This is a genomic window from Mesorhizobium sp. M0062, from assembly GCF_040323125.1.
Lineage (GTDB): Bacteria > Pseudomonadota > Alphaproteobacteria > Rhizobiales > Rhizobiaceae > Mesorhizobium.
This window is the reverse complement of the sequence record NZ_JAMYUO010000001.1, coordinates 343,368-399,394: the sequence shown is the minus strand read 5'-3', so window position 1 is coordinate 399,394 and position 56,027 is coordinate 343,368. Positions and strand designations below refer to the sequence as shown.

The following is a 56,027-nucleotide window of genomic DNA, read 5'->3' as shown; positions in this document are numbered from 1 at the left end:
AGACCGTGGTGAGCGCCGGTGTCGCGATTGCCGCCTCCTCGAGATCGTCATAGCCGGTGACCGATATGTCGGCGCCCGGCACCAGGCCGGCGCGGGCAATGCCGTTCATCAGCCCTATGGCGACGAGATCATTCCAGCAGCAGGCGGCGGTTGGCTTGTCTTTAAGCGCCAAAAACTGTCCAGCCGCCTCGAATCCGCCCTGCTTGGTGCGCGGCCCGGCAATGCGCCAGGACGGCCTGACTTCCAGCCCGGCGGCTTCCATGGCGTTGAGATAGCCCTGGTAGCGGTCGCGCCCGGTCGAGGTCTGGTCGGTGCCGCCGATCATGGCGATGCGCTTGTGGCCGAGCGAGATCAGGTGATTGGTGGCAAGTGCTGTGCCATAGGCATCGTCGCCGCGAAACACCGGCACGTCGGCGCCTTCCACGCTGCGTGCGATCAGCACCGCCGGCAGGCCGTTTTCTTCGGCCATGACGATGTCGGAAGCCGGCGTGCCGATGGCCGGCGACATGATGACGCCATCGGCGCCGAGCTGCAGCAGCGTGTCGATGAAGGTGCGCTGCTTTTCCAGCTGGTCGTAGTGGTTGGACAGGATAAAGGTCTGCCGGCTGCGATCGAGTTCGCTTTCGATGGAGCGCAGGATCTCGGCGAAGAACGGGTTCATGATGTCGTGCACGACGACGCCGACAATCCCCGAGCGCGAGGTGCGCAGTGAGGCGGCGCGGCGGTTGTAGATATACCCGATGGCCCGCGCATGCTCCTTGATGCGGTCACGCGTGGCGCCTGCGACCAGTGGACTGTCGCGCAAGGCGAGGGATACCGTGGCCGTTGAGACGCCAAGCGCATCCGCGATCGTCGAAAGCTTGATCTTTTGTGCCAGCCCTTCGCTCCCCGAGTTTTTTTAAAATTTTTTAAATGCGGCGTTATGCCATCGGATTCGGAGCAAATCAAAGTTTTTTCGCCAGCGCCTCCGCCTCGGCATCGACGGTCGTGCGATTGCGCAGCCGCAAACGGTGCTCGCGATGGATGATGTAAAGGCCGCTGGCGACGATGATGGCTGCACCCACCAGCGTCCAGCGGTCGGGGAACTGGTGGAAGATGATCCAGCCGGACAGGATCATCCAGACCATCTGCGAATAGGGGTACGGCGCCAGCGCCGTGGTGGTCGCCAGGCGGTAGGCCTGCACCAGCAGCCAGTGGCCGCCGGCGCCGAACACGCCCAGCATCACCAGTATGAACCAGTGCCAGCCATCCTGCGGCAGCCCATGCGAGAACGGCAGCATCGGCAGAAGCAGCACGGCCGGCGCCAGCGCCGAAAACAGGATCAGGCTTTCCGAGGTTTCGCTGGCTGACATCCGCCGCGTCATGATGACGTAAAAACTGTTCGACAGCATCGAGCCGAGCGCGAAAAGATGGCCGATGCCGAACACGCCGATGCCCGGCCTTGTAATGACGAGCACGCCGACAAAGCCCGACAGGATTGCCAGCCAGCGCCGCCAGCCGGCCCATTCACCAAGCAGCGGTCCGGCAAGGGCGGTGATCACCATCGGCCCGAAGAAGTAGATCGAGGTGGTCTCGGCCAGTTGAAGCGTTTTGAGCGCCATGACGTTGCACATCGTCGAGCCGAACAGCAGACCGCCGCGCAGGATGTGGGCCGGCAAATTGTTGGCGCGGAAGCGCGACGGCTCGCGCCAGCCGCGCAGGAAGACGCCGACAAGCAGGACATGGACGGTGAAGCGGGCCCAGGCGACGATCAGCGCCGAGACGCCGGCCAGCACCAGATATTTGCTCGATGTGTCGAGAAAGGTGAAAAAGACATAGGTCGAAAGCATGAACAGCATCGCCGCGGGCGGCGTTGCGCTTTCGTCTGATTTTGCGGGAACGTTCAATGTCAGGCCGGGCAGGGAGGATCAACGCTTAACCTTTGCGGCAATCGCCTGCGCCCGGCAAGCCAAAAGCGACTGGCACAACAGGAGCCGCGCGCAGGCTCAGCGCGGGCCGATCCTATGCCGGCTAAAGCGCCTCGCCGGATGCCACTTGCGCCTGGAGATGAAGCCACAACGCCTGGGCGACGGGTCCGTGCGGTCGGTCGCGCCGGCGCACCGCCGCCAGGGTCTCCGTCCGGCCGGGCAGATGTGCACCAGCGATCGAGATCAGCCTCCTATCCCGCAGTTCGTCCTCGATCAGCCATGCCGGCAGATGGCCCCAGGCCAATCCGTGAAGGATCAGTTCCTTCTTCATCAGATGATCCGGCACCGAGCACTGATGCGCACCGTCGACGGGAAATAGCTCTCCGGCGACGGCCGCCGCGCCGTGTCGCGGATCACGCACTGGGTGAAGGGCCGCATCTGCTCCGGCGCAATCTCGCGGCCAGGCGCGAACGGAAGGAACCCAGGCGCCACCACCGGCACGAGGGGCACCGCGCAGAGATGGATCCGCTCGAGATGCGGATCGGAAGGATCCGCGCGATGGAAGATGAGGTCAGCCTCTCCTTCCATCAACCGTTCGAGCGGACCGCCGACCGCCTCGTACTCCAGGTGCAGGCGTGTCCCGGTGCGTTCGGCAAAGAAGCCGCTGAGCATAGGCAGGATTTGCGGTCGCGGGCAGAGATCACCCACGACCACACGCAGGACCGTCTCCTCGCCACTCGCCAACTGGCCCGCATAGGTTCGCAGATGGTCGAGCTCGCGCAATGTCAGCTGCGCTCGCGCGTGAAACTCGCGGCCCGCCTCCGTCAGCCCCACCCGATATCCGCTGCGGTCGAGAAGTGTGAGCCTGAGCAACTGCTCGAGGCGTGCGACAGCGGCGAAGACGGATGGATGCGATCGGTTCAAGGCAAGGGCGGCCGCCTGGAAGCTGCCCTCGCTTGCCACGGCGTCAAAGCACCGTAGGTCGTGGAGTTTCAGACCATTCATTATCGCCAAAACCTACTGAGATTGTCCAATCATAGTAATTTTCCTGGATAATTACGAGGCCTAGGGTGGCTCATTCAAAGGGCGGCGGGAGCATCTAACTCCTTTCGCCAGGGTGAGATGAGGACCAGATGACTGACACGCTTTATTTTACGACGGGCGACGGCTGCCGGATCGCCTATCAGCTGGCGGGGGCCGGCCCTGTGCTTGTGCTCTCGAATTCCATTGCGACGAACCTGCATATGTGGGACCGGCAGCTAGCGGAACTTGCCGGATCTTTCCGGGTGCTGCGCTATGATCTGCGCGGCCACGGCAGTTCCGATGCTCCGGCCGGAGCCTATTCGCTTGATCGGCTGGGCCGCGACGTCCTTGAGCTGCTGGATGCGCTTCAAATCGCCCGCGTGCATTTCTGCGGGCTGTCGCTGGGCGGCTTCGTAGGGCAGTGGCTGGGTATCCATGCCTCGGAGCGCATCGAGCGTCTCATCCTTTCCAACACCTCGCCGCATCTCGGGCCGGCTTCTTACTTTGATGAGCAGATCAGGACTGTCCTTGCAGCGAGCAACATGTCGGCCACCGCGGACATGTTCATGCACAACTGGTTTCCCGCCTCGATGCTTGCCGGCCCAAACGAAACCGTCGACGCGTTCCGCGCGATGGTCCTGGCGACGCCGCCCCAAGGTCTCGCGGGATGCTTCGCCGCCGTACGCGATTGCGATCTGCGCCGGACTGTCTCCCTCATTACCGCGCCCACCCTGGTGATCGGTGGAGAAGACGACAAGGTAACGCTGGCAAGCCACAGCGAGGCGATCGCAGCCAGCATTCCCGGCGCCACGCTTACACTGCTTCCGGGCGTCCATATGCTGAACGTCGAGCGGCCGACTGAATTCATGAGCGCCGTTACACGCTTCCTGCTGAATTAGGCGTGCATGCGGGCGCCCTTGGTGATCTTGTCGACGAGTTTCTTGTCGGCACGCAGCGCGATGCCGACGATCTTGGCGTCCTCAGGCCCGAACTCGGCGAAGACCGCGCGGTTGGCCGCATCGAAGCCGGTGGCAAACATCTCCTCGACATAGGCTGACCCCGTCACGCCCCGCTCCAGCGCCTTCCGGTGGATGGAGTTGAGCGTCGGCCCATCGGCCGAAAGCACGATGACCGGCTGGATCGACAGAGGATTGTAAAGGTTGCCGGCGCGGTCGCGGTAGGGTTCGCCGATAATGGCGGGGAATTGCGCGACGATGCCGCTGGTCAGGAAGGCGGCGACGTTGAGCTTTTGCCAGACGGCGAGATCGTCCCGCAGCACGATTGCAAATTTCGTATCGAACACCAAAATGAGGACTCCGGAGCACGCCCATGAAGGGCAGGGATAGGTGATGACGCACGATCTAGAAGGTGAGGCGACGCAGGGTCTTGAACGTTCGTGCGCGGATGAAGACCGGATCGTCTCGGCGCCTGTTACCGCTGGCATCGAGCGCATCGAGGCGCATTTCCATGGCAACGCCTTCGACCTGCACCGTCATGATACGCTTGCCGTCGGCGTGACGCTTTCCGGTGTGCAGCGCTTCCACTACAGGGGCACTGTCAACCACAGCCTGCCCGGCCAGGTTATCGTGCTGCATCCCGACGAAGTGCACGATGGCGGCGCCGGGACCGAGGATGGTCTGCGCTACCGGATCCTCTATCTGGAGCCGTCACTGCTGCTCGACTGCCTCGACGGCGCGCCGCTGCCTTTCGTCAGGGATGCTGTGGTCAGCGATCCTGCCTTGCGTGGCACGCTGCTTTCGGCCCTGTCGCCGCTCGATGAGGAACTGGACGAGCTGTTCGTCGCCGATTTCGTTGCGGAGCTGGCGCAGCATCTGGGGCGTCATGCGGGACAGAAAGCAAAGCCGATGGGGAGGTCGGCCTCACGTGCGGCAGCGCTGGCGCGCGGCTATCTCGAGGAGAATGCGGAGCGGTCCGTTCGTTCCGATGAGCTGGAAGCCGTCACCGGGCTCGACCGCTATGCGCTGTCACGCCATTTTCGCGCGACCTATTCCACCAGCCCGCATCGGTTCCTGCTGATGCGCCGGCTGCAAAAGGCAAGACGGATGATCGAGGTGGGCGAGCCGCTGGCCGAGATTGCCGTTGGCGCCGGCTTCAGCGACCAGAGCCATTTCAACAGGCATTTCAAGAAAGCATTCGGCCTGACGCCCGGCCGCTGGTCGGCGCTGGTGCGCGGCCCTTCGGTGGCGGCCTAGCTCAAGACACGCGGCCGCCGTGCCGGTCAGTCGTCGATGTCGGCGTCGTCGTCGACGAGCACCAGCTCCTCGTTCGACAAATTGGCCTCGATGCGGGCGAGCAGCTTGAACAGCGTCTTCTGTTCTTTCTTGTCGAGGCCCTTCAACGCCTGCTTTTCGGTCTTCTTCACCGACTTCTCGATGGCGTGGATGATCTCGCGGCCGGTGTCGGTGAGAAAGATATGCGCCTGGCGTGCATCCGCGGAAGAGGCGCGCTTTTCCAAAAAGCCCTGGGCCTGCAGCCGGTTTATGGTCTTGGTGATGGTCGGCGGGCGCACGCCCAGGCGGCCGGCGAGATTGCCGGGCGTCTGGCCGTCCTCGCGGTCGAGCGTCAGCATGATCTGGTCCTGGCCGGCATAGAAGCCGTGCGCCAGAAGCCGCGCCGCCAGCGCGGTCCTTGCCAGCCTTGCCGCCGAATGCAGCCGGCTCATCGTTGCAGTCTTGTCCGCCTTGGCCATGGTGATCCCTCTTCGGCCGTACCGGTGCGTGCAGCATAGACGCAGCCGGCCGGTTGGCAATCGACGATCAAAAACATTCCGGCTTTCGAAACAGCTTTGCCGGCAAGCATTTGTGGTGCTCGAAATGGTGATGCCAGATGTTTATTTCAGTTAGATGACAAACGAGTTTCCGCCAAGGCGATTGCAACGGTTTGACGCGGCGCGGCTCAGCACAGGTCAATGAAGAGGCGTTTCCGGCGACACGTTGATGGTCGGCATCCCTCGCACTCGGCCTCTCGGGTCTACCCATCCGCTTCGTCAACCTGGGTCAAACACCCAAGCGGTTTGCCTCGTGCAAAAGGCCGGCACACATCCTATATGCCAACAATCCCTTCTTGCGGCCCGCAATTCCGTGGCCCAGCCATTTCGAGGCAAGATATGAGCGAAGCACAGACGCAAATCCCCGTGACCGTTCTCACCGGCTATCTCGGCGCCGGCAAGACGACGCTGCTCAACCGCATCCTGTCGGAAAACCATGGCAAGCGTTATGCCGTCATCGTCAATGAATTCGGCGAGATCGGCATCGACAATGATTTGATCGTGGAATCCGACGAGGAAATCTACGAAATGAACAATGGCTGCGTCTGCTGCACGGTGCGCGGCGACCTGATCCGCGTCGTCGAAGGCCTGATGCGCCGTCCCGGCCGCTTCGACGCCATCGTCGTCGAGACCACCGGCCTCGCCGATCCTGTGCCGGTGGCGCAGACCTTCTTCATGGACGACGACGTGCGCTCCAAGACCAAACTCGACGCTGTCGTGGCCCTGGTCGACGCCAAGCACCTGCCGCTCAGGTTGAAGGATTCCAAGGAAGCCGAGGACCAGATCGCCTTCGCCGATGTTGTCGTGCTGAACAAGACCGATCTGGTGACGCCCGAAGAGCTGGCCAAGGTCGAAGCCACCATCCGCGCCATCAACCCGGCGGCCAGGATTCACCGCACCACGCGCGCCGGCGTGGCGCTGTCCGAAGTGCTCGACCGCGGCGCCTTCGACCTGTCGCGCGCATTGGAAAACGATCCGCATTTTCTCGAGGCGCACGATCATGATCACGACCACCATGATCACGACCACGATCACCACGACCATGATCACGACCATCATCATCACGATCACGCGCATCCCTCCGAGATCCATGACGTGACCGTACAGTCGGTGTCGCTGCGCGGCGGCGAGATGGACCCGAAGAAATTCTTCCCGTGGATCGAGAAGATCACTCAGATGGAAGGTCCCAACATCCTGCGGCTGAAAGGCATCATCGCGCTCAAGGGCGACGACGAGCGCTATGTCATCCAGGGCGTGCACATGATCATCGAAGGCGACCACCAGCGCGCTTGGAAAGACGGCGAAAAGCATGAGAGCCGGCTGGTGTTCATCGGCCGCGAGCTTGACGCCGAACGGCTGAAGAAGAGCTTTGACGCCTGCCAGGCGGCTTGATTTCCGGACTCTATGGCGCTAGCGCTGCCCGCTCTTCCTTCTCCCCTTGTGGGAGAAGGTGGCCTCGCGAAGCGAGGTCGGATGAGGGGTGCTCCAGCTCGGCACCGACGGCGATCCGTTCAACACCCCTCATCCGTCTCGGCGCTGCGCGCCGATCCACCTTCTCCCACAAGGGGAGAAGGTTGACGCCAGGCCTGGCCGCCTCAGTGGCTTCCCGGGAGTGGTGACAGCTTCATTGGAATGGTCCTGATGCCCACAGTTGCTCCCCTCGACCTGGAAGGTCACTGCCTTGCCGCCGTCTTCCTCGACAACGTGCCGCATTTTGCGCTCGCCGATGGGACAGTTCATAGGCTCGACAACGGCCACAAGACAATTCAGGCCAATGACGGCCTGCTCTCCACGTTCCATGACGCCGCCAACGACCGCCTGATCACCGGCGGCGAGGACGGCAAGATTTTTGCCGTTGCCGGCGGCAATGTCAGCGAACTCGCCAGCGCCGGCAAGAAGTGGATCACCAGCGTCGCCGCCGGGCCGCAAGGCGCTATCGCCTATGCCACAGGCAAGACTGCGTTCGTGCGCTTTGCCGACGGCAGGACCAAAGAGTTTGCCCATCCACGTTCGGTCGAGGGGCTGGCCTTCTCCCCCAAGGGCATGCGCTTCGGCGTCGCCCGCTACAATGGCGCGACGCTGCATTTCCCGGCCGCCGAGGGCAGACCGGTGGAGCTGGAATGGGCCGGCGCCCATACCGGCGTGACCTTCTCGCCGGATGGCGCCTTCCTCGTCACCACCATGCAGGAAAACGCGCTGCATGGCTGGAAGCTCGCCGACGGCAAGCACATGCGCATGACCGGCTATCCCGGCAAGGTCAAAAGCCTGTCGTGGAGCGTGAAGGGCAAGTGGCTGGCGAGTTCCGGCGCGCCGGCGGCGATCGTCTGGCCGTTTTCGGGCAAGGACGGCCCGATGGGCAAGGCGCCGCTGGAGCTCGGCACGCGCGGCAACGCCATGGTGACATCGGTTGCCTGCCATCCGAGCCAGGATGTCGTCGCCGTCGGCTATGATGACGGCATGGTCATGGCGGTGCGCTTTACCGATGCCAAAGAGGTGCTGTTGCGCCGCCCGGGCATGGGCGCCATCACCGCGATGATGTGGGACAAGGAAGAGCGCCGGGTCGCCTTCGGCAGTGCCGCCGGCGACTGCGGCGTCATCGATATCTCGGCGTGACCTATTCGGCTCCGCACGACACCTTGCCGGTCAATTCTTTCGGCTTGCCGTCCTGTTCCGTGTCGGCGGCGTTGTCGTAGACGGCAAGCGTGTACCGGCCGTCATAGACGCCCTCGTCACTGGTCTTGGTCAGGATCGTCAGTTCGACAGAGTTGAATTTATCTCCGAGCTGATGCTCGTGGTAGACGTTCAGCCGCAACTCCTTGTCGTCCAGCCAGTACTGGGTGAGGTCGGAATCCTCGAAGACGGTCTTGCGCAGACTGTCGCCTTCCGGCCGGCCAAGTATCTCGAGATCGCCGCGAAAATTGAAGGTCGGGCCGCCCATACCTCTGGTGACCCCGGCGCCGACCTCGAATTGCACCGCTTTGTCATCGACGGAACACCAGACGCCGCCCGATGCGGAAGCCGCAGCGGCCGACAAGAGTAGCGCAATAGCGCAGATGATCGTCCGCATTTTTCTCCCCAAACCACAGACCCGATCGCATTGGCGCCCGACTGCGCCGGAAGGTCAAGTCTGCCGAACTTGCTGCTGACCCAATGCAGCGCACCAACACGGCCAATTGCGGTTGCCGTCGCCAATTGGGTAGTGTGCCGGCCGAGAGGGATTTCATGTACAGCACGAACAGTTCAAAGGCGTCCATTGGCGGTATCAGCCGTGACCGCATCGCTGCATTGCGGACAAGCGAGGCGAACACCTTCCGCAAGGCGCGGCCGAAATCGCAGGCCAAGGTCGGTAACGGCCTGCCAGGCTTCTTCGGCGGTGTGCCGATGCACTGGATGAACGACTGGCCGACGCCATTCCCGATCCTGGTCGAAAGCGCCAAGGGCGCCGCCATCACGGATATCGACGGCAACAGGCTGGACGATTTCTGCCTCGGCGACACCGGTTCGATGTTCGGCCATTCGCCGCCGCCGGTGGCGCGCGCCATCCGCCGCCAGGCCGGGCGCGGCCTGACCTATATGCTGCCTTCGGAGGATGCGCTGGCCATCGGGCCGCTGCTCACACAGCGTTTCGGTCTGCCGTTCTGGCAGATCGCCACCAGCGCCACCGACGCCAACCGCTTCGCGCTGCGCGTCGCCCGCGCCGTCACCGGCCGCGAAAAGATACTGGTCTTCAACGGCTGCTATCACGGCTCGGTCGACGAGACGATGGTCCGGATGGTCGACGGCAAGCCCGTGAATCGGCCGGGGCTGGCGGGTGAGTTTCGCGACCTGACCAAGACGGCGAAGGTCATTGAATTCAACGATGTCGCCGCGCTGCAAGCAGCGCTCAAGGACAAGGATGTCGCCTGCGTCATTGCTGAGCCGGTGCTGACCAATTCCTGCATGGTGCTGCCCGATCCGGGTTTTCACGACGCCTTGCGCAAACTGACGCGCGCGGCCGGAACGCTGCTGCTGATCGACGAGACCCACACCATCTCGACCGGCCCAGGGGGCTACACCAGAAAATTCGGGCTGCAGCCCGACCTTTTCGTGCTGGGCAAGCCGATCGCCGGTGGCGTGCCGGCAAGCGTGTGGGGCATGAGCGACGAGGTCGCCTCGCGCTATGCCGACTACAACCGAACCAAGGAGCCGGGCTATTCCGGCATGGGCACGACGCTGTCGGCGAACCCGCTGCAGTTCGCAGCCATGCGCGCAACGCTCGAAGAGGTGATGACGCAGGAGAATTATGCCCGGATGGATCGCCTCGCCCTGCGGCTCGATGCCGGGCTGACCGGCGTCATCGATCGCTACAATCTGCCCTGGCATGTCGCCCGCGTCGGCGCCCGCGTCGAGTTCATCTGCGCCCCTGGCCCGCTCAGGAACGGCGCCGAAGCCGAGACTGCCCATGCGCCGGAGCTTGAGGCGGCTATCCATGTCGCGCTGGTCAACCAGGGCGTGCTGATCGCGCCCTTTCACAACATGATGCTGATCTCACCGGCCACCACCGGCGCCCAGGTCAACCGGCTGATCACCGCCTTCGCCACGGTTGCGGCAAGGCTGACGGCATGAGACAAGCTGCCAAGCCAAACTCGAGTACACTAATCATGACTTCACCTTCGGGCTCGACGCCCGCCGAGGCGCAAGCCTTTCTCGACGCCCATCCCGAAATCGAAGCCTTCGATATCGTCTTGACCGACGCCAACGGGGTCGGCCGCGGCAAGATCGTGCGCCGGCATGAGCTGAAAAGCATCTTCGAGGGCGGCCGCCACATGCCGATCTCGATCCTCGGCCTCGACATCACCGGCGAGGATGTGCACGAAACCGGGCTGATCTGGACGACTGGAGACGGCGATCTCAGGGCATGGCCGATCCCCGGCACGCTGGTGCCGCTTTACGGCACGAACCCGCCGCGCGGCCAGTTGCTGATGGCGATGTACCATCTCGAGGGACAGCCTATGTCGTCGGACCCACGGCTGGCGCTGGCCAGGCAGGTCGACATCTTGGCGGCCAAGGGCCTCTATCCCGCCGGCGCCTTCGAACTCGAATTTTTCCTGCTTGCCAATGAGCGTGACGCCGACGGCAAGGTAAAACCGGCGGACGCCGTGCTCGACGGCCGCCGCTCGGCCAAGACGGAAGTCTATTCCGTCGACCATCTGCACGGCATGGAGCCGTTGTTTTCCGACATCTATGCCGCGGCTAAGGCGCAAGGCATTCCGGCCGAAACGGTGATTTCGGAATACGCGCCCGGCCAGTACGAGCTGACGCTGAATTACCGCAAGGATGTCATGCGGGCGGCCGACGACCTCGTCATGTTGAAGCGGCTGGTGCGGGCGCAGGCGCGCCGCCATGGTGTTACCGCCTGCTTCATGGCCAAGCCGATCGAAAAATATGCCGGCTCCGGCATGCATTTCCATGTTTCGCTGCAGGACAAGAACGGCCGCAACGTTTTTGCCGAAGCCGGCGGCGAAAGCTGGTCGCTGCCGCTGCTGCAGGGGCTCGGCGGGCTGATCCAGACCATGGCCGAATCGATGCTGGTGTTTGCGCCGCACGCCAATTCCTGGCGGCGCTTCGTCTCGCAGTCCTATGCGCCGGTGGCGCCGACCTGGGGCGTCAACAACCGTTCGGTGGCGCTGCGCGTGCCGGCCGGCGACGCCAAGAACCGGCGCATCGAGCACCGGCCGTCGGGCGTCGACGCCAATCCCTACCTGATCGCGGCAACGGTGCTGGCCGGCATCATCAAGGGTCTGGACGAAGGCCTCGACCCCGGCCCTGAAACCACTGGGAATGGCTATGAAGCCGCTGTCACGCGCACGACCATGCCGGTCGACTGGCGCGCCGCGATCGAGGCGGCGCGGGCCTCGAGCTTCCTGAAAGAGGCGCTTGGCGAGGATCTGCATCGCACCTTCGTGGCGATCAAGCAGTCGGAGTATCTGCGCGTCGCGCGTACGGTGAGCGAGCTGGACTACCACCTCTACCTGCACGAGGTCTGAGAGACCGTTTCGAAATTCTACTCCGGCGGCCATCGATGGTGGTTTCTGCGCTTCCGATGCTCACGGACCAAATGTCCGCTGCGCTTCGGTTCTCGAAACCACCACCATATGACTCGCCAGAGCGAATTTCGAAACGGTCTCTGATTGCCCTGACGGCGGGCGGCGATCACTTTTTCGCCGCCTGCATCAAATGAGGTGGCGCTGCAGCCTTCAAGAACATATCATGAACGGATGAGCGCGCCCACCGTCCGTGAAAAGCTGGCAATCCTGTCTGACGCCGCCAAATACGACGCCTCCTGTGCTTCGTCCGGCTCGGCGAAGAAGGATTCGCTCCAATCCGGCGGTATCGGCTCCACAGAAGGCATGGGCATCTGCCATTCCTACGCGCCGGATGGCCGCTGCATTTCGCTCCTGAAAATCCTGCTCACCAATTTCTGCATTTACGATTGCAGCTACTGCATGAACCGCTCGTCATCGAATGTGCGCCGCGCCCGCTTTAGCATCGACGAGGTGGTGAAGCTGACCATGGACTTTTATCGGCGCAACTACATCGAGGGCCTCTTCCTGTCCTCAGGAGTCATCCGCTCCCCGGACGAGACCATGGCCGAGATGGTGGAGGTGGCGCGGCGGCTGCGGCTGGACGAAAAATTCTCCGGCTATATTCATCTGAAGACCATTCCGGAAAGCTCGGCCGAACTGGTCGAGCAGGCCGGGCTCTACGCCGACCGGCTGTCTATCAATGTCGAACTGCCGACCGATGAGGGCGTGAAGAAACTGGCGCCGGAGAAGAAGCCGCAAACGATCCGGCTTTCCATGGCGAACCTGCGCCGGAAGATGGAGGAAAAGGCCGAGCCGACGTTGCGGACCAAGAAGCGCGAACGCTTTGCGCCCGGAGGTCAGTCGACGCAGATGATCGTCGGCGCCGACAAGACATCCGACGACGGTATCTTGCACTCCAGTGCGCGGCTCTATGGCAGCTACCATCTGCGGCGCGTCTATTACTCCGCCTTCAGCCCGATCCCGGATTCGTCATCGTCGCTGCCGCTCCAGAAACCGCCGCTGATGCGCGAGCACCGGCTCTATCAGGCCGACTGGCTGATGCGCTTCTACGGCTTTTCGCAGCCGGAAATCCTCGCCGGCAGCAGCGACGGCATGCTCGATCTCGCCATTGACCCCAAGCTCGCCTGGGCTTTGCGCAATCGGGCGAGGTTTCCCGTCGACATCAACCGCGCCGATCGGGAAGCGCTGCTGCGGGTTCCGGGTCTGGGCACCAAGGTGGTGGCGAAGATCCTTGAAACCCGCCGCCACCGACGTATGCGGCTGGAAGATGTCGGACGGATCTGCCATTCGATCGCCAAGCTGAGGCCCTTCATCATCGCCGAAGGCTGGTCGCCGGGCGGACTCACCGACAAGACAGGCCTGCGCGATACGATCGTAAAGTCCTGCGAACAACTGTCGCTGTTTTGACCATGCAGCCGGCCCAGCTCGACCTTGCCCGATACACTGTCCGGCTAGCGAGCCAGACCGATTTCGCCGGTTGGCGCGATGCGGCACGGCGTCTGACGCTGAATGAGGTCCGGCCTGAGGATATTAGTTGGGGTGTCGGGTCCGACGCCAATGATCCTCGAGATGCCTTGCCGGCGGTGCCAGAGGGCGCGCAGCTTACCGTCCCGCGCGAGTTCATCGCCCATGCCGAAACCGCCTTCTGCCACTCCGACCCCGGCCGGTTTGCCTTTCTCTACTGGATGCTTTGTCGCCTGCGCACCGAGCCGAAACTGCTGGCGATCGCATCCGATCCCGACACCAGGCGGCTCGAAGCCATGGAAAAGGCGGTGCGGCGCGACAGCCATAAGATGCATGCCTTCGTACGCTTCCGGAAGATCGGCTACGGCGAGGACGAGCGCTACGTCGCCTGGTTCGAGCCGGAGCATTTCATTGTCGAGCGCAACGCGGATTTCTTCGTCCGGCGGTTCACCGGCATGCGCTGGACCGTCCTGACGCCCTATGCCTCCGCCGACTGGAATGGCGAAAGGCTGGCGATCGGCCCGGGTGCGGCCAAGGGCGATGCACCCGATCAGGACGACACCGAGGCGTTGTGGCTGACCTATTTCCAGAACATCTTCAACCCGGCGCGGCTCAAGGTGAAGGCGATGCAGAAGGAGATGCCGAAGAAATATTGGCGGAACCTTCCCGAGGCCTCGCTCATTCCAGATCTGATCGCAGGAGCGGACGAGGCCGCTATAGCCATGATTGCCAGACAACCGACGACGCCGGCGCCGCACCACGCCAAGCTGCAGGCAAGACATTGGCCGAAGCCCGAGCCGGCCGAGGCGCCGGATGAAGACGATGCCAAGACGATTTCCGATTTGCGCGAGGCTGCAAAGGGTTGTCGTCGCTGCCCGCTCTGGCGCGACGCGACACAGACCGTGTTCGGCGAGGGGCCGGATGACGCCAAAGTGGTCTTCGTCGGCGAACAACCTGGCGATCAGGAAGATCTCGCCGGCAAACCTTTTGTCGGGCCAGCGGGCAAAGTGTTCGATGCAATTCTCGATGACGCAGGCGTCGACCGGCAAAAAGTCTACGTCACCAACGCCGTCAAGCACTTCAAGTTCGAGCCGCGCGGCAAGCGCCGCATCCACTCGAAGCCAAATACCGGCGAAGTCCAGGCCTGCCGCTGGTGGATCGGCCGGGAGCTTGAGCTGATCAAGCCGGACCTCGCCGTGGCGCTTGGGGCAACGGCGGCGTTGTCGCTGCTGGGCAAGGCCATTGCCGTGACGAAAATGCGCGGCCAGTTGATCGAACGCGAGGATGGCTTGCGCGTGTTCATCACCATCCACCCGTCCTTTATCCTGCGCATTCACGAGCCGACGGACAAGGAGGCTGAGCGCGAGCGGTTCCTAAAGGATATGAAAGAGGTGAAGCGGCTGATGGGGTCGTGAGATGAGCGAAAGCCTCAGCGACATCGTCATCCGCGGGCGGAACAAGGAGCTTCGCTCCTGCTTCGCCCAGGGATGACGAAGCTGAGTGGCTTCACGGTCGTGAATCCAACGTTGGAAACTTCGGCCGCCACGGCCGAATTAACTGATCAGGATTGCCCTCAGATCATTCACATTCGTACCCGTCGGCCCCGGCACGAACAGATCGCCGATCGCGTTGAACGCCGTCCAGGCATTGTTGCCGGCCAGCATCGCCTTGGCGTCGATGCCGGCGGCACGCATGCGCGAGACGGTCGAGCCATCGGCAAAGGCGCCGGCATTGTCTTCCGAGCCATCGATGCCGTCGGTATCGGCGGCCAGTGCATGAATACCTTCCGCGCCGCTGATGCCGATGGCAAAGGCGAGCAGGAATTCGGAGTTGCGGCCGCCCTTGCCCCTTTTTCCGTCAACAGGGGCCCGCAAAGTCACGGTCGTCTCGCCGCCGGACAGGATCAGCACCGGCTTTTGGAACGGCCGGTTGCGCGTCGCCACTTCGCGCGCAATGGCTGCATGCACGCCACCGACCTCGCGCGCCTCGCCCTCGATGGAATCGGAGAGGATGACGGCTTCGATGCTTTGCCGTTTTGCCTCAGCGGCTGCCGCTTCCAGCGATACGCCAGCCGAGGCGATCAGGTGCACTTCATTGCGTGAAAAGCGCTGGTCATCCGTATCTGGCGCATCGGCCTCTGGCGAGTTGATGTGCGCCATGACGGCGTCGGGCAGCTTCATGCCATAGGCCGCTATCGAGGCCAGCGCATCGGCGCGGTTGCCGGAGTCGGGCACGGTCGGGCCGGAGGCCACCAGGGCCGGGTTGTCGCCGGGAATGTCACAGACAACCAGTGATACCAGTTTGGCCGGCCAGGCGGCAGCTGCCAGCCGGCCGCCCTTGATGGTTGAGACATGCTTGCGGATGGTGTTCATGGCCGCGATCGGCGCGCCGGAGGCGAGCAGCGCCTCGTTGACGGCGATTTCGTCGGCGAGCGTCAGGCCAGCGGCAGGCGACGGCAGCAGCGCCGATCCTCCGCCCGATATCAGCGCCACTACCAGGTCGTCCGCAGTCAGCCTTTGCACCTTTTCGAGCAGGCGCCGCGACGCCTCAAGACCGGCAGCGTCCGGCACCGGATGTGCCGCCTCGATGATTTCGATGCGCTCGCATTTGGCGCCATAGCCGTAGCGGGTGACGACCAGCCCTTCGATTGGGCCATCCCACACCTTCTCGAACGCGGCGGCCATCTGCGCCGAGCCCTTGCCGGCGCCGATGACGATGGTGCGGCCCTTCGGCTTGGCCGGAAGGTGATCCCTGATCGTTCGTTCCGGATCGGCAGCGGCAACAGCGGCATTGAAGATCGAGATGAGAAAGGATTTTGGGTCGAGCACGGTCATAATTGGCCGCCATCCGCGGTTTGCGAGCTTCCGAAAAGCCGGCGCCGCCCCTCACCCTTACCCTCTCCCCGTATAGAGACGGGGAGAGGGGTTCGCCGGCGTTGGGGTGCTTCTCTTCTCCCCGTCACTATACGGGGAGAAGGTGCCGGCAGGCGGATGAGGGGCAGCGCTAGCGTCACGATTTATCTTCCGGCGGCAGCGCCAATTGTGTCCGATCAACGCCGAGATGATCGCACAGTGCATCGACGACGACGCCGTGGTCCTGGCGTTCCGGCAGGCCGGAGACGGCGATGACGCCGATCACGCCAGCCCCCTTTACAGTCACCGGAAACCCGCCGCCGGCCAGTACGTAATCAGCAATATCCAGCCCCTCGCCGACCTTGAAGGTGCGGTCCGGTCGCTGCTGTTCCAGCACCAGGCGATAGGTGCTCCTGAGGTAGCGCTTGACCACGTTGATCTTGCGTCGAGCCCAATCGGGGTTGGAGGCGTTCGAACCCGGCAGCGCGGCATAGAACAGCGGCCGATCCCACAGCCTGATATCGATGATGATGGGCAGCTTTTCGGCCAGCGCCCGCTCGCGGATCGCCGCGCCGACCTTGAAGGCGACGGCCTCGTCGAAGGCCGGGAAGACCAGCGTCTCTTCCTGTTTCTGGATCAGAGCGATGTCGTCTGCGGCGGCCATTTTTGTTCTCCGAAATCGTCACAAATCGTGTGTACGACAAGCTCCGCCCGGTCAAGGTCTCGTCGCGGTGGTGGTCTTGCCCCGCCAGGGTCGCCCCCCACTCCGTCGAGCTTCTCTCGACACCTCTCCCCCGATCGACGGGGTAGAGGAAGGGCGCCAAGCTGTCCGAACCGGCGCCCGTCCTCCGAAGCAAAGGCTCCCTTCCTCACCCTCGGAGGGGGATAGGTGGCGCCGCGAAGCGGCGACGGAGTGGGGGAACCACTTGGCAACCAGGCGCAATCATCATCTTGTCCCGCGCGGATGATGGGTCCTAACCGGCGATTATATCACTCTTGGCAGGCCGCCCCGCGACATAGACCTCGCGCACCGCGCGGTCGTCGCCCAGCGTCTGCAGCAGGAACAGCTCCTCCGCCAGCGTCTCCACAGTCTCCATCCTCAGCCGCATCGCCGGCGTGGCGCGGGCGTCGAGCACGGTGATGTCGGCATCGGTGCCTTCATCCAGCGTGCCGACCTTGTCCGCCATAGACAGCGCCTCGGCATTGCCACGTGTTAATTGCCAGAAGGACTGGAACGGGTTCAGCTTTTCGCCAGTCAGCGCGATCACCTTGTAGCCCTCGTCCATGGTGCGCAGCATCGAATAGTTGGTGCCGCCGCCGACATCGCTGGCCGCGGCGATGCGCAGCGGCTTGTCGCGGCGCCGAAAGCGCTGGTAGTCGAACAGGCCGGAGCCGAGGAACAGGTTCGAGGTCGGGCAGAACACCGCCACCGAGCCTGAGTCCGACAGCGCATCGGCCTCTCGTTCCGAGAGATGGATGCAGTGGCCGAACAGGCTCTTTGGCCCCAGCAGGCCATACTGCTCGTAGACATCGGTGTAGTCGCGCGCCTGCGGATAGAGTTTTTGCGTGAAGGCGATTTCGGCGTGGTTTTCCGACAGATGCGTCTGCATGTGCAGGTCGGGGTTTTCGCGGCAGAGCGTGCCGGCCATCTCCAGCTGCTCGGGCGAGGAGGTGATGGCGAAGCGCGGCGTGATCGCATAAAGCTGGCGGCCCTTGCCGTGCCATTCCGCAATCAGCGCCTTCGTATCGTCATAGCCGGATTGCGGCGTGTCGAGCACGCCTGCCGGCGCATTGCGGTCCATCATCACCTTGCCGGCAATGTTGAGCATGCCGCGCGCATGCGATTCGGCAAAGAACGCTTCGGCAGACGCCTTGTGCACCGAGCAGTAGGCGGCGACCGTCGTCGTGCCGTGGCGCACCATCTCGTCCAGGAACAGCCGGGCGATGCGGCGGCCATGCTGGGCGTTGGCGAATTTGGTCTCTTCGGGAAAGGTGTAGGTGTTCAGCCAGTCGAGCAGTTCGGCGCCGTAGGAGGCAATGACCTGCATCTGCGGGAAATGCGCATGCGCATCGATGAAGCCGGGCAGCAGCAGATGCGGCCGATGATCGATCTTTTTCGCACCGTCGCCCGCTTGCTTTTCGACTTCCGTGTAGCTGCCCACGGCAACGATCCGGCCGTCGCGGATCAGCAGGCCGCCATCTTCCTCGTAGCGCCAGGCGGCATGGTCGTCGATGGCTTCGGGCCAGCGCAAGAAGCTTAGCGTGCGGCCGCGCAGAAGTGTGGAGGTCATCCCTATTTCCCTGCGCCTTCGAACCAGGCGACCAGCAGCGCCCGTTCCTTGTCGCTGATCTGGGTGACGTTGGCCGGCGGCATGGCGTGGCTGCGCCCAGCTTGCAGGTAGATCTCGCGCGCATGCTCGGCGATGCCGGCATCTGTGTCGAGCATCACGCCCTTCGGCGCATGGTAGATGCCTTCATAGACCGGCTCGGCCGTATGGCACATCGAGCAGCGGCCAAGCACGGTGTCGCGCACCGCCGGGAAATGCGACGAGGCGATATAGACTTCGGCCGCGGCGGATGCCTTGAGCTCGCCGGTCAGTATTTTCGGCGCTGTCGACAGCCACATGATGATGACGAACAGCACCGCAGCCGCCATCCAGGTCCAGTGCGGGTTGCCGGCACGCTTATGCACGGTGTTGAAATAGTGCCGGATCAAGACGCCGATGATGAACACCAGCGAGGCGATGACCCAGTTGAACTCCGTCGCAAACGCCAGCGGATAGTGGTTCGACAGCATCAGGAACAGCACGGGCAGCGTCAGGTAATTGTTGTGCAGCGAGCGCTGCTTGGCGATCTTGCCGTATTTCGGGTCGGGCTTGCGGCCGGCTATCAGGTCGGCGACGACGATCTTCTGGTTTGGAATAATCACCATGAAGACATTGGCCGACATGATCGTGGCGGTGATGGCGCCCAGATGCAGGAAAGCGGCGCGGCCGGTGAACAGATGCGTCAGCCCCCAGGCGATGAACACCAGCACGCCATAGAGCACCAGCATCAGTCCGGTGTCACTTTTGCCGAGCGGCGACCGGCAGAGCAGATCGTAGACAACCCAGCCGACGCCGATCGTCGCCATCGACAGCAGGATGCCCACGGGAACCGACATGGACAGCACATTGGGGTCGATTAGGAACAAATCGGCGCCGGCATAGTAGACCACGCACAGCATGGCGAAGCCGGACAGCCAGGTGGCGTAGGATTCCCATTTGAACCAGGTCAGGTGTTCCGGCATTTCGGCCGGCGCCACCAGATATTTCTGGATGTGGTAGAAGCCGCCGCCATGCACCTGCCATTCCTCGCCGAATGCGCCGACCGGCATGCCGGGGCGCTGGCGCAGGCCAAGGTCGAGCGCGACGAAATAGAAGGACGAGCCGATCCAGGCGATGCCGGTGACGACGTGCAGCCAGCGCACGGCGAAACTCAGCCAGTCCCAGAAAATCGCGAAATCCATCATTTGAAATCGTCCCTGCCGATCGGCTGACTTTACGGTGTGGGGCGCAAACGAAAAGAGGCGAGGTGTACGATGACTTTCAAAAAAAAATGGAAAATACTAGGCTGACCACGTACGCCGCCACATAAAGAGCCACGAATGGCCTATCTCGACAACATCGCCGTCTTCGTCCGCGTCGTCGAGCTTGGTAATCTCTCGGCGGCAGGCCGCGACATGCGCATTTCGCCGGCGGTCGCCTCCAACCGCATCAAGGAGCTGGAAAAACACCTCGGCGTGCGGCTGTTCAACCGCACCACACGGCAATTGATGCCGACGGAGCATGGCACGGTGTTCTACTCCGGCGCCAAGCAGGTGCTGGAGGCGATCACCGAGGCGGAAGCCGCGGTCTCGGCTCTTTCCGGCCAACCGCGCGGCACCATCAAGGTGACCGCACCGCTCGGCCTCGGACGGCGGCTGGTGGCGTCGGGCATTCCGGATTTCCACGACAAATACCCCGATATCGAGGTGCGGCTGAGGCTCTCCGACCACAATATCGACATCATGAAGGAAGGCATCGACGTCGCCTTCAAGCTCGGCATCATCGAGGATTCCAGCCTGCGGATGCGCGGGATCATGGAATGTGAACGCGTGCTGGTGGCGGCACCGAAATATCTCGAAGCGCGCGGCGAGCCGGTGGAGCCACAGGAGCTGATCGGCAAGAAGCACGACTGCCTGATGCTGCGCTATTCCGGGGCGCGCGAATATGTCTGGACGCTGCAGACGCCGTCCGGCCCGCAGAAATTCGAGGTGCACGGCCCCTACGACACCGACGATGGCGATGTGCTGACCGGCTGGGCGCTGTCGGGCCGCGGCATCATCAACAAGCCGCGCTTCGAGGTCGAACCCTTCATCCGCGACCGGCGGCTGCAGGTCATCCTGGCCAGCACGCCGCCAACGCCGGTGCAGTTCGCCGCCGTCTATCCGCACAAGAAGCTGCAGGACCCGAAGGTGCGGCTGTTGCTCGACTTCATGGCCGAGCGTTGCCAGCGGCTGATCAAGGATTTGCTGGCCGGCAAGTGAGGGGCTGTTGGCCCAGTCGCCAGGGTTGTCTTACAAGCAGGTGACCTTAGGTTCGCATACGCTGCCCTATGATCGATGGTCCCATGCCGACTGACCAGCAAGCCACAATGCATCTTGCCGTTTCGCTCAACATTACTTCCGGGCAGCCGCTCGGGTTTAGCGACCTGGCCGGCTTTGCCAAGCAAGCGGAAGCGGCTGGGCTGGACATGATTGTCCTCGATGATTCCGCGCCGAACAGCGCCGGGTCGAGTTCTTTCGAAGCGACGACCTTGCTGGCGGCGCTGGCGACGGTGACAAGTCGGATCGGCCTTGTCGCTGCAGCCTCGACGGTGGCTCACCAGCCGTACAATCTGGCGCGCCGTTTTGCTTCGCTCGACATCATCAGCCATGGCCGCGCCGGCTGGCACGCGACCATGGCGCAGGCCCCACGGGAAGCCGCCAATTTCAGCCGGCCGGATGGATTTTCCGACGATGTGTTCCGCCGCCGCACGCAGGAATACATCGGCATCGTTCAGCGCCTGTGGCAGGGCTGGGATGCCGACGCGCTGCTGTTCGACAAGGCCGGCGGCCGCTTCCACGATCCCGAAAAAATGCACCTGCTCGACCACAAGGGCGAATTTTTCTCCGTGCGCGGGCCGCTGAACGTCGCGCGCTCGCCGCAGGATACGCCGGTGCTGGTGCTGTCCGGCCTGTCCGAGGCCGACCTGGATATCGCCGCCCGCACCGCCGATGTCGTCCTGCTGGACAGACCCACAGAGGACGCCAAGGCGCGCCATGACGATCTCAAGCGCCGCGTTGTGGCCTGCGGACGCGATCCGGGTGCGGTCAAGCTGCTGCTGAACGTTGGCGCAGATGTCGCTGCTAACGCGCTCGAAACATTGTTCAGCTCGCAAAGCTGCGACGGGTTCAACATCGCAATACCGCCTGCCGCGATTGACGGTTTCATCGGCCGCGTGCTGCCGGAATTGCAGCGCCGCAGCCTCGTCCGCCCGGATTATCCCGGCACCACCTTGCGCTCGCATCTCAGACTTGCCGGAGGAGCGCAATGACCCGCCAGATGAAGCTTGGCGCCTTCCTGTGGGCGACGGGCCACCACATCGCCGCCTGGCGTCACCCCAAGGCGCATGTCACGGCAGGCATCGACATCGATCATTACATCCGGCTGGCGCGCACGGCGGAAGCGGCGAAGTTCGACATGGTGTTCTGCGAGGACGCCGCCGGCCTGCGCGAAGCCAATGTCGGCATCGCCAGCCAGACCTCACGCTCGATCGGCTTCGAGCCGATCAGCCTGCTGTCCGCGCTCGCCGTCCAGACCAGCCGCATCGGCCTCGTTTCGACGGCCTCGACCAGCTACAACGAGCCCTATGGGCTGGCGCGCACCTTTCTGTCGCTCGATCATCTGAGTGGTGGCCGGGCTGGCTGGAACCTGGTGACGTCGGCCAGCCCCATCGAAGCCGCCAATTTCGGCGCGACGGGCCTGAAACCCCATGCCGACCGCTACGAGCGGGCGCGCGAATTCGCCGAGGTGGTATCGGGACTTTGGCAAGGCAGTGGCTTTCACTGTCACAACGGCCAGAGCTTTTCGGTGCGCGACCCGCTCGACCTGCCGCGCTCGCCGCAGGGCGCGCCGGTGATGGTGCAGGCCGGCGCCTCGGATGTCGGCCGCGACCTTGCCGCACGCACGGCCGACGTGGTGTTCACGGCGGCGCAGACCCTCGAGGAAGCCAAGGCCTTTTACGACGACCTCAAGGGCCGTATGGCGGCCTATGGGCGGGAACCCGACGACATCAAGATCATGCCCGGCGTCTCCCCGGTGGTGGCGGAAACCGAGGCCGAAGCGCGGGAGAAACAGGAGGAATTGCAGGCGCTGATCCCTGACGATGTCGGCGTGGCGCTGCTGTCCAGCTATCTCAGCATCTCCGATCTCGGGAGCTATCCGATCGACGGACCGATGCCCGAGCTGCCGGAGACCGAGGGCATGAAAAGCCGCCAGGCGCTGGTCATCGAACAATCGCGCCGCGACGGCCTGTCGATCCGCCAGCTTGCGCGCCATTTCGCCGGCGCACGTGGCCATTGGCGTATCGTCGGCACGCCGGCGCAGATCGCTGACGAATTGCAGGCGCGGTTCGAGGGCGGCGGCGCGGACGGCTTCAACGTCATGCCGTCATACTTCCCCGGCGAGCTCGATGCCTTTGCCACGCTGGTGGTGCCGGAACTGCAGCGGCGCGGACTGTTCCGTCGGGAATACGAAGGCAGCACCTTGCGAGATCATCTCGGCCTGAAGCGGCCTGCTTAGCCGCGCCGAAGCTTAGCCGGCCATCATCTTGTGCTGGACTTCATGGTCGGCATTCGGCGCGGTGTTGTGAACGACCAGTGCCGTCATGATCTCGGCTGCCGCGAGCGCCGCGATCACCGGCGGGCGCTTGTCCCTGACGGCGTCGCCGCCGATCGGGGAGACGAGGCGGGCCAACTCAGCCTCCGTGCCATCCGCCGATTTCAGGATCCAGTTCCTGAACGTCGCTCTCTTGGTTTTCGAGCCGATCATGCCGACATAGGCCGCGTCGTCGCGCTTCAGCGCCTCGGCGACGATGAGGAAATCCAGCGCATGGTCGTGGGTGAGGATGGCGAAGGCGGTGCCGGCGGGAGCGTTTCGCACCTCGGCCTCGGGCATCGGCGTCAGCCGCCTCTCGACCGTCTCCGGCATACCTTCCAGCGCTTCGGCCCGCGTCTCAATGACGACGCCATGCACGGGAAGAAGTGCTACCGTCGCGGCCAGCGCCTGGCCGACATGGCCGCCGCCGAAGATATAAACATGCGGCAGGTGGGCTTCCTCGGCTTCTGCGGCCGCGATCAGCTCGGCAGTAAGCGCGGCATCGACGATACGGATCAAGACTTCGACGCGCCCGCCGCAGCACTGGCCGATCTCGGGGCCTAGCGGCACGTCAAGCGTGGCGCAAACTTCGTCGAAGCCGATGCGGGCTTCTTTACCCTCCCCCTTGTGGGGAGGGTCGGTGAGCGGACGCCGTGTAGCGGCGTCAGCGAAACGGGGTGGCTTGGCACGATCGTCCGCACCCCCACCCCCCCGCGGGGGGGGGGGGGGGGGCCCCCCCCCCCCCCCCGGGCGGCGTGCCCCCCCCGACCCTCCCCACAAGGGGGAGGGTGAAGACCCCACCATCTGCCTCGCCTTGTCGATCGCGATGTACTCGAGCTGACCGCCGCCGATCGTGCCAAAAATCGCCGCCTGCGAGACGAGCATGAAGGCGCCCTTCTCGCGGGGGGTCGAGCCCTTGGTACTGGCCACTTCGACCAAGGCAAACCGGTCGGCGCTGGCGAGAAAAGCTCTGAGCCTTTGCACTTTCGACTTCATATTTCGCATTCCCGTACGGGAAATATAGGGTTTTTCAGTCTGAATTCCACGTTTTGCCAGAATCCAGGTCAGAGTCAGGCGCTATTCTTGGCTTCACCCTTCAGCCGTTCGATCGCCATCAGCACCCGTTCTGGTGTTGCAGGAGCGTCGAGACGCGGACAGACCTTATGATCGGCCACACTTGCCACCGCGTCCGACAGCGCATGCAGCACAGACATGCCGAGCGGGAAGGGCGGTTCGCCGACCGCCTTGGAACGGTGCACCGTCGGCTCGTTGGCCTCCGGCCAGTCGGCCAGCGTGACGTTGAATATCTTCGGCCGGTCGGACGCGAGCGGGATCTTATAGGTCGACGGCGCATGCGTGCGCAGCCGGCCCTTGCCGTCCCACCACAGCTCCTCCGTCGTCAGCCAGCCCATGCCCTGGATGAAGCCGCCCTCGATCTGGCCGAGATCGATGGCGCGGTTCAGCGAGCGGCCGGTTTCATGCAATATGTCGGTGCGCTCGACGACATATTCGCCGGTCAGCGTGTCGACCGAGACTTCCGAGCACGAGGCGCCATAGGCGAAATAATAGAACGGACGGCCCTCGCCCTTGTCACGGTTCCAGTGGATTTTCGGCGTCTTGTAAAAACCCGCCGCCGACAGTTGGATGCGGGCCATATAGGCCTGCTTGACGAGGTCGGTGAAGGCGATCTCCTGGTTGCCGATGCGCACCCGGTTGGGCAGGAAAAGCACCTGCTCGCGCGGCACCTGGTATTTTTCGGCGGCGAAGTCGGTCAGCCGTTCCTTGATCTGGCGGGCGCCGTTCTGCGCCGCCATGCCGTTGAGGTCGGTGCCGGACGACGCCGCGGTGGCCGAAGTGTTGGGCACCTTGCCGGTGGTCGTCGCGGTGATCTTGACCTGGTCGAGGTCGATCTGGAACTCTTCCGCCACCACCTGCGCCACCTTGACGTAGAGGCCTTGCCCCATCTCGGTGCCGCCGTGATTCAGATGCACCGAACCGTCGGTGTAGACATGCACCAGCGCGCCGGCCTGGTTGTAGTGGGTGGCCGTGAAAGAGATGCCGAATTTGACCGGCGTCAGCGCCAGGCCGCGCTTGATGAAGCGGCTGTTGGCGTTGAAGGCCTGGATGATGCGGCGGCGCCCCGCATAGTCGGCGCTCGCCTCCAGCTCGGCGACGATGCGGTGGATGATGTTGTCCTCGACCGTCTGGTGATACGGGGTGACGTTGCGGCCCCCGTCCTTATCACCACTGGTGCCATAAAAATTCTGCTTGCGGATTTCGAGCGGGTCCTTGCCGACGGCAAAGGCAACCTCGTCGATGACGCGTTCGGCACCGACCATCCCTTGCGGGCCGCCGAAGCCGCGAAACGCCGTGTTCGACACGGTGTTGGTGTAAAGCGGCGCCGATTGCGCATGCACCGCCGGCCAGAAATAGGTGTTGTCGCAATGGAACAGCGCGCGGTCGGTGACCGGGCCGGACAGGTCCGATGAAAAGCCGCAACGCGCCGCGAACATGAAGTCGACGCCAAGAATGTTGCCGGCGTCGTCGAAACCTACTTCGTAGTCGACGAGGAAGTCATGGCGCTTGCCGGTGGCAATCATGTCGTCGTCACGGTCGGGCCGGATCTTGACCGCGCGATGGTGCTTCTTGGCGGCGATCGCCGCCAATGCCGCAAACTGGTTGCCTTGCGTCTCCTTCCCGCCGAAGCCACCGCCCATACGGCGGATTTCCACCGTGATGGCATTGCTCGGCACGCCCAGCACATGGCTGACCATATGCTGCACTTCGCTCGGATGCTGGGTCGAGGAATAGATGGTGACGTCCTGGTCCTCGCCGGGAATGGCCACGGCGATATGGCCTTCGAGATAGAAATGCTCTTGGCCGCCGATGCGCATCTTGCCCTTCAGCCGGCGCGGCGCCGCCTTGATCGCGGCAGCGGCATCGCCACGCTTCAGCGTGAGCGGCGGCGTGACCAGCTTGTCCTTGCGGGGGTCGAGATCGCCAATGTCGGTGACGAAAGGCAATGGACTGTATTCGACCTTGGCCAGCCGGGTGGCGCGGCGCGCCTGTTCGCGCGTCTTGGCAATAACGCAGAAGATCGGCTGACCATAAAACTGCACCTTGTCGTCGGCCAGCACCGGCTCGTCGTGTCGACCGGTCGGCGAAATGTCATTTTCGCCCGGAACGTCCTTGGCCGTCAGCACATCGACGACGCCCGGCGCCGCGCGCACCGCCGACAGATCCATTTTGCTGATCGTCGCATGCGTCGCCGTGGACAGGCCGAGGCAGCCATGCAGCATGCCCGCCGGTTCCGGCATATCGTCGATATAGACCGCGCTGCCGCTGACATGCTTGTGCGCGGAATCGTGGCGCTGGTCGGCGGCGACGCCACCGGAAATCTTCTGCGCCTTGAGATCTGGAGAGGCGTGCTTGTTCATCAGGCCGCCTCGTTGCGTGACACCTGGAACGGCGCCTTGCTGCCGCTGGTTTCGGCAAAAAAGCGCAGCAGCAGGTTCCTGGCCGCCAGCGCCCGGTATTCGGCCGATGCCCGCATATCGGTCAGCGGGGTGAAATCGCCGGCATATTCAGCCATGGCCGCTTCCACCGTTGTCTCCGTCCACGGCTTGCCGAGCAGCGCTTTTTCGACACCGAAAGCCCGCTTCGGGGTGGCCGCCATGCCGCCATAGGCGATGCATATATCGGCCACGGTTCCGTCCTTGGCCAAGTCGAGGAAAAAGGCGCCAAGGGCTGCGGTGATGTCCTCGTCGCGGCGCTTGGTGATCTTGTAGACGGCAAACTTCGTGCCCTTGGCCGGCACGGGAACGTGCACGGCCTCGACGAATTCGCCTGGCTGCCGGTCCTGCTTGCCATAGGCGATGAAGAAATCCTCGAGCGCGATGGTGCGCCGCTTCTTGCCGCGGCGCAGCGTCAGTTGCGCACCCAGCGCGATCAGGGGCGGCGGCGTGTCGCCGATCGGCGAGCCATTGGCGATGTTGCCGCCGATGGTGCCCATGTTTCGTACCTGTTCGCCGCCGATGCGGTCGAACAATGGCCCGAGCGCGGGGATGCGCTTGGCCAGTGTCGCGAAGGCGTCGGTGTAGGTGACGCCGGCGCCGATGGTGATGACATCATTTTCTTCGGAGATCGCGCACAGCCCCTCGAGATTGCCGATGAAGACTACCGGTGAGATGTCGCGCATGTGCTTGGTGACCCACAGGCCGACGTCGGTCGAGCCGGCGACAACAGTGGCGCCGGGTTCCTTGTCCAGTACAGCGGCGAAATCGTCGACGTCAGCCGGCACAACCAGCCGCTGCTTGCCGGCGCCGATTTCGACGCGGGCACCGTCATGCATAGCCTCGAGCCTGGCGGTGATCGCCTTGCGCTCGGCCGCCAGCGGATCCTTCGCCGCCTTGCCGTAGCTGGAGATGGCACGCGCGGCGCGCATGATTGCCTCGTAGCCGGTGCAGCGGCAAAGATTGCCTTGCAAGGCCTTTTCGATCGCGGCATTCGACGGGTCCGGCGACTTCATCCACAGGCCGTAGAGCGACATGACGAAGCCCGGCGTGCAGAAGCCGCATTGCGAACCGTGGAAATCGACCATCGCCTGCTGCACCGGATGCAATTGGCCAGGCGCGCCGCGCAGATGCTCGACGGTGACGACATGGGAGCCGTCGAGCGATCCCAGGAAGCGGATGCAGGCATTGACGCTTTCATAAACCAGCTTGCCGGCGGACAATTTTCCGACCAGCACCGTGCAGGCGCCGCAATCGCCCTCGGCGCAGCCTTCCTTGGTGCCGCGCAGCGAGCGGTCGAGCCGCAACCAGTCGAGCAAGGTCGCGTCGGGCGCCACCGACGACAGCGCGACATCCCTGCCATTGAGGATGAAGCGGATCTCGTTGCGTATGGTGATCTTGGCCATGCGTCAGCTCCCCCTGTAGGTCGAGTAGCCATAAGGAGAGATAAGCAACGGCACGTGATAATGGACGGATTCCGCCATGCCGAAGCGGATCGGCACACTGTCGAGGAAGGCCGGTTCCGGCAGTTTGGTGCCCTGGCCGCGTAGATAGTCACCGGCGGCGAACACCAGTTCGTATTCGCCAAGGCGGAATTCCGCTCCTGCCAGCAGCGGCGCATCGCAGCGGCCGTCGGCATTTGTGACGACGGTCTTCAAATGTATCCGCGCGTCGCTCTCAAGATGATAAAGCGCGATCGACAGGCCCGCCGCCGGCTTGCCGGTCGCAGTGTCGAGCACATGCGTCGTCAGACGTCCGCCATCGGCTTTCGACGTTTCTGCCACTGGCGCCTCCCATTTCCGATACAGCCGAACAAAGCAGTGAATTGTGCGCCAATTAAAGGCGATGCATAAGGCCGGTCGAGCGGAGTGGCACAAAAACACTTTCAAAAATTTCGGGGGAATGCGCGAGCAACCCTTTCGACTATCCTGATCACAACTTCCGGCAGCGTCCGGCGGGGAGGGGCAATGCGTTACTCTAGAGACATGCGCGGCTACGGAGCCAATCCGCCGGATCCGAAATGGCCGGGCGGTGCGCATGTGGCCGTCCAATTCGTCGTCAACTACGAGGAAGGCGGCGAGAACTGCGTGCTGCACGGCGACAAGGCCTCGGAAGCCTTCCTGTCGGAAATCGTCGGCGCCGCGCCCTGGGTCGGCCAGCGCCACTGGAACATGGAATCGATCTACGAATATGGCGCGCGGGCAGGCTTCTGGCGGCTGCTGCGCCTGTTCAGCGAGGCGCAAGTGCCGGTGACCTGCTACGGGGTCGCCTCAGCATTAGCCCGGTCGCCCGACCAGGTTGCGGCGATGCAGGAGGCCGGCTGGGAAATGGCCTCGCACGGGCTGAAATGGATCGACTACCGCGACCACAGCGCCGAGGACGAGCGCCGCGACCTCGAAGCGGCGATCAAGCTGCACTACGAGGTGACGGGCCAACGGCCGACCGGCTGGTACACCGGCCGCACCTCGGTCAATACGGTGCGGTTGGTGGCCGAAGAGGGCGGCTTCGACTATGTGTCGGACACTTATGACGACGAACTGCCCTACTGGTTCGAGCACAGCGGCGGCGCGCAACTCGTCATCCCCTACACGCTCGATGCCAACGACATGCGTTTCGCCACGCCGCAGGGATTCAATTCCGGCGACCAGTTCTTCGCCTATTTGAAGGACAGTTTCGACACGCTCTATGCCGAGGGCAAAGCGGGCCGGCCGCGGATGATGAATATCGGCCTGCATTGCCGCCTCGTCGGACGTCCCGGGCGGGTGGCGGCGCTGAAGCGCTTCGTCGACTATGTCAGATCGCACGACAAGGTCTGGCTGGCACGGCGCATCGATATCGCCAGGCACTGGCAGGAGAACCACCCTTACCAGCCGGCGGCGCTCAAGCCGTCGAAGATGGCGTTCGAGACCTTCGTCGACACTTTCGGCGGCGTGTTCGAACATTCGCCCTGGATCGCCGAACGTGCCTATGAGCTGGAGCTTGGGCCGGCGCATGACAGCGCCGGCGGCCTGCACAATGCGCTCTGCCGCGTCTTCCGCGCCGCCAGCGAAACCGAGCGGATCGGCGTCCTCAACGCCCATCCCGATCTCGCTGGCAAACTGGCCGAAGCGAGACGCCTCACTGCGGAATCCACACGCGAGCAGGCCTCCGCCGGCCTCGACGCGCTGACCGACAAGGAGCGCGAGCTGTTTTCCAAGCTCAACGCCGCCTACGTCACCACCTTCGGCTTTCCCTTCATCATCGCGGTGCGGGGCAAGACCAAGGAGGAGATCCTCGCCGAGTTCGAGGCGCGCATCGGCAACAGCCGTGGCGTAGAACTCGATACCGCCTGCAAACAGGTCGAGCGCATCGCGCTGCTCCGCCTGAAAGACATGCTCCCGCTCTAATGAAATGACTGAGGGGTCAGGACCCAATGGATATGATCAAGACTGACCAGAAAACCTATTATGCACCGCATGGGGGCCATCCCGGCCAAAATGAGCTTTTGACCGGCCGCGCCGTCTTCACCGAGGCCTATGCCGTCATACCGAAGGGAGTGATGCAGGACATCGTCACCAGCCCCCTGCCGTTCTGGGACGAGACCAGGGCCTGGATCATCGCCAGGCCGCTGTCGGGTTTCGCCGAGACATTTTCGCAGTACATCATCGAGGTCCTGCCCGGCGGCGGCAGCGACCGGCCCGAGCCGGACGCCGGCGCCGAGGGCGTGCTGTTCGTGGTTGAGGGCGAGTTGACCGTTTCGCTGGCCGGCAAGAAGCACGTGCTGCAAGCCGGCGGTTTTGCCTTCCTGCCGCCGGACAGCGGCTGGACGGTGCGCAACGAAGGTCGCGACGCCGTACGCTTCCACTGGATCAGGAAGGCCTATGAGGCCGTCGACGGCATCGACGCGCCGGAAGTCCTGTTCAGCAGTGACCAGCAAATGGCGCCGACGCCGATGCCCGGCACCGAGGGTCGCTGGGCGACGACCCGTTTCGTCGATCCAGCCGACATGCGCCACGACATGCATGTCACCATCGTTACGCTCGAGCCTGGCGCCGTCATCCCGTTTGCCGAGACGCATGTCATGGAGCACGGGCTCTATGTCTTGGAAGGCAAGGCGGTCTACCGCCTCAACCAGGACTGGGTCGAGGTCGAGGCCGGCGACTTCATGTGGCTGCGCGCCTTCTGCCCGCAGGCCTGCTACGCGGGCGGCCCAGGCAAATTCCGCTATCTCCTTTACAAGGACGTCAACCGGCACGCCAAGCTCGGCGGGGCGGGCATTGGCGGTCGCGCGCGGTGACCCGCATCACAGCGCGGCCGCTGACCCGCGAAAGCTTTGCCGGCTTCGGCGATGTCATCGACATGGGCGGCGGCAATCACTACCCGATCAATGGCGGCAAGACCGAGCGCTACCACAATCTCGCCACCGCTGAAGCCGCGGGACCGAATGCCCGCGTGCTGATCTCGATGGCGCGCGGCACGCCTTACGACCTGCCGCTGAAGCTGACCATGGTCGAGCGCCATCCCTTAGGCAGCCAGGCGTTCATCCCGCTGTCACCGCGGCCTTTCCTGGTCGTCGTCTGCCATGACGGCAAGGACGGTCCGCGCGAGCCGCATGCCTTCATCACCGCACCGGGGCAAGGCGTCAACTATCCGCGCAATCTCTGGCACGGCGTGCTGACACCACTCGGTGAAGCGCAGGATTTCGTCATCGTCGACCGCGGCGGTGACGGCTCCAACCTCCAAGAGTTCCATTTCTCGCACCCCTACGAAATCCATCTCCCCAACGAGACCTGAGAAATGACCGACATATCGCTGATCGACCGCCTGCTCGATGTCATCGAGCACGACATCGTGCCGAAAACGGCAGAGGGCGTGGCCCATGGGAACAAGCTGTTCGGCGCCGCCATCCTGCGGAAGGGCGACCGCTCGCTGGTGCTGGCCGAAACCAACAACGAGATGGAAAATCCGCTCTGGCATGGCGAGGTGCACTGCCTGAAGCGTTTCTATGAAATGCCGAAAGCCGAGCGCGTCGACACCAAGGACGCCATCTTCATCGCCACGCATGAGCCCTGCTCGCTCTGCCTGTCGGCGATCACCTGGACCGGCTTCGACAATTTCTACTACCTCTTCAGCCACGAGGATTCACGCGACAGCTTTGCGATCCCGCACGATCTGAAAATCCTGAAAGAGGTCTTCACTCTTGATCCCGGCGGCTACAATGCCGAGAACGCTTATTGGAAGAGTTTTTCCATTCGCAGGCTGGTGCGGGCGCTGCCCGAGGCCGAGCGCGGCCGGCTTGAGGCAAGGATCGGCAATATTTCCACCCGCTACGACGAACTGTCCGGCGCTTATCAGGCGCGCAAGTCCGAAAACGACATTCCGCTGAACTGACGCGGATTGCCTAGCCTACCTTCGCGTTTTTCAGCACCTCGTTGATCCTGGCCTGCCAGCCCTTGCCGGTCGCCTTGAATTTACTGATGACATCCTGATCCAGACGGATGGACACGACTTGCTTAGGCTTCTCCACGGCTGGCCGGCCACGAGCACGCCTTATGCTCTCGAAAAGTTCTGGAAACACTTCCGCGAAAGGCCTGGCTTGCGCCAACTGTTCGTCTGTCGTCTCCGCATCGTCGGGATCATCAACAATTTGTCTTTGAATTTCCACTTCCTCCGCATCGGTAAGCGGTCGAACACGCGATTTATGATTGTTCATATACTGACCTTTCCTTTCGGCTGGCACGGCGCATCGAGATCACCGAAATCGCCTCCGAACCAAGCGGCTTGAAAATCACGGCCAGGATGATCTCTCCGAATTCGCCAATCGCCTTGAACCGGTCGGCCTTGGCTGGAAAGACGGTTGAAGTCGCAAAAAACTCAATATCGAGTTCGGCAAAATCGAGACCCCGGCTGTCCAGGTTCGTCACGCGCTTTGGCTCGTCCCAAACGATTTTCAGGCGAAACCATCCTCATCACGTTGGGTTCAGTTAATAAATGTAATACATTAATTATAATCCTGCAACATCAGGGCAAAACAATCGGGCTACATATCGTGGCGTCGTCGCGGCGACACCGGCCGTCGCCCGTTTGACTTCATGACATGCCCGCTTCATGCGTCACTGACATCCTGGAGCATCGCATGAAAACCATCACCGAATTTCCCCGCAAGGTCGTCGAATTCCCCGATATGGGCATCGTCATGCCGGATGGTTGCCGGCTGTCGGCGCGGGTTTGGATGCCGGAGGACGCCAGCAGCGATCCGGTGCCGGCGATCCTCGAGCACCTGCCCTACCGCAAGCGCGACGGCACCATCTTTCGCGATCAGCTGACGCATCCCTATTTCGCCGGCCACGGCTACGCCTCGATCCGCGTCGACATGCGCGGCAATGGCGATTCCGAAGGGCTGATGGACGACGAATATTCCGAACAGGAATTGCAGGACGCCTGTGATGTGATCGCCTGGGCGGCCAGCCAGCCCTGGTGCAATGGCAGCGTCGGCATGATGGGCATTTCCTGGGGCGGCTTCAACTGCCTGCAGGTGGCGGCCAAGCAGCCGCCGGCGCTGAAAGCGGTGATCAGCCTGTGCTCGACCGTCGACCGCTACGCCGACGACATCCACTACAAGGGCGGCTGCCTTTTGACCGAGAATTTCGGCTGGGCCTCGACCATGCTCTCCTACTCATCGCGTCCGCCGGATCCGCTGATCGCCGGCGACAACAGATGGCGCGACCTCTGGCTGACGCGGCTGGAGAACCAGTCTTTTCTGCTGCCGCTCTGGCTCAGCCACCAGCATCGTGACGCCTACTGGAAACGCGGTTCGATCTGCGAGGATTTCTCCGCCGTCAAAGCCGCCGTGCTGTCGATCGGCGGCTGGCATGACGGTTATCGCAACACGATCTCGCATCTGGTCACCAACATCCAGGCGCCGGTGAAGGGCATTGTCGGGCCATGGATCCACAAATACCCGCATTATGCCGAACCCAAACCCGCCATCGGCTTCCTGCAGGAGGCGTTGCGCTGGTGGGACAACTGGTTGAAGGGCGTCGACACCGGCGTCGAGGCCGACCCGGACTACCGCGCCTATGTCATGGACAGTGTGCGGCCGGCGCGCTGGCACCCGGAGCGGCCGGGCCGTTGGGTGGCCGAACAGGAATGGCCGTCTCCCAACATCAAGGTCGGGGCGATCGAACTCATTGCTGACGGAGTCAGGCCGGCGATCGTGGCGACCCCGCAAAGCTGCGGGCTCGCCGGCGGCGAATATTTTCCCTTCACCTTTGGCCCGGAACTGCCCGGCGACCAGCGCCCGGACGATGCGCTGTCCGTCTGCTTCGATCAGCCTGTGCTTGCCGAGGCACTCGACATCGTCGGCGCGCCGGAGCTTCTCATCCGGGTGTCGTCCGATCGCCCGCAGGCGAACATCGCGGTGCGGCTGTGCGACGTGCACCCCGACGGCGCCTCGGAACTTATCTCCTACGGCGTGCTCAACCTGACGCATCGTGCTTCGCACGAACAGCCGCAAGCGCTGGTGCCGGGCGAAACGGTTTCGGCGCGCGTTATTCTCGACCAGTGCGCCTACCGCGTGCCGGCCGGACACCGCCTGCGCATCGCTGTTTCCAACGCTTACTGGCCGATGATCTGGCCGTCGCCGGAGCCGGTGCGGCTAGACCTTTCAGCGGCGACGCTGAGGCTGCCGCTGCGCCCGCTCGCAAAAGCCGACGAGACCTCGTTCCAGTCTCCCGAAGGCGCAACACCCTGGGCAACCGCGACAGTTCGTGCAGCGAATTCCGAGCGTCACGTCGATCGGGATGAGAAGACCGGCATCGTCACGCTGTCGATCACGGATGATTTCGGAGAAGTGCGCGATCTCGCGCATGGACTGGCCAATGGCAGCATTGCCCGCGAGAGCTGGACGATCCACCCCGACGAGCCGCTGTCTGCCTCGGGCCGCACGCACTGGACGCAGACCTTGTCGCGAAACGGATGGTCGGTGCGCACCGAGACGTCGGCTGAAATGCGCTGCGATGCGCAAAACTTCATCGTCAGCGCCAGAATCGAAGCCTATGAGGGCGAAACGCTGGTTTTCGAACGCGATTTCGAAGAGACGATCCCGCGCGACCTGCTCTGAGCGTCCACGCGACTGGTCCAGTTGCGACGCACGATTTACGCCACGGCATGTCGCATTCCGTCTTGCTTACCGCTTTGCCTTCCGGTCAATATCCCTTTGGTAACAACAAGCAAAAAACGACCATAAGGTCGAACCAACAGAGTGAGGAACTCAAATGTCCAACGAACTCGAATATCTGAGCCGGCGCGTTGCGTCCGGCAAGCTGAGCCGTCGTGATTTCCTCGGCCGCGCCGCAGCACTCGGCGCCACAGCGCCCTTCGCCAATATGCTGCTTTCCAGTGCGGCTCGCGCGGAAGGCCCGGTCAAGGGCGGCACGCTGAAGGCCGGCCTCGTCGGCGGCGAATCCACGAACAGCCTGGACCCGGCTTTGTTCATGACGCAAGTGCCGTTCGCTTTTGGCAAGATGTGGGGCGAACTGATCGTCGAGCTGTCTCCGGAAGGCAAGCTCGAGAACCGCATCGCCGAAGAGATCGGCTCGTCGGACGACGCCAAGGTGTGGACGCTGAAAATCCGCGACGGCGTCGAATTCCACAACGGCAAGACGGTGACCGCTGAGGATGTGGCGGCAACGCTCGAGCGCCATTCTGATGAAAAGTCGAAGTCCGGCGCGCTGGGCTACATGAAGGGCATCGACAGCATCAAAGCCAGTGGCAAGGAAGTCGTCCTGACGCTGAAGGAGGCCAACGCCGACCTTCCCTATCTCCTCAGCGACTACCACCTCATCGTCCAGCCCAACGGCGGCAAGGACAAGGCGGATGCCGGCATCTCGGCAGGACCCTACAAGGTCACTACCAACGAGCCCGGCGTGCGCCATGGCGGCGAGCGCTTCGCCAATTACTGGCAGGCCGACAAGATGGGCCATGCCGACCAGATCGAGATCATCGTCATCAACGACGCGACCGCGCGCACGGCGGCCCTGCAGGGCGGCCAGGTTAACATGATCAACCGCGTCGAGCCGAAGATCGTCGACCTCATCAAGCGCGTACCGGGCGTCACCATCCGCAACCATGCCGGCCCCGGCCACTACGTCTTCATCATGCATTGCAACACCGCGCCCTTCGACAACAGCGACCTGCGCATGGCGCTGAAGCTCGCGATCGACCGCGAAGAGATGCTGAACAAGGTGCTGCGCGGCTACGGCTCGCTCGGCAACGACTTCCCGATCAATTCGTCCTATCCGCTGTTTTCCGAGATCGAGCAGCGCAAATATGATCCCGACAAGGCCAAGTTCCACTACAAGAAGTCGGGCCATGACGGCACCGTGCTGCTGCGCACCTCCGACGTCGCCTTCCCGGGCGCGGTCGACGCCTCGCAGCTCTTCCAGCAGAGCGCGGCCAAGGCCGGCATCAAGATCGAGCTCAAGCGCGAGCCCGGCGACGGCTACTGGAACGAGGTCTGGAACAAGCAGCCCTTCTGCGCCTCCTATTGGGGCGGCCGCTCGACCCAGGACCAGATGTACTCGACCGCCTATCTGTCGACCGCCGACTGGAACGACACCCGTTTCAAGCGTCCGGACTTCGACAAGCTGGTGCTGGCCGCACGCGCCGAACTCGACGAGACCAAGCGCAAGCAGATGTACCACGACATGGCCGTGCTGGTGCGCGACGAGGGCGGCCTGATCCTGCCGATGTTCAATCAGTTCATCGATGCGACAGGCGCCAAGGTCGGCGGCTGGGTAGACGATCCGCATCAGGAGCTGATGAACGGCTACGCGCTGGCGAAGTGCTGGCTCGAAGCCTGAGCCCGGCTTTGCGGATATGTCCTCACCCGTCGTGAAACTTGTGGCCCAGCGCGTTGCGCTGGGCATCGTCCTCTTGCTGGCCGTTTCGGTCCTGATCTTCGCCGGCACCCAGATCCTGCCCGGCGACGTCGCGCAAGCCATTCTCGGACAGTCGGCGACGCCGGAATCGCTCGCCAATCTGCGCGAGCAGCTCGGCCTGAATCAGCCGGCTTACATCAGGTATTTCCATTGGCTAGGCGGTGTGCTCACCGGCGATCTTGGCACGGCGATGTCGAGCGGCCAGGATATTGCCACGTCGATCAAGGGGCGGCTGTGGAACACGCTGTTCCTCGCCTTCTGGGCTGCGATCGTGGCCGTGCCGCTGGCCATCATCCTCGGCCTGATCGCCGTGCGTTACCGCAATGGCTGGGTCGACAAGCTGATCTCCGGCCTGGCGCTCGCCTCGACATCTTTCCCGGAATTCTTCATCGGCTATGTGCTCGTCTATTTCTTTGCCGTGAAGTATCAATGGTTCCCGGCCATTTCCACGGTCTATGACGGCATGCCGTTCGGTGAGCGCATGCAGGCGATCGCGTTGCCAGCCACCGCGCTGACGCTGGTTGTGCTAGCGCATATGATGCGTATGACCCGCGCGGCCATCCTCAACGTCATGCAGTCGGCCTATGTCGAGACGGCAGAACTGAAAGGCCTGTCGGCCTTCAACGTCATCCGCAAGCATGCTTTCCCCAATGCCATAGCGCCGATCATCAACGTCGTCATGCTCAACCTCGCCTACCTCATCGTCGGCGTCGTCGTGGTCGAGGTGATCTTCGTCTATCCCGGCATGGGACAATATCTGGTCGACCACGTCACCAAGCGCGACGTGCCGGTGGTGCAGGCGGTCGGCCTGGTCTTCGCCGCCGTTTATATCAGCCTGAACATCATTGCGGACATCGGGGCGATCGTCGCCAATCCGCGCCTCAGACATCCGAAATAGGCGGCGGGCATGCTCGACATCAAACGCATCCCCATCCCCGCGCTGATCGGCATCGTGCTGACGGCTATGTTCGTGTTGGCGGCAGTTTTCGCACCGTTGATCGCACCGTACGGCAATGCCGAAATCGTCGGCGATGTCTGGGAACCGATGACGGCGGCACATTTGCTGGGCACCGACAATCTCGGTCGCGATCTTCTGTCGCGCATGATCTACGGCGCTCGCATCACGCTGTTCATCGCGGTGCTGGCCACCGCGCTGTCATTCTCGCTCGGCGCCATCCTCGGCTTTTCGGCGGCGGTGTTCGGCGGCTGGTTCGACACGCTTCTGTCGCGCCTTGTCGATCTGCTGATGTCGATCCCGACCCTGATCATGGCGCTCGTCGTGCTTTCGGTGCTGCCGACCAATCTGGTGACGCTGATCCTGGTGATGGGCGTCCTCGACTCGACCCGCGTCTACCGGCTGTCGCGCGCGGTGGCCGTCGACATCAACGTCATGGACTATGTCGAGGCCGCCAAGCTGCGGGGCGAAGGCAGCGGCTGGATCATCTTCCGCGAGATCCTGCCCAACGCGCTTTCGCCGCTGGTCTCGGAACTTGGCCTGCGCTTCATCTACGCGGTGCTGTTCTTGTCGACGCTCTCCTTTCTCGGGCTTGGCGTGCAACCGCCGGATGCCGACTGGGGCGGCATGGTCAAGGAGAACAAGGACGGCATCGTCTTCGGTATCGGGGCGGCACTCATTCCCGCCGCGGCGATCGCAGCACTGGCGATTTCGGTCAATCTGGTCGCCGACTGGGTGCTCAACCGCACGACAAGCCTGAAGGGAGGACGCGGGTGATGGCTGACACAAAAGCAAAGCCCGGCCTGCTGCTCGATATCCGCAATCTGCGCATCGAAGCGACAGTGTTTCCGCCCGGCGAGGCGCCGAAGAACATCGTTTTGGTCCACGATGTCTCGCTGACGCTGGAAAAGGGCAAGGTGCTCGGCCTGATCGGCGAGTCCGGCGCCGGCAAGTCGACCATCGGCCTGTCGTCGATGGGCTATGGCCGTGGCGGCGTGCGCATCACCGGCGGAGAGGTGCTGCTCAACGGCCGCGATATTCTCAAGGGCGGCAAGGAAGGTTTCCGCAAATTGCGCGGCCGCGAGGTCTGCTATGTCGCGCAGTCGGCGGCCGCGGCCTTCAATCCGGCGCACAAGCTGATGGACCAGGTGGTGGAAGCAACGCTGCTGCACGGCACGGCGACACGCGCCGAGGCAGAGAAACGTGCCGTGGCGTTGTTCAAGAAGCTCAGCCTGCCGAACCCCGAAACCATCGGCGAACGCTTCCCGCACCAGGTCTCCGGCGGCCAGTTGCAGCGCGTGATGACGGCGATGGCGCTGTGTTCGGAACCCGACCTGATCGTCTTCGACGAGCCGACCACGGCGCTCGACGTGACGACGCAGATCGACGTGCTGGCGGCGATCAAGGACGCCATCCGCGACACCCATGTCGCGGCGCTCTACATCACCCACGATCTTGCCGTCGTCGCCCAGGTCTCGGACGAGATCATGGTGCTGCGCCATGGCAGGTTGGTCGAATGGGGCGGCACCCGCCAGATCATCAAGGAGCCGCGCCAGGAATACACCAATGCGCTGGTCTCGGTGCATGAGATCGAGCATGCCGAGCAGAAGCCCGGCGCCGCGCCGTTCCTGTCGGTCAAGAACGTCACCGCCGCTTACGGCGGCAGCCACGTCAAGGTGCTGAAGAACGTCTCGGTCGACATCTATCCGGGACAGACGCTGGCCGTCGTCGGTGAATCCGGCTCCGGCAAGTCGACGCTGGCGCGCGCCATCACCGGGCTGTTGCCGCCGGAAGAAGGCACCGTCACCTTCGACGGCAGGCCGCTCGCCAACAGGCTTGCCGACCGGCCGAAGGAGGATCTGCGGCAATTGCAGATGATCTACCAGATGGCCGACGTGGCGATGAACCCGCGCCAGACCGTCGGCACCATTATCGGCCGGCCGCTGGAGTTCTATTTCGGCATTCGCGGCCGCGAGCGCGACAAACGTGTCGCCGAACTGCTCGATGAGATAGAGATGGGCAAGGGCTTTCTCGACCGCTATCCGGCCGAACTCTCCGGCGGCCAGAAACAGCGCGTCTGTATCGCCCGCTCGCTCGCCGCCAAGCCCAAGCTGATCATCTGCGACGAGGTGACATCGGCGCTCGACCCGCTGGTGGCCAACGGCATTCTCAAGCTGCTGCTCAACCTGCAGCAGCACGAGAAGGTCGCCTACCTCTTCATCACCCACGATCTGGCGACGGTGAAGTCGATCGCCGATTCGATCGCGGTGATGTATCGCGGCGAGGTGGTGCGCTACGGCGCCAAGAGCAAGGTGCTGACGCCGCCCTTCGACGCCTATACCGACCTGCTGCTGTCGTCCGTTCCCGAGATGGAGATCGGCTGGCTGGAAAAGGCGATCAAGGGACGGCGCATGGCGAGCGCGGGGAACTAGTAGGGAATTCGCGGCCTTTGTCGCGAAAACTTCCTTCAACGGCAAAAGCTTTCCGGAGCCGCCCATGGCGCTCAAGACCAAACTGCTGCTCATCATTCTCGACGGCGTGCCCTACCGGAACTGGCGCCGGCTGATGGGCAATCTCGAGGGCTGGGTGCAGTCGGGCGAGGCGCAGGTGTGGAAGATGCGCTCGGTGCTGCCGTCGACCTCGGCCTGCTGCTATGCCTCGATCCACACCGGGGTTTCGCCGCAGGAGCACGGCATCCTATCCAACGAGAACCGTTTTCTCGTCAACAAGCCGGATATTTTCTCCGAGGTCAGCAAGGCCGGCGGCAAGACCGGCGCAGTGACGCATTCCTACTGGTCGGAATTCTTTCGTTCCTATCCGTTCGATCTGGTCGAGGACATGGAGTATGACGAGCCCAGCGGACCGATCGCGCATGGCCGCTTCCACACCATGACCGGCTACAATTTGCGCAACCAGATGACGCCGAGCGATGTCGATTTGTTTGCCACACTGACCCAGCTGACCCGGCGCCACGCCATCGACTACGGGATCCTGCACACCTGCACGCTGGATTCGATGGGCCATCGCTTCGGCCATGACTGCCACGAAATGGACCATGCCTGCTATGCGATGGACGGCATGCTGGCAGCCTTTCTGCCGGGATGGCGGCAGGCCGGTTACGAGGTGATCGTCACCGCCGACCACGGCCAGACAGACCGCGGCCATCATGGCGGCCATGACGACGAAATGCAGGATTTCGCGCTGTATTATTTTGGGGAAGGCAATGGGCCGGATCCGGACACGCTGCTCGATCAGCTGCAGCTGGCGCCGACGGTGCTGAAGCGGCTGGGTGTGCCGGTGCCGGAGACCATGAAGGCTAAGCCGTTTTTGGGGTGACGGAGGTCGTCGCTGAGCCGCCGTTCGCTACCCCCTCTCCCCGTCACTATACGGGGAGAGGGTAAGGGTGAGGGGCAGCGCTAACATCAAAATAAATACCCCAACGCCGGCGCCGCCCCTCATCCGCCTGCCGCCACCTTCTCCCCGTATAGTGACGGGGAGAAGGGAGACACTCTGGCAACACTCACCTTCTTCGGTTAGCTTCGCCAAAATTCCTTGGCGGAAGGATGAACCTTTTTGAACCTATCGGCGACAGAGCAGACAGGAGCCAGGCGGCTCGACCGGCCATGACGGCAGCGACCGAGACTGATCGCGCGCTTGTCGACCGGGTCGCGAAGGGCGACCGTGCCGCTGTTCGGCTGCTGTTCATGCGTCACCACGCGCGGGTCTACCGCTTCGTGGTGCGCCAGACGGGATCGGAAATGATGGCCGACGATATCGCAAACGAGGTCTTTCTCGAGCTGTGGCGCCAGGCGCCCGGTTTCGAAGGGCGCTCGGAAGTCTCGACATGGCTGCTCGGCATCGCCCGGTTCAAGGCGCTGTCGATGCTGCGCAAGAAAAAAGAAGACTGGATCGATGACGATGATGCGGCGCAGGTTCCCGATGGCGCCGACACGCCGGAAGTCGCCGCCATGAAGGAAGACAAGGGCGCCGCCTTGCGGCGCTTCGTCGATGCTTTGCCGGAGGAACACCGCTCGGTGATCGACCTTGCCTATTACCATGGACAGTCGGTGACGGAGATCGGCGAGGTGCTCGGCATCCCGGTCGCCACTGTCAAGACCCGAATGTTCTACGCCCGCAAGAAACTCGGCGAAGCCCTCAAGGCCGCCGGTTACGACAGGGGGTGGCCATGAGTAATCCTGAAGATATGAGCGCCGCTGAAAAGATGTCACGCCGTGACGAAATGGAAACGCTGCTGCCATTCTACCTGAACGGCTCGCTGGAAGGCTCGGACCTCGAAGCTGTCGAGGAATGGCTGGCGAGCGATCCGGCGGCGATGGCGGCGCTTGGCGAGGCTGAGGCGGAATTCTCCGGCGCCACCGCCGCCAACGAGGCGATCCGGCCACCGGCCGATGCGCTCAGCCGCTTTGCCAGGGCGCTCGACGCCGAAGCCGGATCGGTCCGCGCTCCCGCGGGCCGTTCCTGGCTGGCGCAGGCACTCGGCCGGTTCACGGCGATGCCGGCCACGGTCGGCTGGGTGGCAGCGGCGGTGCTACTGGCGTTGGTCGTGGTGCAGTCCTACGTGCAGACCGGCGGCAAGAGCCATGATTTCGAGGTTGCCGGCGCCGAGGATGATCTGGCGAAACTGCCGTTCGCGCTGGTCAAGTTCAAGCCGGATGCGAAGATGTCCGACATCGCCGTCTTCCTCGACCAGAACGCGCTGAAGATCGCCGGCGGGCCGACCGCCTCGGGCGTCTTCCGCATCGCTATCCCGGTCAAGACCGGAGCAGGCTACACCAGGCTCGTCGGCCTTATTGCCGCCCAGCCTTTCGCGGAGACTGTGATCGAGGGAAGGAAACCGGTTGATGGCAGCTAGGGCGGTCATTCGATTTGCGGCGATCCTGGTGGCGGCGATGACAATCGTCGCCGTGCCGGCGTCGGCGCAGACCAATGATCCCAATGCCGGCCGGGCCGACTGCACCGATGCGGCCGGAGCGGCGGCTGCCGACTGCCCGAAAGACGGCAATGAGGCCAAGGTCGGCGGCGAACCAGGCGCTGTTACCCTTCCGGCCCTGATCTTCGACTTGTTTCCCAACCCACCGGCTCCCGCAGCACCCGTGCCGACGCCACGACCGTCAACGCCGCCTGCCGACACGCAGGCTGGACCACCCGCCCGTGGGGCGATCGTTTCGCCGACCGATCTTGTCGCGACCGCGCCGCGCCGTGCCATCGCCGGCGAGTTCGTGCCCGACGAGGTGCTGGTGACCGTCGACGGCGATGCCGGCGCCGTCCAGCAGATCGCCGCCTCCTTCGGCCTTGAAGTGCGCTCGCAGCGCCAGTCGCGGCTGCTCGGCACCACGCTGGTGCGCTTCGGCATTCCCGACGGCCGCCCGGTCGGCGCCGTGCTGGCGCAGCTGGCCGCCGATGGCCGCACCCTGCGGCGCGAGCCAAACCATATCTATTCGCTGCAGCAGGCGGCCGGCATCGTCAACTATGCCTTCGAGCGCATTCAGCTCGACAACAAGCAAGCCAGTGGCGAAAACGTGCGCATCGCCGTCATCGACACCGGCATAGACGACACCAATCCGGCGCTGTCCGGCGTCATTGCCGACCAGTTCGACGCCATGCCCAACGTGCCGGTCGAAAAGCGTGACCACGGTACCTCGGTCGACGGGCTGATCGCCGGCGTCGGCGCGCTCGAAGGCATGGCGCCCGGCGCCAGGATCTATCACGCCCGCGCCTTCGAGGACGGCAGGTCGACCATGGATGTCATCCTGTCGGCGCTCGACTGGGCGGCGGACCAGAATGTCAGCATCATCAATATGAGTTTCGTCGGCCCCAAGAACGATCTGCTCGCCACCGCCTGCCGCAATGCGCGCGGGCTCGGCATCATCCTGGTCGCTGCTGCCGGCAACAACGGGCCGAAAGCGCCCTATGGCTACCCCGCCGCCTATGACGGCGTGATCGCGGTCACCGCCACCGACGCCAAGGACGGGCTGATGCAGCAGGCCAATCGCGGCGCTTATGTCTTCATCTCGGCGCCCGGCGTCGAGATGGTGGCGCCGAGCGGCGCCGGCTCTGACGTCGTCACCGGCACCTCATTTGCCGCCGCGATCGTGTCCGGCGCAATCGCCAACCTGATCCACGCCTCACCCGAGCGCTCGGCCGACGATATCGAAAAGGCGCTGGCCGCCACCGCCAGGGATCTCGGTCCGAAGGGACGGGACAATGATTTCGGTTATGGGCTGCTGGATACGAAGGCGGCGGCGAACAAGTAAACCGGGCGAATTTCGCGCCACCCAATTCAGAGCGCCGGACCCAGCCGAACAGGGCTGCCATCATGGAAGCGCGACAGCCGGAAGCGGCTGAGGTCGTGCCCGGTCTGGTTTCCCTGGATCATGTCGGCAACGACCCGGCCTATGCCAGGCCCGATACCGAAGCCGTGACCGCTCATTCCCGTCGCGACGAAAAGACCGCCGACGGCCTGCACATGATCCACGATGGGGACGACGTCCGGCATGGCGTCGATCATGCCGCCCCAGCCTGCCTTCAGGCGAACTGTTTCGAGCTGTGGAAAAAGACGTCCGAAATTGCGTTCTATGGAACGCAGCCCGGCTCGTTCAGGGGGCGGGTTCAGCACCCGCATTTTTTCGAAAGGACTGACGGAATCCGGCGCCCAATCGCGCGGCGTCGACCAGGCGTCAGGGTAGCCTGACGGGGCGAACGGAAAGTAGCGTGTCCCGAACGGATTGTCCCTGAGGGCGGGAAGGTAATTGGTGGCGTGCCGGAATGCGTCAGGCCCCAGGTAAAGCAAATGGCTGCCGCCCGCGGCGAGCGTATATCCGCCATCCTGCCTGCGCCGGAACGCGATGTGTTCGTCGGCGGCCGCACCTGCATAGACCTCAGGCATGGGCTCCGTTGCGGCTGCGGTTACTCTGACGCTGAGCTGGGGGATGGAGATGCCGTGTCTGCGCAAGAACAGAGATGACCAGGCGCCGCCGGCGACCAGCACGCTGGAGGCCTCGACATACCCCGCCTCGGTCCACACGCCCTTGATCTTGCCGCCTGAGATTTCGAGGGTTCGCGCCGCACAATTCTCGACGATTTTGACGCCTTTTCGCGCGGCGAGCCGGGCAAGTGCGGGCACCGCCAGCCAAGGCTCCGCCCGCATGTCGGAGGGCGTCGTCATCGCGCCCTTGAATTTGCGCGACATGCCTTTGATGAGTGCCGCGGTTTCGTCTGCATCCAGGAGACGGGTGTCGAGCGCATGCGTCGCAGCGATCTTCATGAATGCTTCGAAGCCGGCCATGTCCTTGTCGGTCTTCGCCAGGTAGGTCACACCTGTCTGGGTCAGGCCGATGTCCTCGCCGCATTCCTCAGCCAGTTGCCGCCACAGGCGAATAGCCTCTATGACGATGGGCAACTCGTCGGCGTCGCGTCCCTGCTTTCGGATCCAGCCCCAATTGCGGGACGACTGTTCGGCCGCAATGCGTCCTTTTTCCAGCAGCGTCACCGGGATGTTCCGCTGTGCCAGGAAAAGCGCCGTCGTCACACCGATGATGCCGCCACCGACAATGACCACCTCCGACGTTTTCGGCGGTGGGCCAGGATGCCGGATTGGATCCGTTTCGGAGAACGGGAATATGGGCAAGTGGCGCACCCTGAGGACTGGTTGATGGCTCTGGCTTACTGGTTGCCACCCACTCGAAGCCAAATCAAGGACAGGTCCAGGCAGACCGTTGTCCCAACGAAGTCAATCTATCTGCGGGCAACATCCACATGGGTGAACTTGCCCAGCGGAGCAATTGGATTAATCCCTAAACCGGCGCGCCGGCGACCGAGCCTCTCACCACCAGGTCGACAGGCCAGACCTCGCCCCGCGCCCCTTCTTCCAAGCCGGAAATGCGCGCTGCCAGGCGTTCGGCGATGCGGGCGCCGGCGAGGCGGATCGACGAGCGCGTCGTCGACAGCGGCACGGAAAAATTCTCCGGCTTCAGCCATGGAAAGACGTCGTCATGGGCAATCAACGACAGGTCGCCGGGAATGGTCAGGCCAAGGTCGCGCACGGCACGCACGACGCCGAGCGACATGATCAGGCTGGAGCAGGCGATCGCGGTTGGTGGTTCGCTCTGTTCGAGCAGGCGCCGGGCGGCTCGGTAGCCGTTCTCCTCGGTCATCGTCACCGAGCAGACATGGTGCTCGCCAAGCGTCAGGCCGCTGGCGGCCAGCGCGCGGCGCATACCGCGTTCGCGATGGATGGCGAAGGTCTCGCGGTCGTCGCCGTTGATCAGTGCGAGGCGCCGGTGGCCGAGCTGAACCAGCAGCCGGGCGGCCTCGTGGAAGGCGCCCTCATTGTCGATGTCGGTGAACGGGTAGTCGAAGTCGAAGCCGTCGCTGCGGCCATGGACGATGAAGGGAATGCCCAGCGTGTTGACCAGCGCCACCCGCCGGTCGACCGGGCGCGGCGAGGAGATGTAGACGGCGTCGACCTGGCGGTTGGCGACGATGCGGCGATAGGTGGTTTCCTGGTCGTCGGCGTCGGCCGGCGACAGAACGAGGTCGAGTTCGTGCGAACGGGCATAGTCGCCGAGGCCAGAGAGGAATTCGACGAAATGCGGATCGATATCGACCGAGGCGCCGGTCGGCAGGACATAGCCGATCATGCCGGTCTTGCCGGTCGCCAGCCGGCGCGCGCTCGGGTTGGGCCGGTAGCCGTGGCGCTTGGCGGCATCCACCACGCGCCGGCGGGTTTCCTCGTTGACCTCCGGATAGCCGTTCAGCGCACGGCTGACCGTTGTCTGCGACAGAGCCAGCATATGGGAGAGCTGCTTCAGGTTCACTGGGAGGCCTCCAAGCCTCAAAGCGCTTTTAATTTTGGATCCGCACGGGCGCCATGAAGGGCGCTGCCGAACCATGGGACCATACGCACTGGTCCGGCCAGTTTGAAGCATAATAAGCTGCTGCACCGCCAAAAAACTATGCTGCAGTGCACTTTATCAAGTGTTGCAGCCCGAATTTAAATCGATTAGTCCACCGCCCTCTTGACTTCCAGTCGATTCAATGGCGAGATCAAAAAGACCAAAGCGCTTTGGAAGACTCTTTCGAAAGGTTGCGGTTCCTTTCCGAGTGAGTCACAGTCCTGCAGCGTCGGCGGACGGAATGGAGGTTCCGTCCTTGTGTATGTGACCACTGGGAGGAATACCGATGAAGAAGATGCTTTTGCTTGGCGCAGCTTTTGCCACGCTCGCCTTGACCCTGCCGGCGCAAGCCGAGTTGAAATTCAAGCCGGGCGAAGACAAGCGCTTCAACTGGGCTAACTACGAAGAGCTGAAGAAGGTCGATCTCAAGGGCGAGACGCTGACCATCTTCGGGCCCTGGCGCGGCGAGGACGAAGGCCTCATCCGCACGGTTCTCGAATATTTCCAGGAAGCCACCGGCGCCGAGATCAAATACTCCTCGTCGGAGAATTACGAACAGCAGATCGTCATCGATACCCAGGCCGGCAGCCCGCCCAACATCGCCGTGTTGCCGCAGCCGGGACTGATCCAGGACCTGGCCTCCAAGGGGTTGCTGACGCCGCTCGGCGACGACACCGCCAAATGGGTCAAGGACAATTACGGCGCCGGCCAGTCATGGGTCGATCTCGGCACGTTCAAGGACAAGGACGGCAAGCCGGGCTTCTTCGCCTTCCCCTACAAGGCCGACGTGAAGTCGCTGGTCTGGTACTCCCCGGACAATTTCGAGGAAGCCGGCTACAAGGTTCCCAAGACCCAGGAAGAGCTGGCCGATCTTGAGAAGAAGATCATCGCCGACGGCGGCACGCCGTGGTGCATCGGCCTCGGCTCGGGCGGCGCCACCGGCTGGCCGGCGACCGACTGGGTCGAAGACATCATGCTGCGCACCCAGGCGCCTGACGTCTACGACAAGTGGGTGAAGAACGAGATCCCGTTCAACGATCCGGCGGTGGTCAACGCCATCGACATTTTCGGCAAGATCGCCACCGACGACAAGATGGTTGACGGCGGCGCCAAGGCGGTTGCCGCGACCGACTTCCGCGACAGCCCCAAGGGCCTCTTCTCGGTGCCGCCGAAATGCTACCTGCATCACCAGGCGTCGTTCATCCCTACCTTCTTCCCGGAAGGCACAAAGGTTGGGCAGGACGCCGACTTCTTCTACTTCCCGCCCTATGCATCCAAGCCCGAGCTCGGCACGCCGGTGCTCGGCGCCGGTACGCTCGCCATGATCACGAAAGATAGCAAGAGTGCCCGCGCGTTCATCGAATTCCTGAAGATGCCGCTGGCGCATGAAATCTGGATGGCCCAGGGCGGCTTCGTGACGCCGCTCAAGTCGGTCAACAAGGAAGCCTATGCCAGCGACGCGCTGAAGAAGCAGGGCGATATCCTGGCCAACGCCTCGACCTTCCGCTTCGACGGTTCGGACCTGATGCCGGGCAAGATCGGCGCCGGCGCCTTCTGGACCGGCATGATCGATCTGGTCGGCGGCAAGTCGGCGCAGGATGTCGCCACCGACATCCAGAAGAGCTGGGACGCTATCAAGTAGTCAGCTGGCAAGCAGTCAGCTGGCAAGTAACCACTGCCAAGTAATCAGCCGCTTTGGCGGCAAATTCAGGACTTCCTCCACAGACTGGATCCGGGCCGCTATGGCCCGGATCCGACCGGCGCCTTACGCCGGACCGATTTGCGTTCGTTCGTTTCAGAATAACTTAAATCGGCGCAGAGCCACATCGCCAGGGCTGTTCAAGGCCCGGCCGATCATGCGCAGGGAAGAGGGACCCATGGCTGCTCAGATCTTATCGGCCATTTTTGTCATCATCATCGGCGTCGGCGGCTGCGTCGCCTATTTCTGGGGCGCCAACAAGCTGGTCGACCTGATATTCCCGTCGCGCGGCGTGGCCGGGGCTGCGGCCATCGACAATCTGCGCCGGCAAGGACTGGTCCGTCCGTGGCTGTTCGTCGGCCCGGCGATGATCATCCTCACCGTCTACCTGATCTATCCGGTGGTGGCGACGCTCTGGCTGTCCTTCCTGGACCGCGGCGGCCAGCATTTTGTCGGCTTCGCCAACTATGAATGGGCGTTCGGCGACCGCGAGTTCCGCAACTCGATCCTGAATAACATCATCTGGCTCGCGGTGGTGCCCGCCGCCTGCACCTTTCTAGGGCTGATAATCGCCGTGCTCACTGACAAGATCTGGTGGGGCACGATCGCCAAGAGCCTGATTTTCCTGCCGCTGGCGATCTCCTTCGTCGGCGCCAGCGTGATCTGGAAATTCATCTACGAATATCGCGGCGAGGGCCAGACGCAGATCGGCCTGCTCAACGCCATCATCCAGTATTTCGGCGGCCAGCCGCAGGTCTGGATATCGCTGCCGTTCTGGAACAATTTCTTCCTGATGATCATCCTGATCTGGATCCAGACCGGCTTTGCCATGGTCATCCTGTCTTCGGCGTTGCGCGGCATCCCCGAAGAGACGCTTGAAGCCGCGGTCATCGACGGCGCCAATCCGTTCCAGATCTTCTGGAAGATCATGGTGCCGCAGATCTGGGGCACCATCGCCGTGGTCTGGACGACGATCACCATCCTGGTGCTGAAAGTGTTCGACATCGTGCTGACCATGACCAACGGCCAATGGAACAGCCAGGTGCTGGCCAATCTGATGTTCGACTGGATGTTCCGTGGCGGCGGCGATTTCGGCCGCGGCGCCACCATCGCCATCATCATCATGATCGCGGTCATCCCGATCATGGTCTGGAACATCCGCCAGGCGAACAAAGAGACGGGAGGACATTGAGATGGCCGTCGCGACCGGAAAGTCCTTTGCCAGCCGCTTCGGCGTCCACATCGCCGTGCTTGTCTTCGTCGCCGTCTGGACCGTGCCGACGCTCGGCATCCTGGTCTCGTCGCTGCGCGACAAGGACCAGATCATCGCCTCGGGCTGGTGGAACTCGTTCTCCAGCTCCAGCCAGACTGAAGCCGGCCGCCTGCCGCCGGCCTCGGCGCAGGTCGAGAAGGACGGCAAGTTCGTGCTTGCCGGCAATATCTTCGGCGACGGTGCTGCGCGCAACATCAGCGCCTTCGGCGTCAAATCGGCGGCACCGACGCAATATCCGGCCGGCACCACTGCCGATCTCGGCGACGGCGTCACCTTGCAGCTCAATGCCGACGGCACGTTCGTCATGAGTTCGCCCAAGGCTTTCGAAGGCGACCGTGGCCAGCGCGTCTATTACGCCTCGTCGGCGCCGCCGAAATTCACCACCGACAATTACAAGACCGTGCTGTTTTCGGAGGGCATCGGCCGCTCGTTCATAAACTCGCTGACCGTCACCATCCCCGCGACGGTCATCCCGATCCTGATCGCCGCCTTCGCCGCCTATGCATTGGCGTGGATGCGTTTTCCCGGCCGCGCCTTGCTGATCGCCACAATCATCGGCCTGCTGGTCGTGCCGCTGCAGATGTCCTTGATCCCGCTTTTGAAAATCTACAACGGCGTCGGCATCTTCTTCGGTGTGCCGTCGAAAACCTATCTCGGCATCTGGCTGGCGCATACCGGCTTCGGCCTGCCCTTCGCCATCTATCTCCTGCGCAGCTATATTGCCGGCCTGCCGCGCGAGATCATGGAATCGGCGCGCATCGACGGCGCCAGCGATTTCGAAATCTTCGTCAAGATCGTGCTGCCGCTGTCCTTCCCGGTGCTGGCGTCCTTTGCGATCTTCCAGTTCCTGTGGGTGTGGAACGATTTGTTGGTGGCAATGGTTTTCCTCGGTACCGAAGGGGATCAGATCGTGCTGACCGCGAAGCTCAACGCACTGCTCGGCTCGCGCGGCGGCGACTGGGAAATCCTGACGACATCGGCCTTCGTCACCATTATCGTGCCGCTGATCGTGTTCTTCTCGCTGCAGCGCTATTTCGTCCGCGGGCTGCTGGCCGGCTCGGTCAAAGGAGGTTGAGACTTATGCAAGCCGCTTTGAAGGCGACCTCGAAGCCCGATCTCGCCGTCGGTCGCGACTGGTGGCGGGGCGCGGTGATCTACCAGATATATCCGCGCTCCTATCAGGACTCCAATGGCGACGGCATCGGCGACCTCAAGGGCATCATCCGCAGGCTGCCCTACATCGCCTCGCTCGGCGTCGACGCCATCTGGATTTCGCCCTTCTTCAAGTCGCCGATGAAGGATTTCGGCTACGACGTCTCGGACTATTGCGACGTCGACCCGATGTTCGGGACGCTCGCCGATTTCGACGCGCTGGTTGCGGAAGCCCATCACCTCGGCCTCAAGGTGATGATCGACGAAGTGCTGTCGCACACCGCCGACATCCATCCATGGTTCAAGGAGAGCCGCGGCAGCCGTAGCAATCCCAAGGCCGACTGGTATGTCTGGGCCGACGCCAGGCCGGACGGCACGCCGCCCAACAACTGGCTGTCGATCTTCGGCGGCTCGGCCTGGCAGTGGGACACCAGCCGCCAGCAATATTATCTGCATAATTTCCTGTCCGAGCAGCCGGACCTCAACTTCCACAATCTGGAAGTCCAGGACGCGCTGCTCGACGTCACCCGCTTCTGGCTGGAGCGCGGCGTCGACGGCTTCCGCCTCGACACCATCAATTTCTACTTCCACAGCCAGGGGCTGGAGAACAATCCGCCGCTGCCGCCCGAAGAGCGCAACGACCAGACAGCACCTGCGGTCAATCCCTACAACTACCAGGACCATATCTACGACAAGAGCCGGCCGGAAAACCTTGCCTTCCTCGAACGGTTCCGGGCGCTGCTCGACGAATATCCGGCGGCCGCCGCGGTCGGCGAAGTCGGCGATTCGCAGCGTGGGCTGGAAGTGGTCGCCGCCTACACCGCCGGCGGCAAACGCGTCCACATGTGCTATTCCTTCGATTTCCTGGCGCCGGAAAAGATCAGCGCCGCCAAGGTGCGCCAGGTGCTGGAAGCCTTCGGCAAGGTCGCCAGCGACGGCTGGTCGTGCTGGGCCTTTTCCAACCACGACGTGATGCGTCCGGCCTCGCGCTGGGCTGCCGACGAGGCCGACCCGGCCGCCTATCTGAAGGTTATCTCGGCGCTGCTGATGTCGCTGCGCGGTTCGGTCTGCCTCTATCAGGGAGAGGAGCTTGGGCTGGGCGAAGCCGAGTTGCAGTTCGAGGATCTGCAGGACCCCTACGGCATTCGCTTCTGGCCCGAATTCAAGGGCCGCGACGGCTGCCGCACGCCGATGGTGTGGGATGCAACCGCCAGCAATGCCGGCTTTTCGACGGCCAAGCCCTGGCTGCCGGTGCCGGGCAAGCACTTGTCGCAAGCGGTCAATGTTCAGCAGGGCGACGCGGCCTCGCTGCTCGAGCACTACCGGCGCTTTCTCGGTTTCCGCCGCCAGCATCCGGCCCTGGCCAAAGGCGACATCGAGTTCATCGAAAGCGAGGGCGACACCGTCGCCTTCACCCGCCGTGAGGGCAATGAGCAGATCGTCTGCGTCTTCAATCTGGCCAGCAAGCCGGCCGAGGTCGATCTCGGTGGTCAGGCGCTGCTGCCATTGACCGGGCACGGTTTTTCGGGACAATCCGGCACAGGTTCCATCCGCCTCGGCGGCTACGGCGCCTGGTTCGGGCGCATCGACTGAGTTTTTGACGAAACTGGATTTTTTGAGGAAATCCAGGTTCTCTAGGGAAATCACTGGGAGGAAATTATGGCCGATGTCACGCTGAGACAGGTGAAGAAATCATACGGCAATCTGCACATTCTCCACGGCATCGACCTCGACATAAAGTCGGGCGAGTTCATCGTCTTCGTCGGCCCGTCGGGTTGCGGCAAGTCGACCTTGCTGCGGTCCATCGCCGGGCTTGAGGAGATCACCTCCGGCGAGCTGAAGATCGCCGGCGAGGTGGTGAACGACGTGCCGCCTTCCAAGCGCGGCATTGCCATGGTGTTCCAGTCCTATGCGCTCTATCCGCACATGACCGTCTACGACAACATGGCCTTCTCGATGAAGATCGGCAAGGAAAGCAAGGCCGAGATCGACAAGCGGGTGCGGCAGGCCGCCGAAATCCTGCAGCTGACCAAATATCTCGACCGCCTGCCCAAGGCGATGTCGGGCGGCCAGCGCCAGCGTGTCGCCATCGGTCGCGCCATCGTGCGCAATCCGAAAGTGTTCCTGTTCGACGAGCCGCTGTCGAATCTCGACGCGGCGCTGCGCGTCGCGACCCGCATCGAGATCGCCAAGCTCAAGGAATCGATGCCTGCCACGACCATGATCTACGTCACCCACGATCAGGTCGAAGCGATGACGCTCGCCGACCGCATCGTCGTGCTGAAGGATGGCCATATCGAGCAGGTCGGCACGCCGATGGACCTCTACAAGAAGCCCGGCAATCTGTTCGTTGCCCAGTTCATCGGCTCGCCGGCCATGAACATCCTGCCGGCGACAATCGACAGGACGGGCAACCCGACAATCGTCAGCCATGTCGGCGGCCGCAAGGCAACGGTGCCGATCGCAACGCCGGCGTCAGCAAAGGGTGCGGCAGTCAGCTTCGGCGTGCGGCCGGAGGATCTGTCGGCCGCCACCGGCGCGGAATATCTTTTCGAGGGCGTGGTGGACTATGTCGAGCAACTCGGCGAGGTGCAGCTTGTCTATGTCGATATCGGCCGCGCTGACCTGCCGTTGGTGACCAAGCTGCCCGGCAATGTCGAGGTCAAGCGCGGGGCAAAGCTGCGACTGACCGCGGATGCCGGGGACCTGCACATCTTCGACGCCGATGGGCACTCCTTCTCGCTCAAGCCGGTGGAAGTGAAGGCGGCTTGAGATAGCTGCGTCGTACAGGCATGAAAAAAGAGCGGCGGGCCAGGCCCGCCGCTCTTTTTTTAAGCTTCGGCTGTTAGTTGTTGCCGAACCGATCCCTGTCGCTGCTCTGAGGAACGAACTTCTGTTGGTCGTTCGACGAGTTCAGCAGCTTGTAGACCGCCGAGTTGGTGCCGGTCGACGAAGTGCGGGTGGTGTCGACGGCAGCGGCCGGCTGGTTGGCGCCATTGGAGCCATAATTGTCGCTGCCGGCAAAGGCAGCGCTCGAAACAGCCAGAACGGCTGCGGTGGCAAGAACGATCTTCTTCATTTTAGTCTCCTGAATTTTTCTGATGCCGCCAGCTGCAGCGGATAAGCCCGCCACGTGCTGGAAACCGGCTTTTAGCGGCCGAAAAGGTTACGGTCGGCACCGTGGGCAGGCGCCTGCTCGGCTGGAGCCGACTTCTCAACCGAAGCCGTATGGCCACTATCGGTCGACGTAATCGCAGGCTGGTTGGCGCCGTTCGAACCGTAGTTGTCGCTGCCGGCGAAAGCGCTGCCGGAGATGGCCAAAACGGCGGCGGCAGCAAGGATGATCTTTTTCATTTCAATACTCCTGAATTTTTTGGGATCCCGAGAGCGACGGGTTAGCCGCCCTTCTTTGGTCGGGATCAGCGATTGCCGTAGAGGTCGCGGTCGGCGCCCTGAACGACAGGCTGCTTGTCAGCGTGCGCCGGCTTCTGAATGGAAGCCGTATACGAGCTGTCGACCGAGACGGCTGGCTGGTTCGCACCATTGGAACCGTAATTGTCGCTACCGGCGAAGGCGCTGCCGGTGATCGCCAAAACGGCTGCGGCAGTGAGGATGATCTTTTTCATTTTTAGTACTCCAGTTTGTCTGTCCGTCTAGCGGCGTGTCTTGGGAGCAATTCGCGTCGTTCGGACAGCCCCGATGTGGGAAAGCCATAGGCTGGTTTCCAATCACGAAGTTGTTCCGTGTGGACCACGGTCCTGCACCTTGAAATTGTGCCAGGAAGTTCCTCTATGGTCATTTATCGCATTGTTTTCAGTTGCTTATGTCGAACCGAGTGGTTCGCTCCGGTGTCGGTTTCCGGGCCGTCGTTCACACGGTCCTGCACGCATTGTCAACAGAAACGAACCGTTCGGTTCGATTAGAGATTGCTAATAGTAACTTTTCGATACCGTTGAGCCCTTTTTGCCCCCGATCGAACTGGATCCGCAGCGATTCGAAACGGCGATGATGGCGTCGCAAGAAACGTCTCAGCTCTTTGACCGGCGGCGGGGAGCGTATGCCGCGCGTGTCGCGCCGCATGGATACGATGTCGCTTTCATGCCGACGTCGCGATCGCTGCCGTGATTAGATGATCGCATCTCAGGTGCCGCTTCGTGACGACGCAGCGGAGAATTGGGAAGCCGGTCAGAATCCGGCGCTGCCCCCGCAACGGTGGTGGAGTTGAAGTCGCAACGGGAGACCACTGGGCAAGAGCCTGGGAAGGTGTCGCGATGGTCCGCAAGGACAACTCCAGAGCCCGGAAACCAGCCCGAGATGCATAGACTCGACTGATCGCGGTGGGCGGTCAAGAGGTGGATAGTGCATGTCCGGCGCCGCGCCGGCCTGCGTCCGATCCTTCCTCCATCACCACCAAGTTCAGTCCTTAAACCACGAGGACAGAACTATGGATACGCGCAACGACATGCTGAGGCTCCTGAACGGCCGCAAGCAAGGCTTTTCGCTGGAACAGCCCTTCTACACCGACCCGGACTATTTCAAGCTCGACATGGAGCTTATCTGGTATCGCGACTGGCTGTTCATCGGCCATGATTGCGAACTGCCGAAGCCCGGCAGCTATATCACCGTGCAGATCGGCGATTATCCGGTGGTGCTGGTCCGCGACCAGAAGGGCAACATCAACGCCTTTCACAATTCCTGCCGCCATCGCGGCAGCCGTGTCTGCAACACTGAGAAGGGCATGGCGGCAAAGCTTGTCTGCCCCTATCACCAGTGGACCTACGAGCTTGACGGCCGGCTGCTGTTTGCCCGCCAGATGGCCGACGGTTTCGACAAGAGCCAGTTCGGCCTGAAGCCCGTCGCCTGCGAGAGCGTCGGCGGCTACATCTTCATCTGCCTGGCGAAAGAACCTGCCGACTTTGCGCCGATGCGCGCCATGATAGAGCCCTACCTCAAGCCGCACCGGCTGAATGAAGCCAAGGTCGCCTTCGAGAGCACCATCATCGAGAAGGGCAACTGGAAGCTGGTCTGGGAAAACAACCGCGAATGCTATCACTGCGCCGGCAATCATCCAGAGCTGTGCAAGACATTCCCCGAAGCGCCGACGGTGACCGGCGTGCAGGGCGCCGACAGCGATCCGGAGATGCTGGCGCACTGGGCGAAATGCGAGGCGGCGGGCCTGCCGAGCAAGTTCCGCATCGATCCGGCCGGGCAATACCGCGCCACCCGCGCGCCGCTGCTGCGCGATGCCGTCAGCTACACGATGTCGGGAAAGCGCGCGGTGACGAAGAACCTGTCCGACACTGTTGCCGCCGACCGCATCGGCACCTTGATGCACTACCACTATCCGACGACTTGGAACCACATACTGATCGACCATGCGGTCACCTTCCGGGTGCTGCCGATCAGCACCACGCAAACCGCGGTGACGACCAAGTGGCTGGTGCACAAGGATGCGGTCGAGGGGGTCGACTACAACCTTGAGGAGCTCACCCATGTCTGGACCGAGACCAACGACCAGGACCGCCGCATCGTCGAGGAAAACG

General features: G+C 63.1%; 52 protein-coding genes and 1 riboswitch (2 of these 53 cut by a window edge). Of the genes, 30 read left to right on the top strand and 22 right to left on the bottom strand.

Annotated features, from left to right (window positions below; genetic code table 11):
* The 4 genes from NKJ64_RS01830 to NKJ64_RS01815 form a co-directional block, all read right to left on the bottom strand.
* Window positions 1-877 carry the 5' portion of a LacI family DNA-binding transcriptional regulator gene (locus NKJ64_RS01830; RefSeq protein WP_023671355.1) on the bottom strand. Its footprint begins 146 nt before the window's first position, so 877 of the gene's 1,023 nt are visible here — the first part of the coding sequence; its start codon is at window positions 875-877; its stop codon lies beyond the left edge, outside the window.
* Window positions 878-944: 67 nt separating this feature from the next.
* The gene (locus NKJ64_RS01825; protein WP_032886143.1) at window positions 945-1,829 is read right to left on the bottom strand and encodes a DMT family transporter; all 885 of its coding nucleotides are present in this window, start codon (window positions 1,827-1,829) and stop codon (window positions 945-947) included.
* 181 nt (window positions 1,830-2,010) lie between these two features.
* A complete protein-coding gene (locus NKJ64_RS01820; protein ID WP_352461864.1) occupies window positions 2,011-2,238 on the bottom strand; it encodes a LysR substrate-binding domain-containing protein in 228 nt (75 codons plus the stop codon).
* Complete coding sequence (locus NKJ64_RS01815; protein WP_352461863.1) at window positions 2,238-2,912, bottom strand: LysR family transcriptional regulator; 675 nt, start codon at window positions 2,910-2,912, stop codon at window positions 2,238-2,240. Before NKJ64_RS01815 ends, NKJ64_RS01820 begins: the two co-directional genes overlap by 1 nt.
* Before the next feature lie 128 nt (window positions 2,913-3,040).
* On the opposite strand from NKJ64_RS01815, the gene NKJ64_RS01810 reads away from it, so the two are divergent.
* On the top strand, window positions 3,041-3,829 hold the full coding sequence (locus NKJ64_RS01810) for an alpha/beta fold hydrolase (RefSeq protein WP_023683512.1): 789 nt from the start codon (window positions 3,041-3,043) through the stop codon (window positions 3,827-3,829).
* On the opposite strand, the gene NKJ64_RS01805 is transcribed toward NKJ64_RS01810, so the two are convergent.
* Window positions 3,826-4,233, bottom strand: a complete 408-nt coding sequence (locus NKJ64_RS01805) for a DUF2000 family protein (protein WP_023683511.1) — start codon at window positions 4,231-4,233, stop codon at window positions 3,826-3,828. The genes NKJ64_RS01810 and NKJ64_RS01805 overlap by 4 nt on opposite strands.
* A 46-nt stretch (window positions 4,234-4,279) precedes the next feature.
* Between NKJ64_RS01805 and NKJ64_RS01800 the strand changes: the two genes are divergently transcribed.
* The gene (locus NKJ64_RS01800; protein WP_023826667.1) at window positions 4,280-5,143 is read left to right on the top strand and encodes an AraC family transcriptional regulator; all 864 of its coding nucleotides are present in this window, start codon (window positions 4,280-4,282) and stop codon (window positions 5,141-5,143) included.
* Window positions 5,144-5,169: 26 nt separating this feature from the next.
* Here the strand turns inward: NKJ64_RS01800 and NKJ64_RS01795 are convergent, their stop codons facing one another.
* A complete protein-coding gene (locus NKJ64_RS01795) occupies window positions 5,170-5,640 on the bottom strand; it encodes a MarR family winged helix-turn-helix transcriptional regulator (RefSeq protein ID WP_023694717.1) in 471 nt (156 codons plus the stop codon).
* Window positions 5,641-6,057: 417 nt separating this feature from the next.
* Here NKJ64_RS01795 and NKJ64_RS01790 point away from each other — a divergent pair, with 417 nt between their 5' ends.
* A complete protein-coding gene (locus tag NKJ64_RS01790) occupies window positions 6,058-7,110 on the top strand; it encodes a CobW family GTP-binding protein (protein ID WP_023711332.1) in 1,053 nt (350 codons plus the stop codon).
* Window positions 7,111-7,359: 249 nt separating this feature from the next.
* A complete protein-coding gene (locus tag NKJ64_RS01785) occupies window positions 7,360-8,331 on the top strand; it encodes a WD40 repeat domain-containing protein (RefSeq protein ID WP_352461862.1) in 972 nt (323 codons plus the stop codon).
* Window position 8,332: 1 nt separating this feature from the next.
* Here NKJ64_RS01785 and NKJ64_RS01780 read toward each other — a convergent pair whose 3' ends face one another.
* A complete protein-coding gene (locus NKJ64_RS01780) occupies window positions 8,333-8,785 on the bottom strand; it encodes a hypothetical protein (RefSeq protein WP_023683507.1) in 453 nt (150 codons plus the stop codon).
* Between the two features lie 155 nt (window positions 8,786-8,940).
* Here NKJ64_RS01780 and NKJ64_RS01775 point away from each other — a divergent pair, with 155 nt between their 5' ends.
* From NKJ64_RS01775 to NKJ64_RS01760, 4 genes are all read left to right on the top strand, one after another.
* Window positions 8,941-10,323 (top strand): aspartate aminotransferase family protein, encoded by a 1,383-nt coding sequence (locus NKJ64_RS01775; protein WP_023700414.1) that lies wholly within the window; start codon window positions 8,941-8,943, stop codon window positions 10,321-10,323.
* A 35-nt stretch (window positions 10,324-10,358) separates the two neighbouring features.
* Window positions 10,359-11,744, top strand: coding sequence for a glutamine synthetase family protein (locus tag NKJ64_RS01770; RefSeq protein ID WP_023683505.1), 1,386 nt, complete (start codon window positions 10,359-10,361; stop codon window positions 11,742-11,744).
* 231 nt (window positions 11,745-11,975) lie between these two features.
* Window positions 11,976-13,211, top strand: a complete 1,236-nt coding sequence (locus tag NKJ64_RS01765; protein ID WP_023707780.1) for a putative DNA modification/repair radical SAM protein — start codon at window positions 11,976-11,978, stop codon at window positions 13,209-13,211.
* 2 nt (window positions 13,212-13,213) lie between these two features.
* On the top strand, window positions 13,214-14,683 hold the full coding sequence (locus NKJ64_RS01760; RefSeq protein WP_023823877.1) for a UdgX family uracil-DNA binding protein: 1,470 nt from the start codon (window positions 13,214-13,216) through the stop codon (window positions 14,681-14,683).
* 138 nt (window positions 14,684-14,821) lie between these two features.
* On the opposite strand, the gene NKJ64_RS01755 is transcribed toward NKJ64_RS01760, so the two are convergent.
* The 4 genes from NKJ64_RS01755 to NKJ64_RS01740 all read right to left on the bottom strand — a co-directional run bounded on the left by NKJ64_RS01755 (window position 14,822) and on the right by NKJ64_RS01740 (window position 19,631).
* Window positions 14,822-16,102, bottom strand: a complete 1,281-nt coding sequence (locus tag NKJ64_RS01755) for a glycerate kinase type-2 family protein (RefSeq protein WP_023823876.1) — start codon at window positions 16,100-16,102, stop codon at window positions 14,822-14,824.
* 175 nt (window positions 16,103-16,277) lie between these two features.
* A complete protein-coding gene (locus NKJ64_RS01750; protein WP_352443550.1) occupies window positions 16,278-16,784 on the bottom strand; it encodes a heme-degrading domain-containing protein in 507 nt (168 codons plus the stop codon).
* Window positions 16,785-17,094: 310 nt separating this feature from the next.
* A complete protein-coding gene (gene guaD, locus NKJ64_RS01745) occupies window positions 17,095-18,411 on the bottom strand; it encodes a guanine deaminase (protein ID WP_352443549.1) in 1,317 nt (438 codons plus the stop codon).
* 2 nt (window positions 18,412-18,413) lie between these two features.
* Window positions 18,414-19,631, bottom strand: a complete 1,218-nt coding sequence (locus tag NKJ64_RS01740) for a urate hydroxylase PuuD (protein WP_352443548.1) — start codon at window positions 19,629-19,631, stop codon at window positions 18,414-18,416.
* Between the two features lie 135 nt (window positions 19,632-19,766).
* On the opposite strand from NKJ64_RS01740, the gene NKJ64_RS01735 reads away from it, so the two are divergent.
* The 3 genes from NKJ64_RS01735 to NKJ64_RS01725 all read left to right on the top strand — a co-directional run bounded on the left by NKJ64_RS01735 (window position 19,767) and on the right by NKJ64_RS01725 (window position 22,983).
* Window positions 19,767-20,687 carry a LysR family transcriptional regulator gene (locus NKJ64_RS01735; protein WP_023671373.1) on the top strand — a complete coding sequence of 307 codons (921 nt, stop codon included), beginning with the start codon at window positions 19,767-19,769 and terminating at the stop codon, window positions 20,685-20,687.
* A gap of 107 nt (window positions 20,688-20,794) precedes the next feature.
* Complete coding sequence (locus NKJ64_RS01730) at window positions 20,795-21,736, top strand: LLM class flavin-dependent oxidoreductase (protein WP_352443547.1); 942 nt, start codon at window positions 20,795-20,797, stop codon at window positions 21,734-21,736.
* Entirely contained in the window at window positions 21,733-22,983 is a 1,251-nt protein-coding gene (locus NKJ64_RS01725) for an LLM class flavin-dependent oxidoreductase (RefSeq protein WP_023826671.1), read from the top strand. Before NKJ64_RS01730 ends, NKJ64_RS01725 begins: the two co-directional genes overlap by 4 nt.
* A 12-nt stretch (window positions 22,984-22,995) precedes the next feature.
* Here the strand turns inward: NKJ64_RS01725 and xdhC are convergent, their stop codons facing one another.
* The 4 genes from xdhC to uraH all read right to left on the bottom strand — a co-directional run bounded on the left by xdhC (window position 22,996) and on the right by uraH (window position 28,354).
* Window positions 22,996-24,054, bottom strand: coding sequence for a xanthine dehydrogenase accessory protein XdhC (gene xdhC / locus NKJ64_RS01720; RefSeq protein ID WP_352461861.1), 1,059 nt, complete (start codon window positions 24,052-24,054; stop codon window positions 22,996-22,998).
* Window positions 24,055-24,128: 74 nt separating this feature from the next.
* Window positions 24,129-26,495 carry a xanthine dehydrogenase molybdopterin binding subunit gene (gene xdhB, locus NKJ64_RS01715; protein WP_352461860.1) on the bottom strand — a complete coding sequence of 789 codons (2,367 nt, stop codon included), beginning with the start codon at window positions 26,493-26,495 and terminating at the stop codon, window positions 24,129-24,131.
* Window positions 26,495-27,976, bottom strand: coding sequence for a xanthine dehydrogenase small subunit (xdhA, locus tag NKJ64_RS01710; protein WP_352461859.1), 1,482 nt, complete (start codon window positions 27,974-27,976; stop codon window positions 26,495-26,497). The genes xdhB and xdhA overlap by 1 nt, the downstream gene beginning before the upstream one ends.
* A 3-nt stretch (window positions 27,977-27,979) precedes the next feature.
* Window positions 27,980-28,354 (bottom strand): hydroxyisourate hydrolase, encoded by a 375-nt coding sequence (gene uraH, locus NKJ64_RS01705; protein ID WP_023694734.1) that lies wholly within the window; start codon window positions 28,352-28,354, stop codon window positions 27,980-27,982.
* A 183-nt stretch (window positions 28,355-28,537) separates the two neighbouring features.
* On the opposite strand from uraH, the gene puuE reads away from it, so the two are divergent.
* Genes puuE through NKJ64_RS01685 form a run of 4 tightly spaced genes read left to right on the top strand, consistent with a single transcriptional unit; the run spans window position 28,538 to window position 31,940 of the window.
* The gene (gene puuE / locus NKJ64_RS01700; RefSeq protein ID WP_023755799.1) at window positions 28,538-29,956 is read left to right on the top strand and encodes an allantoinase PuuE; all 1,419 of its coding nucleotides are present in this window, start codon (window positions 28,538-28,540) and stop codon (window positions 29,954-29,956) included.
* A 32-nt stretch (window positions 29,957-29,988) separates the two neighbouring features.
* A complete protein-coding gene (locus tag NKJ64_RS01695) occupies window positions 29,989-30,846 on the top strand; it encodes a bifunctional allantoicase/(S)-ureidoglycine aminohydrolase (RefSeq protein WP_460221660.1) in 858 nt (285 codons plus the stop codon).
* Window positions 30,843-31,343: an ureidoglycolate lyase gene (locus tag NKJ64_RS01690; protein ID WP_023755801.1), complete on the top strand. Its 501-nt coding sequence runs from the start codon at window positions 30,843-30,845 to the stop codon at window positions 31,341-31,343. Before NKJ64_RS01695 ends, NKJ64_RS01690 begins: the two co-directional genes overlap by 4 nt.
* Before the next feature lie 3 nt (window positions 31,344-31,346).
* Entirely contained in the window at window positions 31,347-31,940 is a 594-nt protein-coding gene (locus tag NKJ64_RS01685; protein WP_023671383.1) for a nucleoside deaminase, read from the top strand.
* 10 nt (window positions 31,941-31,950) lie between these two features.
* Here the strand turns inward: NKJ64_RS01685 and NKJ64_RS01680 are convergent, their stop codons facing one another.
* Together NKJ64_RS01680 and NKJ64_RS01675 are read right to left on the bottom strand one after the other, a co-directional pair.
* Complete coding sequence (locus NKJ64_RS01680; RefSeq protein ID WP_023755802.1) at window positions 31,951-32,262, bottom strand: BrnA antitoxin family protein; 312 nt, start codon at window positions 32,260-32,262, stop codon at window positions 31,951-31,953.
* On the bottom strand, window positions 32,249-32,503 hold the full coding sequence (locus NKJ64_RS01675) for a BrnT family toxin (protein ID WP_023755803.1): 255 nt from the start codon (window positions 32,501-32,503) through the stop codon (window positions 32,249-32,251). The genes NKJ64_RS01680 and NKJ64_RS01675 overlap by 14 nt, the downstream gene beginning before the upstream one ends.
* A gap of 182 nt (window positions 32,504-32,685) precedes the next feature.
* On the opposite strand from NKJ64_RS01675, the gene NKJ64_RS01670 reads away from it, so the two are divergent.
* From NKJ64_RS01670 to NKJ64_RS01630, 9 genes are all read left to right on the top strand, one after another.
* Window positions 32,686-34,671: a CocE/NonD family hydrolase gene (locus NKJ64_RS01670; protein WP_023755804.1), complete on the top strand. Its 1,986-nt coding sequence runs from the start codon at window positions 32,686-32,688 to the stop codon at window positions 34,669-34,671.
* A 154-nt stretch (window positions 34,672-34,825) separates the two neighbouring features.
* A complete protein-coding gene (locus NKJ64_RS01665; protein ID WP_023755805.1) occupies window positions 34,826-36,412 on the top strand; it encodes an ABC transporter substrate-binding protein in 1,587 nt (528 codons plus the stop codon).
* A 16-nt stretch (window positions 36,413-36,428) separates the two neighbouring features.
* Window positions 36,429-37,388, top strand: coding sequence for an ABC transporter permease (locus tag NKJ64_RS01660; protein ID WP_023671388.1), 960 nt, complete (start codon window positions 36,429-36,431; stop codon window positions 37,386-37,388).
* A gap of 9 nt (window positions 37,389-37,397) precedes the next feature.
* Window positions 37,398-38,222: an ABC transporter permease gene (locus tag NKJ64_RS01655; protein ID WP_023671389.1), complete on the top strand. Its 825-nt coding sequence runs from the start codon at window positions 37,398-37,400 to the stop codon at window positions 38,220-38,222.
* Window positions 38,222-39,877 (top strand): ABC transporter ATP-binding protein, encoded by a 1,656-nt coding sequence (locus tag NKJ64_RS01650; protein ID WP_023695964.1) that lies wholly within the window; start codon window positions 38,222-38,224, stop codon window positions 39,875-39,877. Before NKJ64_RS01655 ends, NKJ64_RS01650 begins: the two co-directional genes overlap by 1 nt.
* Before the next feature lie 64 nt (window positions 39,878-39,941).
* Window positions 39,942-40,781, top strand: a complete 840-nt coding sequence (locus NKJ64_RS01645; RefSeq protein ID WP_023822089.1) for an alkaline phosphatase family protein — start codon at window positions 39,942-39,944, stop codon at window positions 40,779-40,781.
* A 287-nt stretch (window positions 40,782-41,068) separates the two neighbouring features.
* A complete protein-coding gene (locus tag NKJ64_RS01640) occupies window positions 41,069-41,635 on the top strand; it encodes a sigma-70 family RNA polymerase sigma factor (protein WP_023742574.1) in 567 nt (188 codons plus the stop codon).
* Between the two features lie 14 nt (window positions 41,636-41,649).
* A complete protein-coding gene (locus NKJ64_RS01635) occupies window positions 41,650-42,318 on the top strand; it encodes a hypothetical protein (protein WP_023742573.1) in 669 nt (222 codons plus the stop codon).
* Entirely contained in the window at window positions 42,308-43,720 is a 1,413-nt protein-coding gene (locus NKJ64_RS01630; protein WP_023742572.1) for a S8 family serine peptidase, read from the top strand. Before NKJ64_RS01635 ends, NKJ64_RS01630 begins: the two co-directional genes overlap by 11 nt.
* Window positions 43,721-43,746: 26 nt before the next feature.
* On the opposite strand, the gene NKJ64_RS01625 is transcribed toward NKJ64_RS01630, so the two are convergent.
* Complete coding sequence (locus NKJ64_RS01625) at window positions 43,747-45,093, bottom strand: NAD(P)/FAD-dependent oxidoreductase (RefSeq protein ID WP_023696898.1); 1,347 nt, start codon at window positions 45,091-45,093, stop codon at window positions 43,747-43,749.
* A 166-nt stretch (window positions 45,094-45,259) separates the two neighbouring features.
* Window positions 45,260-46,282 (bottom strand): substrate-binding domain-containing protein, encoded by a 1,023-nt coding sequence (locus NKJ64_RS01620; RefSeq protein WP_023742571.1) that lies wholly within the window; start codon window positions 46,280-46,282, stop codon window positions 45,260-45,262.
* A gap of 364 nt (window positions 46,283-46,646) precedes the next feature.
* Between NKJ64_RS01620 and NKJ64_RS01615 the strand changes: the two genes are divergently transcribed.
* The 5 genes from NKJ64_RS01615 to NKJ64_RS01595 all read left to right on the top strand — a co-directional run bounded on the left by NKJ64_RS01615 (window position 46,647) and on the right by NKJ64_RS01595 (window position 53,256).
* Window positions 46,647-48,002, top strand: a complete 1,356-nt coding sequence (locus NKJ64_RS01615; RefSeq protein ID WP_352461858.1) for an ABC transporter substrate-binding protein — start codon at window positions 46,647-46,649, stop codon at window positions 48,000-48,002.
* A gap of 235 nt (window positions 48,003-48,237) precedes the next feature.
* Complete coding sequence (locus NKJ64_RS01610) at window positions 48,238-49,251, top strand: carbohydrate ABC transporter permease (RefSeq protein ID WP_023668891.1); 1,014 nt, start codon at window positions 48,238-48,240, stop codon at window positions 49,249-49,251.
* Between the two features lies 1 nt (window position 49,252).
* A complete protein-coding gene (locus tag NKJ64_RS01605) occupies window positions 49,253-50,407 on the top strand; it encodes a carbohydrate ABC transporter permease (RefSeq protein ID WP_023668890.1) in 1,155 nt (384 codons plus the stop codon).
* 5 nt (window positions 50,408-50,412) lie between these two features.
* A complete protein-coding gene (gene bglA, locus NKJ64_RS01600; protein WP_352461857.1) occupies window positions 50,413-52,077 on the top strand; it encodes a beta-galactosidase BglA in 1,665 nt (554 codons plus the stop codon).
* A gap of 66 nt (window positions 52,078-52,143) precedes the next feature.
* Complete coding sequence (locus tag NKJ64_RS01595) at window positions 52,144-53,256, top strand: ABC transporter ATP-binding protein (RefSeq protein WP_023668888.1); 1,113 nt, start codon at window positions 52,144-52,146, stop codon at window positions 53,254-53,256.
* A gap of 73 nt (window positions 53,257-53,329) precedes the next feature.
* Here NKJ64_RS01595 and NKJ64_RS01590 read toward each other — a convergent pair whose 3' ends face one another.
* From NKJ64_RS01590 to NKJ64_RS01580, 3 genes are all read right to left on the bottom strand, one after another.
* Window positions 53,330-53,563, bottom strand: a complete 234-nt coding sequence (locus NKJ64_RS01590) for a DUF680 domain-containing protein (RefSeq protein WP_023715518.1) — start codon at window positions 53,561-53,563, stop codon at window positions 53,330-53,332.
* 71 nt (window positions 53,564-53,634) lie between these two features.
* On the bottom strand, window positions 53,635-53,838 hold the full coding sequence (locus NKJ64_RS01585; protein WP_023668886.1) for a DUF680 domain-containing protein: 204 nt from the start codon (window positions 53,836-53,838) through the stop codon (window positions 53,635-53,637).
* A 65-nt stretch (window positions 53,839-53,903) separates the two neighbouring features.
* Window positions 53,904-54,110: a DUF680 domain-containing protein gene (locus NKJ64_RS01580; RefSeq protein WP_023668885.1), complete on the bottom strand. Its 207-nt coding sequence runs from the start codon at window positions 54,108-54,110 to the stop codon at window positions 53,904-53,906.
* 499 nt (window positions 54,111-54,609) lie between these two features.
* Window positions 54,610-54,811, top strand: a riboswitch (cobalamin riboswitch).
* A 117-nt stretch (window positions 54,812-54,928) separates the two neighbouring features.
* Here NKJ64_RS01580 and NKJ64_RS01575 point away from each other — a divergent pair.
* Window positions 54,929-56,027 carry the 5' portion of an aromatic ring-hydroxylating oxygenase subunit alpha gene (locus NKJ64_RS01575; protein ID WP_352461856.1) on the top strand. It continues 149 nt past the right edge of the window, so only the first 1,099 of its 1,248 coding nucleotides appear in the window; it begins with the start codon at window positions 54,929-54,931; its stop codon lies beyond the right edge, outside the window.

What these genes read in the sequence shown, in the direction of transcription:
- NKJ64_RS01825 (WP_032886143.1), bottom strand. Translation starts at nt 1,829, where the DNA reads ATGCTTTCGACCTATGTCTTTTTCACCTTTCTCGACACATCGAGCAAA.
- NKJ64_RS01820 (WP_352461864.1), bottom strand. Translation starts at nt 2,238, where the DNA reads ATGAAGAAGGAACTGATCCTTCACGGATTGGCCTGGGGCCATCTGCCG.
- NKJ64_RS01815 (WP_352461863.1), bottom strand. Translation starts at nt 2,912, where the DNA reads ATGAATGGTCTGAAACTCCACGACCTACGGTGCTTTGACGCCGTGGCA.
- NKJ64_RS01810 (WP_023683512.1), top strand. Translation starts at nt 3,041, where the DNA reads ATGACTGACACGCTTTATTTTACGACGGGCGACGGCTGCCGGATCGCC.
- NKJ64_RS01800 (WP_023826667.1), top strand. Translation starts at nt 4,280, where the DNA reads ATGACGCACGATCTAGAAGGTGAGGCGACGCAGGGTCTTGAACGTTCG.
- NKJ64_RS01795 (WP_023694717.1), bottom strand. Translation starts at nt 5,640, where the DNA reads ATGGCCAAGGCGGACAAGACTGCAACGATGAGCCGGCTGCATTCGGCG.
- NKJ64_RS01790 (WP_023711332.1), top strand. Translation starts at nt 6,058, where the DNA reads ATGAGCGAAGCACAGACGCAAATCCCCGTGACCGTTCTCACCGGCTAT.
- NKJ64_RS01785 (WP_352461862.1), top strand. Translation starts at nt 7,360, where the DNA reads ATGCCCACAGTTGCTCCCCTCGACCTGGAAGGTCACTGCCTTGCCGCC.
- NKJ64_RS01780 (WP_023683507.1), bottom strand. Translation starts at nt 8,785, where the DNA reads ATGCGGACGATCATCTGCGCTATTGCGCTACTCTTGTCGGCCGCTGCG.
- NKJ64_RS01775 (WP_023700414.1), top strand. Translation starts at nt 8,941, where the DNA reads ATGTACAGCACGAACAGTTCAAAGGCGTCCATTGGCGGTATCAGCCGT.
- NKJ64_RS01770 (WP_023683505.1), top strand. Translation starts at nt 10,359, where the DNA reads ATGACTTCACCTTCGGGCTCGACGCCCGCCGAGGCGCAAGCCTTTCTC.
- NKJ64_RS01765 (WP_023707780.1), top strand. Translation starts at nt 11,976, where the DNA reads ATGAGCGCGCCCACCGTCCGTGAAAAGCTGGCAATCCTGTCTGACGCC.
- NKJ64_RS01760 (WP_023823877.1), top strand. Translation starts at nt 13,214, where the DNA reads ATGCAGCCGGCCCAGCTCGACCTTGCCCGATACACTGTCCGGCTAGCG.
- NKJ64_RS01755 (WP_023823876.1), bottom strand. Translation starts at nt 16,102, where the DNA reads ATGACCGTGCTCGACCCAAAATCCTTTCTCATCTCGATCTTCAATGCC.
- NKJ64_RS01750 (WP_352443550.1), bottom strand. Translation starts at nt 16,784, where the DNA reads ATGGCCGCCGCAGACGACATCGCTCTGATCCAGAAACAGGAAGAGACG.
- guaD (WP_352443549.1), bottom strand. Translation starts at nt 18,411, where the DNA reads ATGACCTCCACACTTCTGCGCGGCCGCACGCTAAGCTTCTTGCGCTGG.
- NKJ64_RS01740 (WP_352443548.1), bottom strand. Translation starts at nt 19,631, where the DNA reads ATGATGGATTTCGCGATTTTCTGGGACTGGCTGAGTTTCGCCGTGCGC.
- NKJ64_RS01735 (WP_023671373.1), top strand. Translation starts at nt 19,767, where the DNA reads ATGGCCTATCTCGACAACATCGCCGTCTTCGTCCGCGTCGTCGAGCTT.
- NKJ64_RS01730 (WP_352443547.1), top strand. Translation starts at nt 20,795, where the DNA reads ATGCATCTTGCCGTTTCGCTCAACATTACTTCCGGGCAGCCGCTCGGG.
- NKJ64_RS01725 (WP_023826671.1), top strand. Translation starts at nt 21,733, where the DNA reads ATGACCCGCCAGATGAAGCTTGGCGCCTTCCTGTGGGCGACGGGCCAC.
- xdhC (WP_352461861.1), bottom strand. Translation starts at nt 24,054, where the DNA reads ATGAAGTCGAAAGTGCAAAGGCTCAGAGCTTTTCTCGCCAGCGCCGAC.
- xdhB (WP_352461860.1), bottom strand. Translation starts at nt 26,495, where the DNA reads ATGAACAAGCACGCCTCTCCAGATCTCAAGGCGCAGAAGATTTCCGGT.
- xdhA (WP_352461859.1), bottom strand. Translation starts at nt 27,976, where the DNA reads ATGGCCAAGATCACCATACGCAACGAGATCCGCTTCATCCTCAATGGC.
- puuE (WP_023755799.1), top strand. Translation starts at nt 28,538, where the DNA reads ATGCGTTACTCTAGAGACATGCGCGGCTACGGAGCCAATCCGCCGGAT.
- NKJ64_RS01695 (WP_460221660.1), top strand. Translation starts at nt 29,989, where the DNA reads ATGATCAAGACTGACCAGAAAACCTATTATGCACCGCATGGGGGCCAT.
- NKJ64_RS01685 (WP_023671383.1), top strand. Translation starts at nt 31,347, where the DNA reads ATGACCGACATATCGCTGATCGACCGCCTGCTCGATGTCATCGAGCAC.
- NKJ64_RS01680 (WP_023755802.1), bottom strand. Translation starts at nt 32,262, where the DNA reads ATGAACAATCATAAATCGCGTGTTCGACCGCTTACCGATGCGGAGGAA.
- NKJ64_RS01670 (WP_023755804.1), top strand. Translation starts at nt 32,686, where the DNA reads ATGAAAACCATCACCGAATTTCCCCGCAAGGTCGTCGAATTCCCCGAT.
- NKJ64_RS01665 (WP_023755805.1), top strand. Translation starts at nt 34,826, where the DNA reads ATGTCCAACGAACTCGAATATCTGAGCCGGCGCGTTGCGTCCGGCAAG.
- NKJ64_RS01660 (WP_023671388.1), top strand. Translation starts at nt 36,429, where the DNA reads ATGTCCTCACCCGTCGTGAAACTTGTGGCCCAGCGCGTTGCGCTGGGC.
- NKJ64_RS01655 (WP_023671389.1), top strand. Translation starts at nt 37,398, where the DNA reads ATGCTCGACATCAAACGCATCCCCATCCCCGCGCTGATCGGCATCGTG.
- NKJ64_RS01650 (WP_023695964.1), top strand. Translation starts at nt 38,222, where the DNA reads ATGGCTGACACAAAAGCAAAGCCCGGCCTGCTGCTCGATATCCGCAAT.
- NKJ64_RS01645 (WP_023822089.1), top strand. Translation starts at nt 39,942, where the DNA reads ATGGCGCTCAAGACCAAACTGCTGCTCATCATTCTCGACGGCGTGCCC.
- NKJ64_RS01640 (WP_023742574.1), top strand. Translation starts at nt 41,069, where the DNA reads ATGACGGCAGCGACCGAGACTGATCGCGCGCTTGTCGACCGGGTCGCG.
- NKJ64_RS01635 (WP_023742573.1), top strand. Translation starts at nt 41,650, where the DNA reads ATGAGCGCCGCTGAAAAGATGTCACGCCGTGACGAAATGGAAACGCTG.
- NKJ64_RS01630 (WP_023742572.1), top strand. Translation starts at nt 42,308, where the DNA reads ATGGCAGCTAGGGCGGTCATTCGATTTGCGGCGATCCTGGTGGCGGCG.
- NKJ64_RS01615 (WP_352461858.1), top strand. Translation starts at nt 46,647, where the DNA reads ATGAAGAAGATGCTTTTGCTTGGCGCAGCTTTTGCCACGCTCGCCTTG.
- NKJ64_RS01610 (WP_023668891.1), top strand. Translation starts at nt 48,238, where the DNA reads ATGGCTGCTCAGATCTTATCGGCCATTTTTGTCATCATCATCGGCGTC.
- NKJ64_RS01605 (WP_023668890.1), top strand. Translation starts at nt 49,253, where the DNA reads ATGGCCGTCGCGACCGGAAAGTCCTTTGCCAGCCGCTTCGGCGTCCAC.
- bglA (WP_352461857.1), top strand. Translation starts at nt 50,413, where the DNA reads ATGCAAGCCGCTTTGAAGGCGACCTCGAAGCCCGATCTCGCCGTCGGT.
- NKJ64_RS01595 (WP_023668888.1), top strand. Translation starts at nt 52,144, where the DNA reads ATGGCCGATGTCACGCTGAGACAGGTGAAGAAATCATACGGCAATCTG.
- NKJ64_RS01590 (WP_023715518.1), bottom strand. Translation starts at nt 53,563, where the DNA reads ATGAAGAAGATCGTTCTTGCCACCGCAGCCGTTCTGGCTGTTTCGAGC.
- NKJ64_RS01585 (WP_023668886.1), bottom strand. Translation starts at nt 53,838, where the DNA reads ATGAAAAAGATCATCCTTGCTGCCGCCGCCGTTTTGGCCATCTCCGGC.
- NKJ64_RS01580 (WP_023668885.1), bottom strand. Translation starts at nt 54,110, where the DNA reads ATGAAAAAGATCATCCTCACTGCCGCAGCCGTTTTGGCGATCACCGGC.